The 57,671-nt window shown below is 63.3% G+C and carries 46 protein-coding genes, 1 tRNA gene and 1 riboswitch (1 of these 48 running past the window's edge); of the genes, 37 read left to right on the top strand and 10 right to left on the bottom strand.

The window, feature by feature from the left end; all coding sequences use genetic code 11:
- The 12 genes from JMF82_RS08840 to JMF82_RS08785 form a co-directional block, all read left to right on the top strand.
- Positions 1-196 carry the end of a low molecular weight protein-tyrosine-phosphatase gene (locus JMF82_RS08840; RefSeq protein WP_201314160.1) on the top strand. The gene continues 248 nt to the left of window position 1, outside the view, so 196 of the gene's 444 nt are visible here — the last part of the coding sequence; its start codon lies off the left edge, out of view; its stop codon occupies positions 194-196.
- A 99-nt stretch (positions 197-295) separates the two neighbouring features.
- On the top strand, positions 296-2,497 hold the full coding sequence (locus JMF82_RS08835) for a polysaccharide biosynthesis tyrosine autokinase (RefSeq protein WP_201314159.1): 2,202 nt from the start codon (positions 296-298) through the stop codon (positions 2,495-2,497).
- A gap of 267 nt (positions 2,498-2,764) precedes the next feature.
- Positions 2,765-4,201 carry an undecaprenyl-phosphate glucose phosphotransferase gene (locus JMF82_RS08830; protein WP_201314158.1) on the top strand — a complete coding sequence of 479 codons (1,437 nt, stop codon included), beginning with the start codon at positions 2,765-2,767 and terminating at the stop codon, positions 4,199-4,201.
- Positions 4,202-4,306: 105 nt separating this feature from the next.
- Positions 4,307-5,779: a flippase gene (locus tag JMF82_RS08825; RefSeq protein ID WP_201314157.1), complete on the top strand. Its 1,473-nt coding sequence runs from the start codon at positions 4,307-4,309 to the stop codon at positions 5,777-5,779.
- On the top strand, positions 5,772-6,797 hold the full coding sequence (locus JMF82_RS08820; RefSeq protein WP_201314156.1) for a glycosyltransferase: 1,026 nt from the start codon (positions 5,772-5,774) through the stop codon (positions 6,795-6,797). Before JMF82_RS08825 ends, JMF82_RS08820 begins: the two co-directional genes overlap by 8 nt.
- Positions 6,798-7,050: 253 nt before the next feature.
- Positions 7,051-8,265, top strand: a complete 1,215-nt coding sequence (locus JMF82_RS08815) for a glycosyltransferase family 4 protein (protein ID WP_201314155.1) — start codon at positions 7,051-7,053, stop codon at positions 8,263-8,265.
- Entirely contained in the window at positions 8,262-9,692 is a 1,431-nt protein-coding gene (locus JMF82_RS08810; protein ID WP_201314154.1) for a hypothetical protein, read from the top strand. Before JMF82_RS08815 ends, JMF82_RS08810 begins: the two co-directional genes overlap by 4 nt.
- A 188-nt stretch (positions 9,693-9,880) precedes the next feature.
- Positions 9,881-11,266 (top strand): hypothetical protein, encoded by a 1,386-nt coding sequence (locus JMF82_RS08805; RefSeq protein WP_201314153.1) that lies wholly within the window; start codon positions 9,881-9,883, stop codon positions 11,264-11,266.
- A complete protein-coding gene (locus JMF82_RS08800; protein WP_255559968.1) occupies positions 11,263-12,276 on the top strand; it encodes a glycosyltransferase family 1 protein in 1,014 nt (337 codons plus the stop codon). The genes JMF82_RS08805 and JMF82_RS08800 overlap by 4 nt, the downstream gene beginning before the upstream one ends.
- A 20-nt stretch (positions 12,277-12,296) precedes the next feature.
- On the top strand, positions 12,297-13,232 hold the full coding sequence (locus JMF82_RS08795; RefSeq protein WP_201314151.1) for a glycosyltransferase: 936 nt from the start codon (positions 12,297-12,299) through the stop codon (positions 13,230-13,232).
- A 9-nt stretch (positions 13,233-13,241) separates the two neighbouring features.
- Complete coding sequence (locus tag JMF82_RS08790) at positions 13,242-14,267, top strand: NAD(P)-dependent oxidoreductase (RefSeq protein WP_201314150.1); 1,026 nt, start codon at positions 13,242-13,244, stop codon at positions 14,265-14,267.
- Positions 14,268-15,128: 861 nt separating this feature from the next.
- Positions 15,129-15,434 (top strand): HigA family addiction module antitoxin, encoded by a 306-nt coding sequence (locus tag JMF82_RS08785; protein WP_201314149.1) that lies wholly within the window; start codon positions 15,129-15,131, stop codon positions 15,432-15,434.
- A 196-nt stretch (positions 15,435-15,630) separates the two neighbouring features.
- Here the strand turns inward: JMF82_RS08785 and JMF82_RS08780 are convergent, their stop codons facing one another.
- A complete protein-coding gene (locus JMF82_RS08780) occupies positions 15,631-17,448 on the bottom strand; it encodes an SLC13 family permease (protein WP_201314173.1) in 1,818 nt (605 codons plus the stop codon).
- A gap of 449 nt (positions 17,449-17,897) precedes the next feature.
- Between JMF82_RS08780 and JMF82_RS08775 the strand changes: the two genes are divergently transcribed.
- The 4 genes from JMF82_RS08775 to JMF82_RS08760 all read left to right on the top strand — a co-directional run bounded on the left by JMF82_RS08775 (position 17,898) and on the right by JMF82_RS08760 (position 23,543).
- On the top strand, positions 17,898-18,500 hold the full coding sequence (locus JMF82_RS08775; RefSeq protein ID WP_201314148.1) for a fimbrial protein: 603 nt from the start codon (positions 17,898-17,900) through the stop codon (positions 18,498-18,500).
- A gap of 92 nt (positions 18,501-18,592) precedes the next feature.
- The gene (locus JMF82_RS08770; RefSeq protein WP_201314147.1) at positions 18,593-19,330 is read left to right on the top strand and encodes a fimbria/pilus periplasmic chaperone; all 738 of its coding nucleotides are present in this window, start codon (positions 18,593-18,595) and stop codon (positions 19,328-19,330) included.
- Between the two features lie 298 nt (positions 19,331-19,628).
- Complete coding sequence (locus JMF82_RS08765) at positions 19,629-22,394, top strand: fimbria/pilus outer membrane usher protein (RefSeq protein WP_201314146.1); 2,766 nt, start codon at positions 19,629-19,631, stop codon at positions 22,392-22,394.
- 60 nt (positions 22,395-22,454) lie between these two features.
- Positions 22,455-23,543 (top strand): fimbrial protein, encoded by a 1,089-nt coding sequence (locus JMF82_RS08760; RefSeq protein ID WP_236585370.1) that lies wholly within the window; start codon positions 22,455-22,457, stop codon positions 23,541-23,543.
- 80 nt (positions 23,544-23,623) lie between these two features.
- On the opposite strand, the gene trmB is transcribed toward JMF82_RS08760, so the two are convergent.
- The 4 genes from trmB to JMF82_RS08740 all read right to left on the bottom strand — a co-directional run bounded on the left by trmB (position 23,624) and on the right by JMF82_RS08740 (position 27,986).
- Positions 23,624-24,331, bottom strand: coding sequence for a tRNA (guanosine(46)-N7)-methyltransferase TrmB (gene trmB / locus JMF82_RS08755; RefSeq protein WP_201314145.1), 708 nt, complete (start codon positions 24,329-24,331; stop codon positions 23,624-23,626).
- Positions 24,332-24,446: 115 nt separating this feature from the next.
- Positions 24,447-25,247, bottom strand: coding sequence for a thiazole synthase (locus tag JMF82_RS08750; protein WP_201314144.1), 801 nt, complete (start codon positions 25,245-25,247; stop codon positions 24,447-24,449).
- 59 nt (positions 25,248-25,306) lie between these two features.
- On the bottom strand, positions 25,307-25,507 hold the full coding sequence (gene thiS / locus JMF82_RS08745) for a sulfur carrier protein ThiS (protein WP_201314143.1): 201 nt from the start codon (positions 25,505-25,507) through the stop codon (positions 25,307-25,309).
- Between the two features lie 94 nt (positions 25,508-25,601).
- Positions 25,602-27,986: a DUF6600 domain-containing protein gene (locus JMF82_RS08740; protein ID WP_201314142.1), complete on the bottom strand. Its 2,385-nt coding sequence runs from the start codon at positions 27,984-27,986 to the stop codon at positions 25,602-25,604.
- A gap of 241 nt (positions 27,987-28,227) precedes the next feature.
- On the opposite strand from JMF82_RS08740, the gene JMF82_RS08735 reads away from it, so the two are divergent.
- The 8 genes from JMF82_RS08735 to JMF82_RS08700 all read left to right on the top strand — a co-directional run bounded on the left by JMF82_RS08735 (position 28,228) and on the right by JMF82_RS08700 (position 34,750).
- Positions 28,228-28,301: transfer RNA gene (locus JMF82_RS08735), tRNA-Gly, on the top strand.
- Positions 28,302-28,350: 49 nt separating this feature from the next.
- On the top strand, positions 28,351-28,806 hold the full coding sequence (locus tag JMF82_RS08730; RefSeq protein ID WP_201314141.1) for a RimK/LysX family protein: 456 nt from the start codon (positions 28,351-28,353) through the stop codon (positions 28,804-28,806).
- Positions 28,803-29,687 carry a 30S ribosomal protein S6--L-glutamate ligase gene (rimK, locus tag JMF82_RS08725; RefSeq protein ID WP_201314140.1) on the top strand — a complete coding sequence of 295 codons (885 nt, stop codon included), beginning with the start codon at positions 28,803-28,805 and terminating at the stop codon, positions 29,685-29,687. Before JMF82_RS08730 ends, rimK begins: the two co-directional genes overlap by 4 nt.
- Before the next feature lie 136 nt (positions 29,688-29,823).
- On the top strand, positions 29,824-30,303 hold the full coding sequence (locus JMF82_RS08720) for a hypothetical protein (protein WP_201314139.1): 480 nt from the start codon (positions 29,824-29,826) through the stop codon (positions 30,301-30,303).
- A 63-nt stretch (positions 30,304-30,366) separates the two neighbouring features.
- Positions 30,367-30,756 carry a BlaI/MecI/CopY family transcriptional regulator gene (locus tag JMF82_RS08715; RefSeq protein WP_201314138.1) on the top strand — a complete coding sequence of 130 codons (390 nt, stop codon included), beginning with the start codon at positions 30,367-30,369 and terminating at the stop codon, positions 30,754-30,756.
- On the top strand, positions 30,756-32,447 hold the full coding sequence (locus JMF82_RS08710; RefSeq protein ID WP_201314137.1) for a M56 family metallopeptidase: 1,692 nt from the start codon (positions 30,756-30,758) through the stop codon (positions 32,445-32,447). Before JMF82_RS08715 ends, JMF82_RS08710 begins: the two co-directional genes overlap by 1 nt.
- Before the next feature lie 349 nt (positions 32,448-32,796).
- Positions 32,797-33,483, top strand: a complete 687-nt coding sequence (locus JMF82_RS08705; protein WP_019466282.1) for a response regulator transcription factor — start codon at positions 32,797-32,799, stop codon at positions 33,481-33,483.
- The gene (locus tag JMF82_RS08700; RefSeq protein WP_201314136.1) at positions 33,467-34,750 is read left to right on the top strand and encodes a HAMP domain-containing sensor histidine kinase; all 1,284 of its coding nucleotides are present in this window, start codon (positions 33,467-33,469) and stop codon (positions 34,748-34,750) included. Before JMF82_RS08705 ends, JMF82_RS08700 begins: the two co-directional genes overlap by 17 nt.
- A gap of 101 nt (positions 34,751-34,851) precedes the next feature.
- On the opposite strand, the gene JMF82_RS08695 is transcribed toward JMF82_RS08700, so the two are convergent.
- From JMF82_RS08695 to metF, 3 genes are all read right to left on the bottom strand, one after another.
- A complete protein-coding gene (locus JMF82_RS08695; protein WP_201314135.1) occupies positions 34,852-35,769 on the bottom strand; it encodes a branched-chain amino acid transaminase in 918 nt (305 codons plus the stop codon).
- Positions 35,770-35,838: 69 nt separating this feature from the next.
- Complete coding sequence (locus JMF82_RS21975; RefSeq protein WP_236585369.1) at positions 35,839-36,168, bottom strand: hypothetical protein; 330 nt, start codon at positions 36,166-36,168, stop codon at positions 35,839-35,841.
- A gap of 280 nt (positions 36,169-36,448) precedes the next feature.
- Positions 36,449-37,276, bottom strand: coding sequence for a methylenetetrahydrofolate reductase [NAD(P)H] (gene metF, locus JMF82_RS08685; RefSeq protein ID WP_201314133.1), 828 nt, complete (start codon positions 37,274-37,276; stop codon positions 36,449-36,451).
- A 192-nt stretch (positions 37,277-37,468) separates the two neighbouring features.
- Between metF and ccoN the strand changes: the two genes are divergently transcribed.
- The 10 genes from ccoN to JMF82_RS08635 are packed head-to-tail and all read left to right on the top strand — an operon-like array spanning position 37,469 to position 46,277.
- Entirely contained in the window at positions 37,469-38,914 is a 1,446-nt protein-coding gene (ccoN, locus tag JMF82_RS08680; RefSeq protein WP_201314132.1) for a cytochrome-c oxidase, cbb3-type subunit I, read from the top strand.
- A gap of 10 nt (positions 38,915-38,924) precedes the next feature.
- Positions 38,925-39,566, top strand: a complete 642-nt coding sequence (gene ccoO, locus JMF82_RS08675) for a cytochrome-c oxidase, cbb3-type subunit II (protein WP_201314131.1) — start codon at positions 38,925-38,927, stop codon at positions 39,564-39,566.
- Positions 39,566-39,706 carry a cbb3-type cytochrome c oxidase subunit 3 gene (locus tag JMF82_RS08670; protein ID WP_111980960.1) on the top strand — a complete coding sequence of 47 codons (141 nt, stop codon included), beginning with the start codon at positions 39,566-39,568 and terminating at the stop codon, positions 39,704-39,706. The genes ccoO and JMF82_RS08670 overlap by 1 nt, the downstream gene beginning before the upstream one ends.
- Positions 39,703-40,635: a cytochrome-c oxidase, cbb3-type subunit III gene (gene ccoP / locus JMF82_RS08665; protein ID WP_201314130.1), complete on the top strand. Its 933-nt coding sequence runs from the start codon at positions 39,703-39,705 to the stop codon at positions 40,633-40,635. Before JMF82_RS08670 ends, ccoP begins: the two co-directional genes overlap by 4 nt.
- A complete protein-coding gene (locus tag JMF82_RS08660; RefSeq protein WP_201314129.1) occupies positions 40,635-40,940 on the top strand; it encodes a hypothetical protein in 306 nt (101 codons plus the stop codon). The genes ccoP and JMF82_RS08660 overlap by 1 nt, the downstream gene beginning before the upstream one ends.
- Complete coding sequence (locus JMF82_RS08655) at positions 40,937-42,490, top strand: 4Fe-4S dicluster domain-containing protein (RefSeq protein ID WP_201314128.1); 1,554 nt, start codon at positions 40,937-40,939, stop codon at positions 42,488-42,490. The genes JMF82_RS08660 and JMF82_RS08655 overlap by 4 nt, the downstream gene beginning before the upstream one ends.
- Positions 42,487-42,966 (top strand): hypothetical protein, encoded by a 480-nt coding sequence (locus JMF82_RS08650; protein ID WP_201314127.1) that lies wholly within the window; start codon positions 42,487-42,489, stop codon positions 42,964-42,966. The genes JMF82_RS08655 and JMF82_RS08650 overlap by 4 nt, the downstream gene beginning before the upstream one ends.
- 2 nt (positions 42,967-42,968) lie before the next feature.
- The gene (locus JMF82_RS08645) at positions 42,969-45,377 is read left to right on the top strand and encodes a heavy metal translocating P-type ATPase (RefSeq protein WP_236585368.1); all 2,409 of its coding nucleotides are present in this window, start codon (positions 42,969-42,971) and stop codon (positions 45,375-45,377) included.
- Positions 45,374-45,562 carry a cbb3-type cytochrome oxidase assembly protein CcoS gene (gene ccoS / locus JMF82_RS08640; protein ID WP_201314126.1) on the top strand — a complete coding sequence of 63 codons (189 nt, stop codon included), beginning with the start codon at positions 45,374-45,376 and terminating at the stop codon, positions 45,560-45,562. Before JMF82_RS08645 ends, ccoS begins: the two co-directional genes overlap by 4 nt.
- On the top strand, positions 45,555-46,277 hold the full coding sequence (locus tag JMF82_RS08635) for a sulfite exporter TauE/SafE family protein (protein WP_201314125.1): 723 nt from the start codon (positions 45,555-45,557) through the stop codon (positions 46,275-46,277). The genes ccoS and JMF82_RS08635 overlap by 8 nt, the downstream gene beginning before the upstream one ends.
- A 120-nt stretch (positions 46,278-46,397) precedes the next feature.
- Here the strand turns inward: JMF82_RS08635 and ahcY are convergent, their stop codons facing one another.
- Positions 46,398-47,831: an adenosylhomocysteinase gene (gene ahcY, locus JMF82_RS08630; protein WP_201314124.1), complete on the bottom strand. Its 1,434-nt coding sequence runs from the start codon at positions 47,829-47,831 to the stop codon at positions 46,398-46,400.
- Between the two features lie 37 nt (positions 47,832-47,868).
- Positions 47,869-47,976: riboswitch (S-adenosyl-L-homocysteine riboswitch) on the bottom strand.
- Between the two features lie 135 nt (positions 47,977-48,111).
- Here ahcY and JMF82_RS08625 point away from each other — a divergent pair.
- Positions 48,112-50,610 carry a prolyl oligopeptidase family serine peptidase gene (locus JMF82_RS08625; protein WP_201314123.1) on the top strand — a complete coding sequence of 833 codons (2,499 nt, stop codon included), beginning with the start codon at positions 48,112-48,114 and terminating at the stop codon, positions 50,608-50,610.
- 137 nt (positions 50,611-50,747) lie between these two features.
- Positions 50,748-53,453, top strand: coding sequence for a phosphoenolpyruvate carboxylase (gene ppc / locus JMF82_RS08620; protein ID WP_201314122.1), 2,706 nt, complete (start codon positions 50,748-50,750; stop codon positions 53,451-53,453).
- 219 nt (positions 53,454-53,672) lie between these two features.
- Here ppc and JMF82_RS08615 read toward each other — a convergent pair whose 3' ends face one another.
- Complete coding sequence (locus JMF82_RS08615) at positions 53,673-55,544, bottom strand: ATP-binding cassette domain-containing protein (protein WP_201314121.1); 1,872 nt, start codon at positions 55,542-55,544, stop codon at positions 53,673-53,675.
- Between the two features lie 401 nt (positions 55,545-55,945).
- On the opposite strand from JMF82_RS08615, the gene JMF82_RS08610 reads away from it, so the two are divergent.
- Positions 55,946-56,938: a D-alanyl-D-alanine carboxypeptidase family protein gene (locus JMF82_RS08610; RefSeq protein ID WP_236585367.1), complete on the top strand. Its 993-nt coding sequence runs from the start codon at positions 55,946-55,948 to the stop codon at positions 56,936-56,938.
- The last annotated feature ends 733 nt before the right edge of the window (positions 56,939-57,671 follow it).

The following is a 57,671-nucleotide window of genomic DNA, read 5'->3' as shown; positions in this document are numbered from 1 at the left end:
GATGGAGCGCGATCACGTGACGCGGATGATGCGGATGACCCCCGAAGCGAGTGGCAAAGTGATGCTGCTTGACCGCTGGGTGCAGGGCGGCGATGTGGCGGATCCGTATCGACAAAGTCGCGAAGCCTTCGAGCACGTTTACGACATGATCGAGCGCGCTGTTTCCGCCTGGCTCCCGTATTTGCGCGGTTCCTGAAAATTTGTAGGGCAACGCCTACGCATCTTGACGGCGCCCCCTCATGCCAAAGACTTCACCGTTTCTTCACCCTTATCGTTTGAACTGGATCGATCGAGCATGACCGCGACACAGAACACTGCGCAGCAAGACGACGAGATTGACCTGCGCGAGCTGCTGGGGACGCTGCTCGACCACAAGTGGTTGATTGGTATCGTCACCGGCGTGTTCTTCGTGCTCAGCGTCGGCTATGCATTGCTTGGCACGCCGATCTACGAAGCGGACGCCCTGGTGCAGGTGGAGCAGAAGGTGCCGGATCTTCCGGGCCTGAGCGCGATCACGCAGACGCTGGGTGCCTCCAGTTCAGAGGCCACCACGGAGATCGCGCTCATCACGTCGCGCTCCGTGATCGGCAAGGCTGTCAACGAACTCAATCTGCAGATCGAGACATACCCGTACCATTTCCCGATCTTCGGCGGATGGGTCGCGCGCCACTACCTGCCGGATGAGCCCACCGACGTGGCTTCCCCGTTGCTGGGACTGAGTCGTTACGACTGGGGTGGCTCGAAGCTCGATATCTTCCAGATGAAGGTACCGGCCCGGCTCGAAGAGAAAAAGCTGGTGCTGGTCGCCGGCGGGCAGGGCGGCTACGAACTTTTTGACGGTGGCGATTCCCTGCTCAAGGGGCGCGTCGGCGAAGTAGCCACCGGCCATGGCATCACCATGCAGGTCCGCGAGCTGCGCGCCAATGCAGGTGCCCACTTTGCCGTGACGCACCACACCGCCCTTGCGGTAATCAACCAGCTGCAGTTGGACATCAGTGCGTCGGAGCAGGGCAAGGACTCGGGCATCATCCTGATGACCTACGACCACGAAGACTCGGATCTCGCGGCCCAGCTGCTGGATCACGTGAGCCAGGCCTACGTGAAGCAGAACGTCGAGCGCAACTCGGCCGAAGCAGCGAACAGCCTGAAGTTCGTCAAGGAGCAGCTGCCGCGAATCCGGCGTGACCTGGACAACGCCCAGAATGCGCTGAATGCGTTCCAGACGCGGGCCAAGTCGGTCGACATCACGCTGCAGACCAAGGGCTTGCTCGACCAGACCGTCGCCATCGAGACCAGCATCCAGCAGCTGCGCCTGCAGCAGGCCGAGATGGAGCGCAAGTTCACGGGCGAGCATCCGGCCTACAAGGCGCTGCTCGATCAGATCGGCCAGCTGCAGGCGCAAAAGGCCGGTATCGAAAAGCAGGTCGGCGGCCTGCCGGACACGCAGCAGGAACTGCTGCGACTGACCCGGGACGTGGAGGTCACCAACGCCACCTATACCGGCCTGCTGAACCAGGCCCAGCAGCTGGAGATTGCCCGCGCCGGCACCGTAGGCAATGTGCGCGTGATCGATCCCGCTGCGGTGGATACCTCCAAGCCCGCCAAGCCCAAGAAGGCGCTGGTTGCTCTGGGTGGCACATTCCTCGGTGGCTTCCTTGCCGTCGCATTCGTGCTGTTGCGCCAGATGCTCAGCCGCGGCGTGGAAGATCCTTCCGCGATCGAAGAGCTCGGCCTCTCCGTGTACGCGTCCATTCCCAGCAGCGTCGTGGAACGCCAGAGCTTCCTTCAGGGGCGTCGCGGTCGTGGCGATGGCAAGCAGAAGCTGCTTGCCGTCAATGCGCCGGCCGACCTTGCCATCGAAGCATTGCGCAGCCTGCGCACCAGCCTGCACTTCGCCCGCATCGAGGCCAAGAACAACATCCTGATGATCTCGGGTGCGAGCCCTGGCGCCGGCAAGACCTTCATCTCGTCCAACCTGGCCGCCGTCATCGCCAAGGGTGGGCAGCGCGTCCTGCTGATCGACGGTGACATGCGCAAGGGTGCGTTGCACACCGTGATTGGCGGGCGGCCCGACAAGGGGTTGTCCGAGCTTGTGTCGGGTCAATTGACGCTGGAGGAAGCCATCCGCTCCGTAAGCGGTGCCGAAAACCTGCACTTCATCAGCCGTGGCAAGGTTCCGCCGAACCCGTCCGAACTGTTGATGCATGCGAACTTCGTCAATCTGCTGGAAAAGCTGAAGCCGCAGTACGACCTGATCATCATCGATACGCCGCCCATTCTTGCGGTGACCGACGCCGCCATCATGGGGCATCACGTAGGCACCAGCCTGCTGGTGGTGCGCTTCGCGCTGAACCAGGCTCGCGAAATCGCCTTGGCCAAGCAACGCTTCGAGCAGAACGGCGTGCAGATCAAGGGTGCCGTGTTCAATGCCGTGGAACGCAGGAGCACGGGCTACTACTCGTATGGCTACTACGAGTACGGCAGCAGCCCGGCTTGAGCGGCAAGCGGCACGTCATCGTGGAATGAATGGATGTAGAGAATGGGGCGTTGGCCCCGACTAGTACGAACGGTCTATTGGTTGCTTGACGCGGGATCGAGATGATCCCGCGGCTCTTTCACCAGGGGGGGAGTGAATGAGAGGCAATGAAAGAACATGGCGCGGCCCGAGGGAGGGGCGGCCTTGCGCAGGTGCGCTGCAGTGGTGTCGAGAAGGTCATCACGGCAGAAGCCCGGTCGCAAACGAAGACAAGGATGGAGTGCGGTAATGTTATCTATTCCAGGTGTTCCGCAGCTAAAACGGGCGGAGTCCCATTTCTTTTCCAAGCACGCGGCGTTGCTGGATATCGTCCTGCGCGTCAGTGACGTACTGGTCATCGCCGTGGTTGCGCTGGCTGTCTACCGCATCCAGTTCGGGGACTTCGGGCTGGAGCTTGCGTATACATCCGGCCTCATACGCACCGTGTTGCTCGCCCTCGTGGTTTTTCCTGCCGCAGGTCTTTATCGCAGCTGGCGCGGAGAAAGCAGCCAGTTGGAAATCGGCAGGCTGTGGCTGGCGTGGGCGGGCGTCATGGTGGTGCAGCTTCTCATTGCCTGGGCGCTGAAGACGACGGACCACTACTCGCGGGTGGCCGCGGGTACCTGGTTTGTTTCGGCAGGCGCCGTGCTGACGCTCGATCGCCTCGTGCTGCGGCGGGTCCTTGGGTACATCCGTGCACGTGGGGTCGATTCGCGGCGCGTGTTGCTCGTTGGCGGGACTCAGGCTGGTCAGCGTATCGTTGCAGCTGCGCGCAACAGCGCCTGGATGGGCCTGGATGTACTTGGCTACATCGAGACTCCCTATGACCAAGTTGACATGGCCGGGGTCCGGCGACTGGGCGATCTCTCCGACTTGGCTTTCCACATTTCCGAGCAAGCCCCGGACCAGATCTGGATCGCGTTACCCATGCGCGCGGAAGAGACCATCCAGAAGATCCTGCAATTGACGCTTGATACACCCATCACCATTCGTCTGGTGCCGGATTTTTTCGGCTATGAGCTCATCAATCACCATGCAGCCGCCTTGGCAGGCGTGCCGGTGATCACATTGAGGTCCAGCCGAGTTGAGGGTCATGCCGGTCTGGCAAAGGCCATCGAAGACCGATCGATCGCGCTACTGCTGCTTGTGCTACTTGCGCCGGTCATGGGTCTCATTGCGTTGGGTGTGAAGCTGAGCTCCGCGGGGCCGATTTTTTTTCGGCAGAAGCGCCATGGCCTCGGTGGAAAGGAGTTCGATGTTTTGAAGTTCCGCTCCATGCGGGTGCACTCTGAAGCTGTCGGCGAGGTCACGCAGGCCAAGCGCGGGGATACTCGTGTTACGCGGTTCGGTAAGTTCCTGCGTTCGAGCAGTCTCGACGAACTGCCCCAGCTGATCAACGTGCTGCGCGGCGACATGTCGATCGTCGGTCCGCGACCCCACGCAGTCGAGCATAACCATCAATTTAGCGAGAAGCTGCGTGGTTACATGCAGCGCCATGGGATGAAGCCGGGTATGACGGGGCTTGCGCAGATCAAAGGGTTTCGGGGCGAGACCGATACGCTGGAAAAGATGGCTGGTCGCGTTGAGTGCGATATCTCTTACATCAAGCATTGGTCGCTGTGGCTTGATCTCAAAATCATCCTGTTTACTCCTTACGTATTGTTGAGACGTAGCAATGCGTATTGACAAGCGCCAGTCGCCGATCGCTATGACGCCGCCTGCCGCGCATTGGCTCAACCTTCCGATGGATATCAGGAATCCGAATGACCTGATGATCGCATTCGCCGCGAATTGAGCCTGTTGTTCATGTCTCCCTCTCGACAGCGCTCTTTTGCGCACGGCATTGCCTGGAACCTGGCGGGCGCGGGCATACCGCTGGTCTTTGCCTTCCTCGCGATCCCGATCCTTCTGTCGGGATACGGCAACGCACGCTTCGGTTTCCTCACCATCGTCTGGTCGTTGATCGGCTACTTCAGCATTTTCGACTTTGGCATCGGTCGCGCGCTGACGAAGGTTGTGTCGGATCGCATAGGTGCCGGAAGCACGGGTGACATCGGCGACATCACGGCCACTGCGCTACGGGTGATGTTGCTGCTCGGCGTCCTAGCGGCCGTGATCATTGAATTGGCGGCGCCCAAGCTTGTGGGCCTGTTGAAGATCGATGCATCGCTGCTGAGGGAGGCCGTCGCCAGTTTGCGGATCCTGGGCGTCAGCATTCCCTTTGTCATCCTTTCCGCAGGACTCATCGGCATTCTGGAGGCCCACAATCAATTTCAGTCGATCAACACTATCCGACTGATGATGGGGTTGCTCAATTTCGCCGCGCCTTTGGTGATGCTGCACTGGTCGAATCACTTGGTGCCGGCGACAATCTCACTTGCGATCTCACGGGTGGTCACCACCAGCCTGTACTTCACGAGGGTTGGTCGGCTGGAGTCGATCAGCACGTCGTCGCGAAGCTTTGAAAAGCGCCATATCCGTGAGCTCCTGGGTTTTGGCGGCTGGATCACCGTGAGCAACCTGGTCAGTCCGTTGATGGCGCAGTTGGACAAAGTGGTCATCGGGGGTGTGGTGGCGCTGGCGTTACTGCCGTTCTACTCCGTGCCTGCCGATCTGGTGAACCGCTTCAGTTTCGCGCCTATTTCGATGGTCGGGGTTTTCTTCCCAGCCTTTGCAGCAACCTGGGCGTCACGAAATCGGGCCGCCCTGCCGCCCATGTATGCCAGCGCCAGCAAGGCCATGTGTGCCGCGATGCTTCCCGCTGCCCTTTGTCTATATGCCTTCGCTTCCGAGGGCCTTGGCGTTTGGATGGGGCACGACTTCTCCGTGCGATCGGCCCCCTTGTTGCGCTGGCTCGCGGTGGGTCTGCTCGTCAACAGTATGGCGCGCATTCCGCATGCGTTTCTCCAGGCCATAGGAAGACCGTCCGTTACCGCCAAACTTCACATGCTCGAGCTGCCAATCTATGGCGGAGGGCTGTGGTTGCTGCTAACGCACTTCGGCATTCTCGGCGCGGCCATTGCATGGACCGGCCGAATGACTCTGGATTTCCTGCTCTTGGTGGCATGCGCCAATGTCGCGTTTCCGGAATTGGCGAAGAAGTCGCTCTTGCTGATTTTCGCCGTTTTCGCGGGTATTTCCCTCATGCTTGGCGTCGGTTCGGTGGGACCGATGTGGCTCAAAGTACTTGCGGCTTCCTTGATCTCCGTAACCAGCCTTGGTTATGCGTTCGACACCTTGACCCAGATCCGCCGCCATGACTGACGTCGCTGTAATGGATCGAGCTGCCGCCACAACCCTGGTGACGGTGACCTATGGGGATCGCATCCACTATCTCGAGGAATTGCTGAGGCGCGCTTTCGATATCGAGCGCCTGGGTCAGGCGGTGATCGTCAGTAATGCCTCGCGTTCGAACCTCGCGTTGCTGGAGGAGAAATGGGGTTCCCGCGTTCTCGTCGTTCGGCTTGCGGAAAATACCGGCTCCGCCAACGGTTATGCCGTCGGCATCCAGACTGCGCTCGACAACGGTGCCAGCTATTTGTGGCTTATGGACGACGACAATGCACCGAAGCCGGGTGCCCTTGGCGTTCTCCATCAAGAGCTAAGGCGCCTCACTGCGGAAGTGCGGCGTGATTGTGCGGCCGTGCTCGGTTTCCGTCCGGATCATCAGGCCGACATCGCATCGGGCGTTACTGCCTCCAAAGCCGTTCCGCTTCGCTCCAGTTTCTTTTGCTTCCATTACCGCCAGATCCCGTTCAAGGTTTGGCGGCGTGTGCGCCGCAAGAGGCCATTGTCCGCCGGGCCTCAGGCGCGCGTGAGGCTTCCCTACGCCCCTTACGGTGGTCTGCTTGCGGAGCGTCAACTTTTTGAACGCATCGGTTTGCCCAGGCGCGAGTTCGTGCTGTATGCGGACGACACCGAATACACCTATCGCATCACAAGCGGCGGCGGTGCCATTGAGTTGATTACTGGCGCGGAGCTTGAAGATCTGGAGGGTTCTTGGAATCTGAAAGATCGATATCCAAATTCTTTCATCGGCTGGCTTAGGGGCGAGTCTGATTTTCGCGCCTACTACGCTTCGCGCAATCAGGCTTGGTTTGATCGCCACGTCTGGGCCACCTCAAGGCTCGAATATTGGATCAACAGAGCTCTCTTTTTTACATTGTTGAATTTCTTCTCCAGCCGTACGGACAGCGCAGCACGCTTAAGTCTATTGCGGCGAGCCATCCAAGAGGGTGAAACGGCGATGTTGGGCGTTGACTCCGATTTTCCGCTGTCATGAGCTTGGCATCCCACATTTCCCATGAGGGGCACGCAACTTGTTGGTGCGCCGTTCGAGCTGCTAAGCGGCGGGAGGCCCGCAGATTTCTTCGCTTTGCGGCCGAGTCGCAGAGTTTTTTTGAGCAGCGACGTGGCACATGGACTTCACAGTCCAGGCATGAGGTATGGATTGGATCGATCAAGCTCCAAGACCAAACACTTGTCCCAAGTGCAGCCCCGGGGAAAGCATCGATTTTTAAAGGTTGCAACAGAGCATGAAGATCCTATTTGTACACGCGCTTGCTGATCCACATGCGGGCGGCGGCGCCGAAGTAACCATCTGGACACTGATGCGCGCGATGAGGGATCTTGGGCATGAGTGTGTGCTTCTGGCGGCCTCTGACAAGGAAGGGCTGCGGAAAGAGGTGCGCGAAGGCGTGACCGTCTATAGCGCGAAACTTAAGAACCTCTACCTCCCCAAGCACAATGAGCAGCGACCGGTGGTGCAGAAGGTGCTGTGGCATGCGCTGGATTCGTCTAATCCTTTCATGCAGGGATTTCTAAGGGAGGTCGTTGCCTCAGAGCGACCGGACGTCGCTTCGGTCCACTGCCTCAATGGTTGGTCCGCGCTATCGATGCGCACGCTGAAAAATGCGGGTGTGCCAATCGTGCAGGTACTGCACGGATACGAATATGTATGCGTCAAGGCCACGATGCATCGGGGAGGCAAGAACTGCGCATCGCAATGCGCATCCTGTCGCCTTTTCAGGTTACCGCATCGTCGCTTCAGTCGATATGCAAATGCTGTCGTCGGTGTGAGCCGCTTCACCCTTGAGCGTCATTTAGAGCAGGGCTACTTTCAGAATGTGGCTATCCGCCGCGTTATCCATAATGCGCGCGATCCGCGAGGTCTAGGCTTGGATGAAGTAGCCGCCACGCGTTCACCAGGTCAACCGCTACGCATTGGCTACATCGGTCGCCTTGATCCAAGCAAAGGCCTTGAGTTGTTACTGCAGGCCTTCCAAGACGCTGACCTCGGTGATGTGCAGCTGTGGATCGCAGGCAATGGTCAACCTGATTACGAGAAATTACTGCGTGCCCAATGGGCATCCGAAAGGATCCAGTTTCTTGGTCGGATGGCTCAGCGCGATTTCTATCCCAGCGTGGATGCCACTGTTGTTCCATCTCTATGGGAAGAGCCATTAGGCATGGTAGTTGCGGAGAGCATGGCTTTCGGCAAGCCGGTTATTGGGTCACGGCGAGGTGGCATCTCTGAAATGATCAAGGACGAGGTTAATGGCTTTCTCTTTGATCCGGGAAACGTCAAGGAGCTTTCTTTTGCGATGCGGCGAATGGTGCGTGAGTCTGTCTTGAGGGCTGGAATGGGGGAGGCTGCTCGTGAAACCGGAAAGTCATTCATTGACCCGCAGGGCTGGGCACGAAAGTACGTTGAGTTGTACGAGGCAATCTCCTTGGTAGCGAAAGCGTGAGTGATTTGAACGTGGGAACCCATCATCAGGATGCTCCTGGAGGGCAAGAGAAGATGGCCTTTTTAGGGGCGTCGTCTCATTTCCAGCGGCAAGTGACACGCCCAGACGGCATGGCAAGCGGTAGCCAACAAATCATGTTGCAGCAAGGTGACATGTTTGTCCTTATGACGCTTTTTGTATTCCTGATATTTGAAGTGCTCCAAGGACCGTTGCGTTACTACCTTTCCAGCATGGGGGGCGTGGTCCTGGCCTATGTCCCTAAAGGCTTAATGCTTCTCGCTCTAGTCGCGCTGGTTGTTAGAGTTCTGTGGAAACTGCGCCTCGACAAGACGGTTTTGGCTACAGGTGCAGTATTCGCGCTGTTCGTGCTGGTTGGGATCTATTACACACACCGCATCAGTCAGCCTTTGATGGGTGTTTTCGCGTTGATGCCAATGCTATTTGGTGTCGTCGCTGAGCCCGCCATTTCAAGGTTCGGTGAGCGGATTCTTCCGTACGCCATCGCGCTCTGGCTGTGTGTAGCCATTGGTGTAGGGTACAACTACTTTCATACGATGCCCTGGACTGGTTTTTCCTATCAGTTGGGTGATGCCGAAGTCGAGGTATCGCGTGATTGGACTTATTTCGGTGTCGAGCGCATTGCAGGTTTCGCCCGTGCTTCCTTCGAGGCGGCCATGCAGTTGCTTGTTCTCGGACTGGTTTGTTCAGTACTACTGAGGAATAGGGCGCTCGCATTTTCCGTGTGGGTAGCGACGGGAGTGCTTATCGCCATTACCACGACGAAGACAACGCTCGGCCTCTACTTCGTTCTGACCATCCTATTGCCCCTGCTGGTGCCGCGCGCTGCGCCGGGCGTAATCAAGCGAACGGTAGGAAGGGTTGCTCCGTTCGTTCTGGCTCTTATTGGCGTCCTGCTTCCGGCAAGCACACAGTTTTCCAAAATTGGATCCAGCTTCGCCAATCAGGATTCTGGAACGCTCCTTGTTTCATTCGGTATGCGACTGGCCCAAATGTGGCCGGACACATTCACCATGATATTCAAGCACGGCAGCATGCTTTTGGGGCGTGGTCTTGGTGGAATTGGAGCGGCACAGAAGATATTCGAACCAGACTTCTATTCGCCTGCCGACAATGTGTACCTGTATCTATACGCCACGTTTGGAGTCCTCGCCCTAGCCATCATCTGGGCGTTCACTCGTGCGCTGAGTCGGCTGAAATTCGCCGGCAATCGCATGGCTACCCTCTTTTGGTTCCTGGGTATTTCCATCCTGATGGAGGGTTGGACCGTGAGTTGCGTCGAAGGTGGTACTACGGCCATCGCTGCCGGCTTGACGGCTGCATTCAGCATTCGCCTGACGAAAGGTGGTTACTTTCGTCGCAAGAAAGTTGTTTCCGCGGGTCTTGCAGAGAGTATCCAATGTCCGTGAGAAAAAAGAATCGAGGCACTCAAGCCCTGTTGGTACTTCTGTTGTCCATCGCATCGGGCGCTTGCACGGTTTCTGGTGGGGAAGTACCCGCTTTGAGTCCTGCGGACATCGCTCAGTTTGTGGCGCCGGCAGGAGCTGACCTCTCATTGACGTTCTTGGCAGATACGGACACTTGTACTCGGAACATCGTGTATACCGTACAAGACTATACGGGTGCGGAAGAGACGAAGGGTTTTGTGCATTGCCAGCCAGCTGGCAACAAGGTTGAGCTTCCGATAAACCTGCGTCGTGGTTATCACGAGGTGCGCTTCCCCGAGCTAAATTCAGTTTTCGGCGTCATTGCGCTCGATCGCACAAACGAGCGTGTATCAGACTTCTTCGGCCTGGATACCGCCTTTTCGTATCTGGAGCGTTCGGCCGACTATCGTGCGCAGTTTGTCGGACAGTTGTCCCGCCTGGGTATCGGGACAGTGCGTGATCGCATTACATGGAATGAACTTAATCCTGCCACGGAAGGGTGGAGTGGTCACGGTCAGCATCAATTCGACGAACTTCGCCACCTTTACGCCAAGGCCGGAATCAAGGTAGTCGATGTACTGCAGGGCCTTCCCGAGAATCCTGTCGGCTACTTCCCTTCCTCCGAGTCGTCCGTTGCGACGGTTTCTCAAATAGCTGCGCATTGGGGCAAAGTTTGGAGTGGTGTAGAGGTTGCCAACGAACCCGATCACAATCGTACTTACGACAAATTGTCGTCTGAAGAGAAGAGGGTCTACGAGCAGCAGTACGCAAGTTATGCCTCGTTTGCGTCAAAGGACATCAAGAAGGTTGCACCGTCCGTGCCCATTGTCGGAGGAGCATTCGCATTCGCCTTGGCAGGGGACAAGCTGGACTCTTCCGGTTTTGCCGACGGTGTTGCTGGTGTCGGACTCCTTCGGTTCGTGGACGCCATCAGCTTCCACACGTATGTGAAAGCGAAAACATTGCAGAGGGATATCGATTCATTCAGGCGTTGGCTCCATCGTTCAGGCGCTCCTGACATGCCGCTTTGGATAACGGAAGCCGGTTGGTCCTGGAAACGAGGGCCAGAGCGTCCTCCTCTGGACCAGGATCAGGCTTCTGCACTTCAGATCGCAGCAAAGGCCGTTGTGGCTTATGCAATGGGCGTCAAGCGCTACTACCCGTTCGTATATCCGTATTACGAAGAGAAAGAAAAAAACTTTGGCATGACGGGCAAGGAAAGAACGCCATTGCGAAGCTTGGCTGCCTACGAGCAGGTGGCCAAGGCGCTCTCCGGTGCGCGCGCCTTAACCTCTATTGGCGACCTGGCTGGCGGCGGCTCCGGGGTACTGCTTGAAACGCCTAAAGGCGCGGTGATGGTGATGTTCGAGGGTGAAGCCAGAAGTGGCCAGTCGTCGTTCAATCTGCCGTTTCCAGTGCTGAAAGCTGAAGGCATCGACGGGCGACCTTTGCAAGTTGCAAATGGACAACTTTCTCTTGCGGATGGCCTGACCTATGTCTGGCTTGCGGAGAGGGATGTGCCCAAGGCGAAGGAAATGCTAGAGAAGGCGCGATGAGTAACCTCATTATCGCGGCCGATCTTCGGTGGCCGGAAGGCACGGGTATTGGCATATGTCAGAACCAGTATCTAGCACGAGCACCGAAAGATATCGGGCTTCATGCGTTGCACCTTAGGTTCCGGATTGGCCACCCTGCCTCGCCATTTGAGGTAGGGGCAAGGTTGTCCCTGCAAAAGTATAAGAGTCACGTATTCTGGAGCCCAGGGTTCATCCCTCCGGCTTGGTCAAGCATTCCGAGCGTGGTGACGGTGCACGATCTGACCCATCTGCACTTCTATTCACCGTTTCACGCGCGATACTACGATTTTGTGCTGAGGCCAATGTACCGTCGGTGCACGGCGATCATCTGTGTATCCGAATTCACGCGAAACGAATTTATCGAGTGGTCGGGTGTCGATCCGTGTCGCGTTCACGTCGTGCATAACGGCGTAACTGCCGATTATCACTCAGACATCGAACCGCACCGCCCTGGCTATCCGTACATCTTCTATCCCGGCAACAAGCGGTCCTACAAGAATCTGGACATGTTGCTGCGCGCCTACGCCTGTTCCACTCTTCCAGGGCTCGGCATCAAAGTTGTGATGACCGGTACGGCCACGCCGGAGTTGCAGTCGACCATCAATGCCCTAGGGATCGAGGGCGACGTGGTCTTTCTGGGCTTCGTTCCCGATGATCGGCTGCCGTCTCTATATCGAGGCGCCGAATTTACCGCGTTCATTTCGCAGTACGAGGGGTTTGGGTTGCCGATCGTTGAGTCGATGGCCGTTGGCACACCTGTATTGACTTCCAACGTATCGTCCATGCCCGAAATCGCCAGCGACGCAGCTCGGATCGTGTCGCCTTACGACCGGGACGAAATTGTTCAGGCCATGGACGAACTTGCTTCCAATTCAAGGCTGCGTGCCACTTTGACCGGCAAGGGATTGGATCGTGCCTCTGCGTTCTCATGGGATCGTGCTGCTGCAGCCACTTGGAACGTCATTCGTTCCACGGCGGGCAAGTCTTGATCAGGCAGGCTGGATCGCCCATGACCTTTGAAAGCAATCGTCCGACCTGCACTGTGCTTATGGCTACCTACAATGGTGGTCTTCACGTGGCGGAACAGCTCGATTCTGTCCTGTCCCAGGAGGTCGCTCCGCGACAGGTAGTCGTAGGAGACGATAATTCAACGGACAATACGGTCGAAGTTCTCTCCGCTGCCAAGGTCGCCAGTTGCCTTCGCATCATTCGTTACCCCCAGTCGTCGGGCGGCGCTGGTCAGAACTTTCTGCGCCTGCTCGCTGACACCGACTTGGCAATGTCCGATTTTGTAGCGTTCTGCGACCAGGACGACGTCTGGAGCCGGGACAAGCTTTCACGAGCTATCACCTCGCTCAATCGCGAAGACGCAGACGGCTATTCGTCGGCTGTCACCGCTTTCTGGCCAGACGGCCGCGAACATGTACTTCGCCAAAATTCGCGCCAGACCGATCTCGATTTCTTGTTTGAAGGCGCCGGCCAGGGTTGCACTTTTGTGTTACGCGGTGGATTTGCTCGACAGGTTCAGCAATTCGTGCGTGAAAACAGGCAGCTTCTAGGCAATATTCACTACCACGACTGGTTGATCTACGCGGTATCACGCGCACTCGGTAAGCGCTGGGTATTCGATCAGGTGCCTTCAATGCGTTATCGCCAACATGGCGGCAATGACACTGGAGCCCGTGGCGCATTGGCCGGTGTGCGAAAGCGCCTTGGCTTGATTAGCGATGGATGGTACGCCAGCCAGATACGGCAAATGATGGTTGCCGTATCGGCGTTGGATAGCACCAGAGCTGTCATCCCATCGGATTTCCTCGTTGTTTGGAATCGCAAGAGTGGGCCGGTGCGCCGCATCCGACTGGCGCGCATGCTCGTCAGACGAGGACGTCGCCGCTTCTCAGATCGGGCCGTGCTTGCTGTTTCGGTCCTGCTTGGCTGGCTTTAGGGGATTGACATGACCTGTGCAGTGATCTTTGGAGGCTCCGGTTTCATCGGCTGTTTCTTTGCTGACTATGTGTTGGCCAACAAGCTGTTCGATAAGGTCTATCTGTACGACTTGGAATCGTATAGGGAAAAGCCGTTCCCGTACCGCGCCGATTTGTTGGGCAAGTACGCGGAAAAACTTGAGTATGTGCAGGGTGACGTACGTGATGTGATCGCGTGGAAGCCGCTTGAGCCTGTTGGCTTTGTCGCCAATTTTGCGGCAGTACACCGCGAGCCGGGTCATGAAGATTGGGAGTACTTCAAGACCAATCTCTATGGTGCGGAGAACGTGACGGTCTGGGCATCCGAGGTCGGGTGCACGAACATGGTCTTCACCTCGTCGATTTCGCCTTACGGCCTTAGTGAGGACGTAAAGGACGAATCTACCTTGCCCGTGCCCGTAACGGCTTATGGTTCATCCAAGTTGGCGGCAGAGAAGATTCACCTCGCATGGCAGGCCGCGGACAGCGCTCAGCGTAAGCTCGTCATCGTCCGTCCCGGTGTGGTGTTCGGCCCGGGCGAAGGCGGGAACGTTACTCGCCTGGTGAAGGCCGTTCGCAAGGGCTATTTCTTCTATATGGCCAACCGGAGTACGCGCAAAGCTGGCATTTATGTGAAGGAGCTTTGCAACGCGATCTGGTGGGTGCACCAGTTGCAGCTGAAGCGGGGGAATGGCGTGCTCCTGTTCAATGGCTCAATGAACCCGGGGCCGACAATTTCCGATTACGTTGCTGCAACGTGTGAGGTCGCTGGCATCAAGCGCTTCTTACCAAACATGCCCTATTTCTTGTTGCTGTCCGTCTCTTACGGTATCGAGCTGATAGCTCGGCCGTTGCGTATCAGTCATCCTTTCAGTCCAGTTCGTATCCGAAAATTGGTGCGATCCAATAATGTTCTGCCGAACTTTCTGGTTGGCAACGGCTATCCGTACCTTTACACGCTGGAAACTGCGATGGAGGATTGGAAGCAAAATTGTCCGCAAGAATGGAACTGGTAGCAGGCAGAACTCGGCGCGTTCTGGGGATGATTTCGTACTTCAGCGAGACGTCAAATGGATCGCCACCAGGGTCCACAACAGCTGTCAGAGCGCGCTTTCATTCAGTACGTTACGCTGACCCTCGGCTCCGTACGGGAACGAGACTGACATTTTGTGAGCCTGAGGCTGTCACGCTCACCCGCGGACAGGCGGACACTCTTCTCGCCTAAACCTGACAGACGGCGCGCATCCTGCTTGTTAGGGTCAGGCAGTCGTTCGCGTTGTCGTGTTGAAGGACACCGCGAATGACCATGGCTACCAAGTCATGAGGCGCGGGCCGTGAGTGCTAGTAACACCCACGACCCGCTAACCATCACCAACTTCGGAAGAGTTGATCATGGCTACCCGCGATCATACGGTATGCATTCGCCCGTCCGTTCCCCTGGATGGCACCTTCGCTTCTTCATCTGGCGGCTCGCCGCACACGCACGCGGCATGGCCCGGTTTCCTGCGTTCCTGCATCCGCTGCGACATCACTCTGGCGGTGCTTACTCTCACGCGATTGCGTTATGGCAGCGAGCAGTGGGCCTCAAAGCGCAGGCGCAGGGATTTCCTCGCAAACCACTGGAATGGCCGCTTCCCCGATCGTTGCGGCCAGCCTGGGCACTGCCATTCAATGCCTCCAGCAATACGCTAGCCTGCTCGGTCACGAGCCCCGAGTGAACACGCCACGCGTCCGATGATCGTCCATGCGGCGCATCGGCCTGCATGGCGATGCGCCGCACCCTGGCGATCACTGACACAGCCACTAGGCATGCACTGACACGGACGGTTGTAAGCGCCCGCCCGTTCTGCAGGCGTGTCTGACAAGGAAGCGAAGCCATGGAACTGATCCAACTCTCCCCACGTATGGACGTGGATCCTTCACTGCCCCTGCGCGCGCCCGGCGAAGTGTTGCTGCTCGACTACATGCTCCCGGCAACGATGAATCCCTCGCAACTCGCCCGCCGTACGGGCATCCGGGCGCCGAACCTCAGGGAGTTCCTCACCGACGTCCGCCCCATAAGTCCCCGGCACGCGATGCGGCTTGCCATCGTGCTGGACACATCCCCGCTCTACTGGCTGGTGCTGCAGGCCCGCTACGAACTGGCTCGCGAGGGGCAGCGCGACCCCACATTCTGTCGCTAGGTGCTCGCACCACATGCAGAAAGGAGCCAGCGCCGTTCGCATGGGGCGGCATCCGTTCTTGCCTTGGTTGCCGTGAAGACTGCGCCATGCGCGTTGCCCTCGACACTCGCAGGGTATGACTGGGTCTCTTGGGATCAATCGTGGGGAGTCGTGGCGGGCGACGAGGTTGAAGCGCTTCCGAACTTTGTTGGTGCGCTTAGTGATACATCAAATTGATCGTCACCAACGTCAACACCAACACGATGGCAGTGAGCGGGAGGCCCACGCGCAGGAAGTCCTTGCCGCGATAACCACCGGGACCGGCGACCATCATCAAGGCCGGGTGGCCTGAGCTGAGCAGGAAGGTGTTGGAGGAGGAGACGGCGACGATCAGCGCGTACGCCGACGGGTTGTTGCCGGTGGCGACGGCGACGCTGATGGCGATGGGCACCATCATCACGGTGGCGCCGACGTTGGACATCACCTGCGAGAACAGCAAGGTAAGGATGGCCAGCGCCAGTTGCAGGATCCAGTGGTTGGTGTGGCCCAGGTGCTGCAGCACGACCTGCGCCAGCCACGCGGCGGCGCCGGTGGCGTCCATCGACCAGCCGAGTGGAATCAGGCAGGCGGTGACGAAGATGGTTTTCCAGTTGATGGCCTTGTAGGCCTCGTCCATGTTGAGCACGCCGCTCAGCAGCATGCCGATCGCGCCGGTCATCATCGCCACGGAAAGGTCGAGATGCGTGAACAGGGCCAGGCACTTGGCCAGCACGAAGAAGCCCACGGCCTGCCAGATCTTGCCGGGGCGCTGCTCTTCCTTGGGAACGTCGGTGACGACCACGAGGTCGCGGTCTTCGCTGGCCAGGGCGAGGTCGCGCCAGCTCGAGTGCAGCACCAGCGTGTCACCGGCGCGCAGGCTCACCGAGCGCACGTCGTCGCGATACACCTGGTCGCCGCGGTTCACCGCCAGCACCGAGATGCCATAGCGCTTGCGCAGGCGAAGGTCGCCGACGGTCTGCTTGAGGAAGCGGGAGCTGGGCGGAATCACCGCCTCCGAAATACCGGCGCGCGTGGGATTGAACAACTCACCCAACTGGCGCATGCGGGGTGACAGCTTGCACAACTGGTTATTGGCGAACTGGTTGAGTTGTTCGCGCGGGCCCAGCACGCCAAGTACCGAGCCGACCCAGATGACGTGGTCGGCGGGTGGCGCCATGCGCGCGTCGTTGCCGCTCTTGATGGCCAGGATCAGCGGCGCGCCGTACAACTGCTCCACTTCGCCAATGCTCATGCCGACCAAGGGGCTTTCCGCCGTGACCGTGAGCTCGGCGGTCTCGCCGACGATGCCATAGGTGTCCGCGAAGTAGCTTTCGGTGCGGCCCGGCGTCACCTTCAGGCGCTCGTCTTCCCGTTCCGGCAGCAGCTTCTTGCCGAAGAAATAGAAGAAGCCGACGCCGGTGAGGGCGAGCACCAGGCCTACCGGGGTCACGCTGAACAGGCCGAACTTCGGAATGGTGTGCGCGCCGGCGGGCAGGTTGGCGTTGGCGCTGGCCACCAGGTCGTTCAGCACGATCAGCGGCGAATTGGCGATCAGCGTGGTGTTGGTGGCGGTCAGGATGCAGAACGCCATCGGCAGCAGCAGCCGGGAAAGCGGCACGCCGGTGCGGGCCGCCAGGCGGCTGGTCACCGGGATCATCAGGGCAGCCAGGGCCTGGCTGGGGATCACCGCGCTGAACAGGCTGGTGACCAGGTTGATGACCACGCCCAGGCGCGACTCCACGCCGCGGGCCATGCGCATGACGAAGTTGGCGGTGAGTGAAAGCACGCCGGCACGGTCCAGCCCCGCGCCCATGATCATGATCGCGATGATCGCGATGACGGCGTTACCGGCAAAGCCGTTGAACACGCGCTCCGAAGGGATCAGGCCGGTGAGGCCGATCACCACCACCACCAGCAGGGCCACCATGTCGGCGCGGATCCACTCCAGCACCAGCATCAGCATGGTGAAGCCCACCAGCCCGAGTACCAGGATCATTTCGGGGGTGAGTGCGAGTCCCACTAGCGGGCGTCTCCTTCGCTTGCGCCTGTCGTCAAGGTCGCCCCGGGAAAGAGACAGGGCAGGGGGAGGCGTGATGGGTCACTCACGCGGCGGCATATTCTTGTTGAGATGCGCCGAGTATAAGCGTGACGAGCGGCCCCGGGTGAATTCCGGCTGGACGCCATGCCCGAATCCGACCTCGCGGGCTGTACGCCTGCGCCGACGCCGCAAATCGGGCGCATATCTCAGATTTGTCCCGAAGAATCCGGCCACCCGCCCGTGGGTAAATGGCCATGTTTCGCGGTGCCTGCCGCGAAATGGCGACGTAGCCCGTTGGGGAAAAGACCCCGCGTTTTGGTGGGGAAACCCGGCCATCCCGGTGCTCTCCGACCTGGCTCGTCTGCGAATCCATCGCTCCAACTTCCACTGAAGGACCAACCACGCTTATGAAGAAGACGCTTATCTCGACTGCCCTGGCCGCAGTGCTCGGTTTCGCGACGCTCACCCCGATGGTCGCCCGCGCCAGCGACGGCACGATCACCTTCAATGGCGAGATCACGGACACCACCTGCACCGTGACCGGCGGTGGCGCCGCCACCGGTAGCGGCAACATCACCGTCACCCTGCCGATCGTCAGCGCGTCCGCGCTGGCCAATAGCGGCCAGACCGCGGGCGATACCCGTTTCTCGCTCATCCTGGGTGGCGGCACCAACTGCACCGACGGCAAAACGGCCGCCCTGTGGATCGAAACCACGCAGACCCCGGCCCTGGACACGGCCACCGGCGCCCTCAGGAACCAGGCGTCCGGCGGCGCCGGCAACGTGCAGGTGCGCATGGTCAACCCGGCCAACAACCAGCCGATCAACCTGGGTATCAATGCCGCGGTCACCAGCGGTGCCTCCGTCATCGCCGCCAACAACCAGCCGGCCGCCACCATCAGCGGCAACACCGCCACCCTCGACTATGTGGCCCAGTACCTGGCCAATGGCGGCGCGGCCACGCCGGGCGCGGTCACCACCTACCTGACCTATTCGATGCAATACAACTGAGCTTCCGCGCAAGCGTCATCGGCAAGGCCGATGCCTCGGCCTTGCCCATTTGCCGGCCACATCTCGCTATCCACGCATTACGAGAGCAGTGCATGAAAGCCCTCCATCGCGCCCTGTGCGCCGTTGCCGCCACCGCCGCGAGCTTCAGTTGCGCCCATGCCGGCGTCACCATCAACGGCACGCGCGTGGTGTTTCCCGCCGAGCGGCGCGAAGTGTCGTTAAGCATGGTCAACGACGGCAAGGAGGCACGCCTCATCCAGGCCTGGGTGGACACCGGCGACGCCAGCGAGCGTGCCGAATCCAGCAAGGCCCCGTTTCTCATCACGCCACCCATGGCACGCGTCGACCCCGGCAAGGGCCAGACGCTGCGCATCCTGTTCACCGGCACGGCCAACCCGCCGCAAGACCGGGAAACGGTGTACTGGCTCAACGTGCTGGAAATCCCGCCCAAGCCCACGGCTGGCGGTGATGCGGCAGAGAACTACATGCAACTGGCCGTGCGTTCGCGCATGAAGTTGTTTTATCGCCCGACGGGCCTGCCGGGCTCCGCTGACAGCGCACCGGGCCAACTGGCCTGGCGCCTGGTCGGTGAAGGCAACGGATACGCCGTGGAGTGCACCAACGACACGCCTTTCAACGTTTCCTTCAGCGATGTGTCGTTCAAGGGCGCGCCCCAGAAGGCATCGGTCAACAAGGGTGGCATGTGTCCTGCCAAGGGCAAGGAAACCTTCCCCCTGTCGGGCAGGCCCGGCGCCGAGCAGAAGCTCGTCGTCACCGTCATCAACGACTACGGCGGCTTCAATGCGCACGAAGCAAGTTACACGCGTTGATGCCAGCGCACCAAGAAAGGTGCCGCCATAGCCGGCCGACCAACGCTTGGGCGCGCAGAGGGTTCAGACCAGAACTTTCGGCCGCCATCCAAGGTTGCTTCCGCCAGTCCGCACTTCTTCCGATGAGGTCGCGCCAGGCGTGGCCCGGACGGGAGCCGTTTGCCTAAAACCATCTGTGACACACATGAATGCGACTCCCTCCAAGCGAGGTCATCCCTTGTCCATCGCCGGCTCCCGCCGGTTTCACGCGGCACGCCCACGGAGGCTGGCCTGGTGTGTGGCACTGGCCTTGGGTGCAATGCCCGTTGCCGTATTTGCCGCGCGCGCGGAGGCACCCGCGGGGACGTCGCTCGAACCCGCCACGCCGACACTGCCTGCCATGGTGGCGCCCGGTATCGTTGAATTCAGCCCTGCCTTCACGGGTTCCAGCCAATCGGTCGATGTCTCGCGCTTCGAGAAGGGCAACCCGGTACTTCCCGGCAGCTACAACGTCGACCTTTTCGTCAACGATGGCCGCGTCGCGCGCAAGAACATCCTTTTTCGCGCGATCGCAGGTGGCCAGGTTGCGCAGCCGTGCTTTGACTACGCCACCCTGGTGCAGATGGGCGTGGACACGGCCAGGCTGGACCCTCAGGTCGCCCATGCGCAGAGCACCTGCATCAACATCAAGGATGTCAGCCCCGACGCCACCGCGTCGATGGACGTCGGCCAACTGCGCCTCGACGTGTCTATCCCGCAGGAATCCTTGCGTCGCCAGGCGCGCGGCTATGTGAGCCCGGATCTGTGGGACCAGGGCAAGGCCGCTTTCCTGCTCGGCTACAACTTCAATGCCTACTCGCTCGACCAGAGCTACAGCGGATCCCGCACACAGGCTGGCGGCACGGCCGTCGGCATCGATGGCAGCCAGGTGCAGGTGCAGGGCTCGCAGTACTACACGCCCGGGCCAGGTGGCAATTACGTGCCCAGCGCCACCGGCGACTACATGCTCGGCACGCATGGCCAGTACGTCCCGGTCCAGCGTGGCACCTTCGTGCCGATGCAGCGTGGTGGCTACAGCAGCAACGACATCAATGCCTATCTTGGCCTCAACCTTGGCATCAATGTCATGGGGTGGCGCATTCGCAGCCAGGAGACGACCCAGTGGGACCAGCGGACGGGTCGCACGCAGTGGACCAACATCAACACCACGGCCACGCACGACATCACGCGCTGGAAGGCCCAGTTCACCGTCGGCGATGGCTACACCCAGGGCGTCGTCTTCGACACCACGCCGTTCCGTGGCATCACCCTGTACAGCGACGATCGCATGCTGCCCGATTCGCAGCAGGGTTACGCACCGGTGGTGCGCGGCACGGCCAACACGCAGGCGCGGGTGGAGGTGCGCCAGAGCGGCAACCTGTTGTACCAGACCACGGTGGCTCCCGGCGCGTTCGTCATCAACGACCTTTATGCGACGGGTTATGGCGGCGACCTGACCGTCACCGTATTCGAGGCCGATGGCAGCGTGCACGGCTTTCTCGTGCCTTATTCCGCCGTACCCATGCTATTGCGCCCGGGTATCAGTCGTTGGGCCATCACCGACGGACAGGTGCACAACACGGCGTTGCGCAACGACAAGCCCTATTTCGTCGAAGGCACCTATCAACGCGGCATCAACAATGGGCTGACGCTGTACGGCGGCGCGCAGTCCACCTATCGCAACCTCTATCACGCGTATCTGGGTGGCGCCGCCATCAATACGCCGATCGGCGCGTTCGCACTGGATGTCACCCATTCGAACACCACGTTCAAGGGCGCGACATCGCTGTCCGGCTACAGCACGCGCGTGTCGTACTCCAAGGTGATTCCGTCCGCCGGCACCACCTTCGCCTTGGCGTCGTATCGCTATTCCAACGGCAACTTCCTGTCGCTGTCGGACGCCGTCATCACCCAGGACCTGATGGCGTCCATGCACACCAGCAAGCTTGACGCGGTCAGCCTGATGCGCTCGAAGCAGCGCCTGAACGTGACGGTCAACCAGAACTTCGGCGACAGGTACGGCCAGCTGTACTTCAACGGTTCGCGCAACACCTATTGGCAGGGCATGCCCAGCGCCACCACCTACCAGCTCGGCTACAACAACAGCTATCGACGGGTGAGCTTCGGCATCACCGCGGGGCGCACCTATACCACGGGCCCGATGTACAACGGGTCGCACTACGACAACCAGTTCGGCGTCAACCTGTCGATCCCGCTGGGTGGCCCATCGTCCCGCAGCGCTCCCATGTTGCAGTTCTCCGCCATGCACGACGACGTCATGGGTGATAGTGACCGGGCCGGCGTCAGTGGCACGTTTGGAAAGGACAACCAGTTCAACTACGGCGCTTCGGCCTCGTACAGCGATTACGGCAACCGCCGCTCGCAGACCACGGGCAGCGGCAACCTGGGCTGGCAGGCGCCGTATGCCAGCCTCAATGGCAGCTACTCCTACTCGAACCACTACCAGCAGGCATCGGTCAGCGCTGCGGGTGGTGCGGTGGTTCATGGCGGCGGCATCACGCTGGCGCCGCAGCTGGATCTCAACAGCGCCATCGGCGTGATCGAGGCGCCCGACGCCAGGGGCGCGCGCGTGTCGAGCAGTGGCCAGGCCACCGTCGATGGTCGCGGTTATGCCGTGGCCACCAACCTCATGCCCTACCGCATGAATGACGTCACGCTCGATCCGGTGGGCACGTCCATTGACGTGGAGTTGCAGACCACGCGTCTGCAGACCGCGCCTCGCGTGGGCGCCGTGGTTCCGCTCAAGTTCGCGACGCTCAGCGGGCGCGCCGTGTTGATCCGTGCGACGCAAGCCGATGGCAAGGCCATCCCGCTCGGTGCCGAGGTGTTCGATGCCGGTGGGCAGAGCGCGGGCATCGTCGGCCAGGGCGGGCAGTTGTTTGTGCGTACCGCAGACGCTAGCGGCGTATTGGACGTGCGGTGGGGCAACGACGCAGGCAAGCAATGCCGGGTGAATTACCAGCTGCCTACGGGCGCCGGTGACCGGCGGTCCGGCATGGAGATCATCGATGCCATCTGTCGATAAACAACGCGCGGGAACTTGCCTGGTTCCCTGGTTCCGTGTGAATTCATTGGGCTGATCGATATGACGACTTTCATCCAACCTGCTGGATCGCGGCGTGGCCATGTTGTCCTGCCGCTGCTCGCCTTCGTGCTCCTGCTCATCGGCTCCGGCGGGGCATGGGCCGGAACCTGCTCATCGGGCGGCGGGCAGACCATCACGATCACGCTTCCGCCCACCGTCACCGTTCCGCGCGACGCGCCTGTCGGCAGCCTGTTGACCGGCTGGGTAACGACGCCGGCGGTCACCAACTACTTCCATTGCAGCGTCAACGCCGAAATGGTGGGCCTCTATGTGGTTCCAGGTCCGCTCTTTACCGGCAGCAGCGGGATGCACGTGCCTTCCGCTTCGGGGAACAACGCCTACGTTTACGAGACCAATGTGCCCGGCATCGGCATGGCGTTTGAGGGAAGGGCCTACCTGTCGGTCTCCTGTGCGGGATGGGGGCCGTGGAACCACGATTCCAGCGTTACCACGGTGGACTTTCTCGGCTGCATCTTTCCCACCGCTTCGAACGACATCGGCGCGCAGTTCGGCGTTGCGTTGGTCAAGACAGGGGCCGTCGTGGCCACAGGCGGTGTCATCACGGGTGGCCAGGTGGCCTCCACGTATCCGGTGGCAGGCACCAGCTTTACCAACCTCTCGAATTACTTCGTCACCACCCCGATCACCATCGTGGCGCTTGCCTGCACCACCCCGGATGTGTGGGTGCCCATGGGCTCCCATCCCAGCACCGAATTCACCGGCATCGGTCCAAGCACCGCTACGCCAGTCGGTTTCACGGTCAATTTGAACGGCTGCCCAGGCGGATTGGGCACGTTTGGACCGGCGATCCAATACCGCATCGATGCGACGACTGCGATAGTGGACAGTTCGCAATCCGTGGTGGCCCTCGACGGCAGCTCGTCGACATCGGGTGTGGGTGTGCAGCTGTTGGATAGCGCCGGCACCGCCGCCTTTCCACTGGGAACCTATCAGACCTTCAGTGGTTACAACGCCAGCACGGGAGGCAGCTACACCATTCCCTTCAAGGCGCGGTACTACCAGACAGGTTCGATGATCACTCCCGGTGCAGCCAACACATCGATGACCTTCACCATGGCCTATCAATGAAGAGATCGAGCCCGCGTCCACGACAACGCCATGGAAGGTGCTGGAGCGTGGCCCTCGTCTGAAAGCGGGGCCCGGGCAGGTCAGACCTTGCGATAGAGCAGATCCCACACGCCATGGCCGAGTTTCAGTCCGCGGCGTTCGAAGTGCGTTTCGATGCGCCAGTCCGGCTTTTCCGCGTACTGGCCGGGACCAACGACATTGCGCCAGGCGGGGGCCGCTTCCATCACTTCCAGCATGTGCTCGGCATAGGGCTGCCAGTCGGTGGCGAGGTGAAGCAAGCCGTTCGGCGCCATGCGCGAGGCGAGCAGGGCGACAAACCCGGGCTGGATGATGCGGCGCTTGTTGTGGCGCTTCTTGTGCCACGGATCGGGAAACCAGATGCGCGCCTCGGCCAGCGTGCCTTCGGCAATCTCGTTTTCCAGCACTTCCACCGCATCATGCTTGTAGAGCCGCACGTTCTGCGCATCGCGTGCAGCCAGCGCATTCATGAGGCGCCCGACGCCCGGGCCATGCACTTCCACGCCGATGAAGTCGCGTTCCAGATCGTGTTCGCTCGCCCAGGCCAGCGCCTCGCCGTTGCCAAAGCCGATTTCCAGCACGAGCGGAGCAGGGCGGCCGAAGCGCGCGGCAAAGTTCTGCGGCGTGCCGGTGTAGTCGATGCCGAAGCGAGCCCAGTGCTCATCGAACGCGCGCTGCTGCGCCGGTGTCATGCGACCCTCGCGCAACACGAAGCTGCGGATGCGGCGCATGTATTCGGGCTTGCTGGCGTCGTCGTGGTCGTGGGTCATGGATGGTCCGGTTACAAACACATGCCACCCCGCGGTCGGGGTGGGAAAAAGCGGCTGCGATGCGGCCTTCGCCAGGTGCCCTGCGGGGGCTCATCCATGGCGAAAGAAAACAGGCTCAACCAATGGTGCCGTCGATAGGGCTGGAGGCGGAAGCAAAGCGCTTGCGCGGGATGCGTCCGGCCTTGAACGCGGCGCGACCGGCCTGGATGGCCAGTTTCATCGCGTGCGCCATCAGCACCGGATCCTTCGCGCCGGCGATGGCGGTGTTCATCAGCACGCCGTCGCAACCGAGCTCCATCGCGATGGCCGCGTCGGAGGCCGTGCCCACGCCGGCGTCGACGATGATCGGCACCTTCGCGTTCTCGACGATCTCGAGCAGGTTGTAGCGGTTCTGGATGCCAAGGCCCGAACCGATCGGCGCGGCCAGCGGCATCACCGCCACGCAGCCGATGTCTTCCAGGCGCTTGGCGAGGATGGGGTCGTCGCTGGTATAGACCATCACGTCGAAACCGTCGGCGACGAGCGTCTCGGCGGCCTTCAGGGTTTCCACCACATCGGGGAACAACGTGCGCTGGTCGCCCAGCACTTCCAGCTTCACCAGCTTGTGGCCATCGAGCAGTTCGCGCGCCAGTTTGCAGGTGCGCACGGCATCGACCGCGTTGTAGCAGCCGGCGGTGTTCGGGAGCAGGGTGAATTCCTCGGGCGGAAGCGCGTCCAGCAGGCTCGGTTGGCTCGCATCCTGGCCGATATTCACGCGGCGGATCGCCACGGTGACGATCTCGGCGCCGGCGGCCTGGGAGGCCCGGCGGGTTTCGTCGAAGTCCTTGTATTTGCCGGTGCCCGTCAGCAGACGGGAGCCATAGCTCTTGCCGGCAATGATCAGCGGATCGGCGGAGTCGAACGTCTTGGTGTTCATCGTGTGTCTTCAGGCTGCGCGCGGCGCCGATGGGCGCCGCAAGTGGCGGATTGCGGCGATCAACCGCCGCCGATGGCGTGGACGATTTCTACCTGGTCGCCTTCCGCGAGCACATAGCTGGTGTGCTGGCTGCGTGGAACGATCTGGTGGTTCACTTCCACGGCGACGCGGCGGGCGCCGTAACCGGCCTCCTGCAGCAACTGGGCGACGGTCGTGGCGGGGGCGCAGTCACGCGGACTGCCGTTGAGCGTGATGTACATCCGCGGATTGTAGCGCCTGCGGCCCGGGATGCCCGAATCGTACGAAAAAGCCCGGCATGGCCGGGCTTTTCGCGGAACCCACCGGGCCTGGTGGTCAGTTGTGCTGGTCATCCTTCTTGGGCGGGCGGCGATCCTCGTGGCCACCCGAAGAGGGGCGCTGCTGCGGCTGGCCGTTGTTCTGTGCCGGTCGTGCCTGCTGCGGCGGCTCGTACCCGCGTGGCGGCTGATAGGAGCGCTGCTGTGGAACCTCCCGCGGCTGCGGCATTTCACGGGGAGGCTGCATTTCCCTCTGTTGCGGCATTTCGCGCGGGGCCTGCATTTCGCGCTGTGGCATTTCCCTCGGTGCCTGCATTTCACGAGGCTGCTGAACGAAACGCGGCGGCTGGGGTTCCTGGCGGGGTGCCGCGTTTTCGCGCTGGAATCGCTGGGCATTGTCCTGGTTCGGCATTGGCCGGGGGGTGTCCTGGGGCGCCGGCTGTGCACGCTCGAAACGGGGCGTGTTGGGCAGTGTGCCGGGCTGCGGTTGAGCGCGCATGGCGCGGTCGGCGTCTGCGCTGGGGATGTAGCTCACGCCCGGACGGGGCTGGTTGTTCTGATTGACACGGTCGTTCGGCGGGATACGGCCTTCACCACCTTGCGGTCGCGCAAATCTTGCCGAGGGCAGCTCGCCCGGTCGCACGGCAGGCGCTTCGTTGCCGGGCATCGGCTGGCGGCGCATGTCGGGCGCGCCGGCCGCGCGGTTGTCTTCGGGCTGGGGGCGATTGAAGCGCGCGGAGGGCGGCTCATTGTTCGGCGCGACCGGCCGGTTCGCGCCCGGCATGGGGGCGCCGTTGTTGCGGCCCGCGGAGAAGGCGCGTTCATCGGGTGAATTCGCGCCGCGCCCTGGCGCGCCCGGGCGATTGCCGGCGGACGGTCCGTTGAGCATGCGGACGTTGGTCGGGCCCGCCATGTTGCGTGGAGCAGGCGCATTGCCGGCCCCGGGGCCGCGGCCCGCGAAGGGTGAGGCCGGCGCATTGCGGGCCACCACTTCGCGGTTGAAGCCACCTGCGGGGAGGTTGCGGCCGTTACCGTTGCGTGGAGGCACGAAGCTTGCGCGGCCCGGCTGCACATCGGCACCGCGCGCCATCACCGGTGCGTTGGCGAAGCGACGCGGATCCACCGACATCATGTGCCGCTCGGCGTTGCGGGCCGAGGCGAAGTCCTGCCGGGACATGGCCGTGAACGCGCGCGGCGCTTCGCGGTTGAAGTACCGCTCGTTCGGCATCGGCCGGCCTTCACGGAAGTAGTTGTAGTGGTTGTTGATGTTGTTGATCACCACCTGGCGGTTGTTGCGCACGTAGATGTTGGTGATGTTGACGTTGGTGTAGTAACCACGGCTGGCGCGATACCACGGGTTGTAGATTTCACCCGGGCCCAACGGGAACCAGCCCACCGGCGCCGCGCCGATGCCCACCGAGACGCCGAAGCCGGCGCCGCCGACAAAGGCGACGAGGGCGGGCGCGTAGACCGGGCGCACCGACACCGGGCCAGGCACCCAGCACCAGCGGCTGCGCACGTAGGCCCAGCGGCCGTAGTGGTAAGGCGCGAAGCCCCAGGGCGAGTCATCCACCCAGGTCCAGCCCCACGGGCCTACGTAGGCCCAGTGACCGTTGCGATAGGGCGCCCAGTCGGCCGCGACGTTGCTGGGGTACCAGACCTGGCCATAGTCGGGGTCGGCCTGCCAGTTGCCGTACTGGTCCAGGTCCTGGTAGCCCACGACGTCGCTGGACACGTAACGCCCGGTATCGGAGGTGGCATAGCGCCGATCGCGGCTGTTGCACCAGGCGTCGAAGTCGTCGCCGCCGTCGGTGTCGCTGATCGTCACGTTGTTGAGCGTGGAATCGCCGAACTCGTAGGTGCGTCCGCCGACCAGCGGGCGCTGCGCGCCGCCCTCGCCGTAGACCGTCGCGCGGCCATCGATGTCGGTGACGCGCGTGGACTTGCCGTCGTCGCTGATGTCAACGCGATAGGTGCCCGGCTGGTCGACCACCAGCGCCACGGTGGGCGTGTCGATCTCGTAGCTTTGTCCTTCGGCCAGCCCGCGCACGGAAAGGTTGAGCGTGCCCTGGGTGAGTTCGACCTGGCTCAACTGGTCGTTGAGGGTGAGGAACCCGAAGTCGGTATCGTCGGCGATGCGCAAGGTACCGCCGCCGAGTTCGAGCTCGGCGCGGCCCGCCTGGCCCGTGGACAGGCGATCGCCCGTGGTCATCGGGCGATTGAGGCTGGCGTCGCCCCAGTCCTTCTCGCCGGACGGAAGCAGATTGACGTCGCCGCTGCGGTAGGAAAGGCGCGCGACGCGGGACGGTGGGTCGCCGGCGCCGCCGTCATCCGGGGGCGCCTGGGTTTGCGCCTGCGCCAGGCAGCTGGCGCAGGCCAGCAAGGTCACGGCCATCCATCGCCAGCTCCGTGGCGATGCAAGCAATGTGGAAAGCGCACGCATGGAGTTCTCCGGAACATGGCGCGATGCCCGCGCGCCGGCAGGTGTCATCACCCGTAAAACGCATGAGCGTGGCCGGACGTCGACGTGCGCATTATGCGGACCGCCGGTCCGGCGCTAGCAAGGACCGGCCGGGCTCGATGTCGCCATCGATTCAGCGGGCCGCCATGTCCGGTTCATGCGGTGTTGAACTGCATGGACAGTTCCAAAATTCCGGGGTGCCGGGTTACCATCGCACGACGATGCGGGTGTAGCTCAATGGTAGAGCTGTAGCTTCCCAAGCTACTGACGAGGGTTCGATTCCCTTCACCCGCTCCAACTCGACCCCCCGAGCTCCCTTACACGTAACCCTGCGGCGTGCGCTGATATGGCGGATGTGATCACCCTCGGCTGGCGGGAGCGTTTGGCGTTGCCGACTCTCGGCATCGGCCTGCTCAAGGCCAAGCTCGACACCGGGGCGCGCAGCAGCTCGTTGCATGTGGATGCGCTGGAAAGCTTCGAGCGCGAAGGCGATACCTGGCTGCGTTTTGCGGTGAACGTGGGCGGGCGCCACCGCGTGGCGATCGCCTGCGAAACCCCGGCGCTCGATCGCCGCGCCGTCACCGACACGGGCGGCCGGCGGACGCTGCGCTGGTTTATCCGTACCGAAGTGCTGCTCGCGGGCAGGCGTTTTGCGGTCGACATCAATTTGACGGATCGCCGCCATATGCTGTTTCCCATGTTGCTGGGACGCACCGCGCTCGAAGGGCGCTTTGCGGTCGACCCTGCTCTTTCCTATACACAGCCGCGACCGGTGCTGGTCGACCCCATGGGTGTTTCATGAAGATCGCCATCCTGTCGCGGAACGCCCGCCTGTATTCCACCCAGCGGCTGGTCGACGTCGCGCGCGAGCGCGGGCACGTGGTGCGCGTGCTCGACCCGTTGCGCTGCTACGTGCGCATAGCGCCGGGCAACATGTCGATCCGCTACAAGGGCAAGGCCCTGCGCGGCATCGATGCCGTCATCCCGCGCATCGGCGTGACCAGCACGTTCTACGGCACGGCCGTGTTGCGCCAGCTGGAAATGATGGGTGTCTACACGCCCAATTCGTCGGATGCCGTGCTGCGCGCGCGCGACAAGCTGCGCTGCCTGCAGATCCTTGCCGCCAAGGGCCTGGACATGCCCGCCACGGTCTTCGGCGACAACCCGGACGACACCGCCGACGTGCTCGCGACGCTCGGCGAGCCGCCGCATGTGATCAAGCTCAATGAAGGCAGCCAGGGCACCGGCGTAGTGCTGGCCGAAAAGCGCAGCGCCTCGCAGAGCGTGATCGAGGCCTTCCGCGGCCTTTACGCCAATTTCCTGGTGCAGGAGTTCATCGCCGAGGCCAAGGGCAGCGACCTGCGTTGCTTCGTGGTCGGCAAGAAGGTCGTCGCCGCGATGCAGCGCGAGGCCAGCCCGGGCGAGTTCCGGGCCAATCTTCACCGGGGCGGCTCGGCCAGCGTGGCCGTATTGAGCACGGAAGAGCGCCGCATCGCCGTGCAGGCGGCTTCGGCACTTGGCCTGGGGGTGGCTGGCGTGGATATTCTCCGTTCGAACCGGGGGCCGCTGTTGCTTGAGGTCAACGCCTCGCCCGGCCTGGAAGGCATCGAGACCGTGACGGGCGTGGATGTGTCCGGTGAGATCGTCAAACTCCTGGAACAGAACGCCGGTCGGGCCCGCTGAACAGGCTCGCGGACTACGACATCCGTAGTACGAACATCTTCGTTGACAGCCGCCGGACAGCCTGATTAGGATGGCTGCGGACGATACTGCGTGCTATCCCATGTCGGGATACGGCATGATCGCGGAGGGGAGAAGCATGAAGTTCAAGATCTGGATGCTCGGCCTGGGAATGTGCCTGGCGGCCGGTTCTGCGTTTGCCAGCAAGGACGAAGTGGTCGTCAAGGCGCAGGACAAGGAAGACTTCACCGCCCAGACGGCTGCGGTGCACAAGCTGATGGAGCCCGGTGGTCGCTACGAGTTCGTGACCTCGGAAGAGCGCACCGTCATCGATTCGCACTTCACCGACATGCAGGCGGCGTTCGACAAGTACGACACCACGGACAAGATGGACAAGGACACCAAGGTCAAGCTGGTGAACGACCAGGAAGCCATCAATGCCATCCTGACCAAGCGTGACGGCAACAAGGTGATCTGCGAGCGCGCGGCGCCGACCGGTTCGCTGCTGCCCAAGTCGACCTGCCGTACCTACGGCGAGATCGAGCGCAGCCGCCGCGACAGCCAGAAGTTCATGCAGGACACGGCGACGCATGCCGTGCAGAACCGCAACGGCGGTTGATGATTGGTTGGGCCCCGGTACGTGCCGGGGCCTGATGCCTTGATCAGGCGCTGGGGGAGGCACATGAAAGCATCCAAGCCAGACGCACCCAAGCCCACGGTGGCTGAGCTCGAGATCCTGCGCGTGTTGTGGCGGCAGGGGCCGTGCACGGTGCGCGAAGTGCACGAAGCTTTGGGCGAAGGCGGTGGTTATACGACGGCCTTGAAGTTGCTTCAGGTCATGCATGGAAAGGGGCTGGTGGAGCGCGACGATACGGCGCGCGCCCATGTCTATCGTCCGGCCGTCAGCAAGGAGCGCACGCAGAAGCGCTTTCTGTACGACATCGTCAATCGCGTTTTCGACGGCTCGTCGTCCCAGCTGGTGTTGCATGCCCTGGGCACGCAGCGCGCCACGCGCGAGGAGCTGCGCGCGATCCGTGATCTCCTGAACAAACTTGATCAGGAGACGTCCTGATGGCTTCCTCGCATATCTTCCTTGAGACCTTGCAGCTGCTGGGCGTCACCCTGCTGCATTTTCTGTGGCAGGGCCTGCTGGCCGGCGCGGTTTACGCCGCCGTGCGTGCGGCCTTGCCGCGGGGCGTCGCCCGTTATCGGCTGGGCGTGGCCGCCATGCTGGTGCTTGCCGCGTGCCCCGTGGTGACCATGGCGTGGCTGCTTCGCGCGCCGGCGCCGCTGCCTTCGCAGAACGTCATGCTTGACCCGGTGGTGATCGCGGCGGGCAGCCTCGGCGAATCGCCGGCATCCATCCTTGACCATCTCACCGGTCGGTTCGGCATTACGCCGTGGCTCGCCGTGATCTGGCTGGCGGGCGTGCTCGTCCTGTCGGTGCGTGTGTGGAGGCAATGGCGCGGGCTCCAGGGCCTGGTCGCTTCGGGCCTGGAGGACGAAGGCCCGATGGTGCGGATGCTGCTGCGTCTCACCGAGCGCTTCGGCATGCGCCGGCGCATTTCGCTGGTGTGGAGCGGTGTGGTCGACACGCCTTTGCTGGTGGGGTGGTTCCGGCCGGTGATCGTGCTGCCGCTGGCGATGGCCACCGGCTTTCCGCGTGCCCAGCTGGAGCTGGTTCTCGCCCACGAACTCGCCCATCTGAAGCGGCTCGATCCGTTGGTGAATTTCTTCCAGGTCGTGCTGGAAACGTTGTTCTTCTTCCATCCCGTCGTGCATTGGATCTCCACCGACGTGCGCAACGAGCGTGAGATCTGCTGCGACCAGATGGCGCTCGCCGTCCATGGCGGCAACTGGCGCGACCTGGCGCGGGCGCTGTCGGCGCTGGGCAGCATCCAGCAGGCGGCCCCCATGATGATGGCGGCCAGCGGCGGTGTGTTGCTGGACCGCGTCCACCAGATGGCGGCCGATCACGGCGCCATGGCGGCGCAACCCTCGCGACCGTATTCGGGCGCGCTGCTCGCCGTCGGCATGGTCGCGACCTTGGTGCTTGGCCTCACGCTCAAGCGCGAGGGCGTGCCCGATCTCCTCGGACCGGTGCCGCGTGCGGCATCGCTGATCGTCCTGCCACTGGCGCAATCGCTGCAGCATGCCTGGCACCCGGCCAATCTCCGGCCCAGCGGCACGGTGTTGCAGCGGCCTGTCGCGGTCGACCTCCCATCGGCTGAAGAGCCATTGGCCCCTGTTGCTCTCCCGGGTGCCGCGTCGACTATGGCGATGCCCGGCGTATTGCCCCTGGCCATCGCCAACCTGGCACCGCACAGGGCCGCGACGATACCCGTGCACTTCCAGGCGACTGAAACCAGTTCGCCTGCGCTGACGCCGCTGCGCATTCGCAAGCCGATCTATCCGGCGGGTGCGCTCGAGAAGGGCATCGAGGGCAAGGTGGTCATCGAATTCAGCCTTGCCAGCGATGGTTCCGTGCAGGACATGCGCGTCGTCAGCGCCGATCCGGCCGGCGTCTTCGAGCAGGCCGCGTTGGTGGCCATGCGCGGATGGGTCTATTCCGTGCCGGCCGGCCATCTGCTTTCGGAGCGGTATCGCCAGGTGATGGCGTTCAGTCTGGATGGTGGCGCGAACAACGCCAACAGCCGGGAAATCCAGGCGCGCGTCGGTTGCCAGGTCGTCACGGGGACGCATATCTGTCGTTGGCCGGAAGAAACCGGCCGACAGGCTGCCATCGATGGATCATCGAACTGACGAGCTGCGAGACCGTGAGTGCGATGTGATGATGCGCTGGATAACTGTCGTCTGAAGGTTAACGACTGAGTGAGGACCGATTAACCGCACCGTAACCCTGCGACCCCTATAAAGTCCCCACTGCAATTTGCTCGGCACTTCAACCGAAAGGTCTGGTGACAGCAGATTACGGTATCGGGGCAGTAGCTTGAGCCCAGGCGAGCGACGTCATGTCAGCGAGCCTGGGCTTTTTTCTTGCCGGTCGACGGGTTTATTCAGCTTGGCGCCCGCCGGAAGCCCCTCTCCCGTCATCCAAGTTGTTAAGCTTGGGCCCTCGGCCGGCCCCATGCCGGCTGCGTATGGAGGACGCATGCGCGTACTGGTAATCGAAGACAACAGCGATATCGCGACCAACATCGGCGATTATCTGGAAGACCGCGGACATGTGGTCGACTTCGCCGGCGACGGCGTGACCGGCCTGCATCTGGCGGTGGTGCACGATTTCGACGTGATCGTGCTCGACCTGACCCTGCCGGGCATGGATGGCCTCGACGTCGCACGCAAGCTGCGCCACGAGGCGCACAAGCAGACGCCGATCCTGATGCTGACCGCGCGCGATGCGCTCGAGCAGAAGCTCACGGGCTTCGAGTCCGGCGCCGACGACTACATGACCAAGCCGTTCGCGTTGCAGGAGCTGGCGGCGCGCCTGGAGGTGCTGGCGCGTCGTGGCAAGGGCCCGCAGAGCCGCGTGCTCAAGGTGGGCGATCTCACCTACAACCTCGACACGCTGACGGTCACCCGCGAGGGCAAGTCGATCCAGCTCAACCCGATCGGCCTCAAGCTCCTGCAGGCGCTGATGGAAGCCAGCCCGTCGGTGGTCACGCGCCAGGACCTGGAGCAGCGCGTGTGGGGCGAGGAACTCCCCGACAGCGATTCGCTGCGGGTGCATATCCACGGTTTGCGCGCCGCGATCGACAAGCCCTTCGAAAAGCCGCTGATCCACACGCGGCACGGCATCGGATATCGAATGGTCGAACCGGATGCGGTCCAGGCGTAAGCTCAGGTTTCGCCTGGTCGTATCGTTCGCGCTGTTCGGCTTTGGCCTCAGCGCGTTGTTTGCGTTCGCGGCACTCAATATACGCAGTCGTGTTGAAGATCAGCTGGTAAATGCCAGCTTGCTGGACGATGCGCGATGGGCCAACCAGCAGGCGCACGAGCATCCTGGTGGAGCGAGCGGTTCGCGCTTGCTTACGGGAACGGTGCTGAGCGACCGGACGCTTTATAAGGCACCGCTGCAATGGCAGAACTTGCCCAATGGCGTGCATGACATTTACGAGGTCGAGGGTGACGGGCAGCGCCATCACTACAAACTCGCCGTCTACCGCGAGAACGGCATCATCAGCTTTCTGCGTTATGACGTATCTCGAGAAGAGCTGGGCAAGCAGCAATTGCTGTTCAGCGTAATCGGTGCGGTCTTTTTGTTCGGCCTGTTGTCGCTGGTGATCGGTTTGTGGCTGTCGCGCAAGGTACTGAAACCTGTTAGCGAACTTGCGCGGCGTCTAAGGGATTTCCGCAAGACCGGGCAACGCGAACCCCTCGCACCGCACTTTGCCGATGACGAAGTGGGCGAGCTCGCTTTGGCGCTCGACGAATATTCGCAACGGCTCACCGCGATGGTCGAGCGCGATCGCGAATTCAACTCGGACGTGAGCCATGAGTTGCGCACGCCTCTGGCGGTGATTGCCAGCACCACCGAGCTTTTGCAGGGCTCGCCCGATCTCACCGACAAGCTGCGCGAACGTCTCAAGCGCATCGAACGCTCGTCGCGCCAGGCAACCGAATTGATCGAAGCCCTGCTGTTGCTGTCGCGCGCGGAACGCCGCGGCCCCACGCGTGGCGAAACCACCGAAGTGGCGAAGGTGGCTTCCGACGTGATCGAAAGCCAGCGACCGCAGATGCGCGACAAGCCGATCAGCATCGAGTTGCAGGTAAAGCAGCCGCTGAGCGTCAACGCGCCGGCTTCTGTGTTGTCGGTGGCGCTGACCAACCTCATCGGCAATGCGATCAAGTACACGCTGGAAGGCACGGTGACGGTGGAAATCACCGGCGACCGCATCGAGATCATCGATACGGGGCCGGGCATCAAGCCCGAAGATGCCGAGCGACTGTTCCAGCGCGGCGTGCGCGGCGAAGGTGCGGGTGGCAGCGGCGCAGGCCTCGGCCTGGCCATCGTGCGTCGCCTGTGCGATCTCTACGGCTGGGAAGTATCGATGCGTCCGCGTACCGATACCAATGGCGCGATCGCGAGTATCGTGTTCGCCTGATCACTTTCCAGAGTCCTCCCTGTAGGAGCGCACCCAGTGCGCGATCGACGCTCATAGGCGCATGATCGCGCACTGGGTGCGCTCCTACAGGGTGCTGATGCTTACAACGGTTCCAGCCAACCCCACTGGTCGTTGGTCTTGCCGCTGAACAGGCCAAAGAACAGCTCCTGCAGGCGACGCGTGACGCGGCCGCCCTTGCCGCTGCCGACCTTCTTGCCGTCCACCGAGCGGATCGGGGTGATTTCCGCCGCCGTGCCGCACATCAGCAGCTCATCGCACAGGTACAGGTATTCACGCGGAATATCGCGCTCGACCACTTCGATGCCGTCCTCGCGTGCCAGCGTCTTGAGCGTGTCCCGCGTGATGCCGGTGAGGATCGAAGCGCTGGCCGGCGTGGTGTGCAGCACGCCGTCGAAGACCAGGAACAGGTTCTCGCCCGCGCCTTCACTGAGCAGGCCGGTGGAGGCCATGGCGATGCCTTCGCCGAAACCGAGACGACGCGCTTCGCGCGCGATCAGCTGGCCGGAGAGGTAGTTGCCGCCGGCCTTCGCGCCGGCAGGAATGGTGTTCGGCGCGAAGCGCTGCCAGCTCGACACGCACGCGTCGATGCCGTTTTCCAGCGCCTCGGGGCCGAGATACGGACCCATCGGCCACGCGGCGACAGCCACATCGATCGGCGTTTCCGCCGAGAGCCCGAAGCCGCCCAGGCCGCGATAGGCCACGGGGCGCAGATACGCCGCATGGAGGCCGTTCTTGCGCACCACCTCGCGGCAGGCCGCAGCGAGTTCGTCCTGCGTGTAGGGCAGGGCCATGTCGTAGATCTTGGCCGACTGGTACAGGCGCTTCAGGTGATCGGTCAGGCGAAAGATCGCCGCGCCATCGGGCGTCGCGTAGCTACGAATGCCTTCGAACACCGACGAGCCGTAGTGCAACGCATGGGCCATGACATGCGTGGTCGCCTCCTGCCAGGGCTTGATCACGCCGTTCTGCCAGATCCAATCGGGGTACTGCTGCGCCATGTCGATGCTCCGGGGAAAAATCGCACCATGATAACCCGGGCATTCGAGCGGGAGCGTCGTGGTTGGCTTTCAGCCGCGGCCCCGCAGCCAGAGGCACCCCGACCGGCGCACGATGTCGAAGCGTGTTTCATGAGGCGCGCCGCTGCCATCATTCGCGGCCGTACGGATCACCAGCTGGCGCTCGCCATTCGGATCCGCGGAACGCGGCGGGCCCTCGGCGTCGCCATTCCCCGTGGCATCGGCGGCATCGTCGTCAGCCTGGCCAATGCCCAGCAGCGGCCGTTGCATGAGGCCGCCGAGCGAACGGATGTCCGCCACGACACCCTCACGCCCGTAGCCACCCCACAGCATCAAGCCGGCGAGCCGATTGGGATCATGGGTGGCGAAGGCATCGAGCATGCTCTGCCGCAATTCCGACACGGTAGCCGCGCAAAGCACGGGCGGCGGCGCCGTGGCCGGGTTCGGCGTCGCGGCCGTGGGAACATCATCCCGCGGAGGCGGGACGACAGGAGTGGCCTGCAGTGCCGCGCACGGTTGGTCCGTGAACAGCGGCGTGCCCTCGGGACCGACGCATCGGTGGATGCCATCCTGAGCCCGGAGGCACAGGGGCAGGCAGAAGACCAGCAACAGTATCCAGCAGCGAAGAGCCATCCACCGAGCTTACGCCCGGCGGCATCATTCAACTGTGCAGTCGGTTCAGGACTGCCTGAGTGGCTCGCGCGCGATTCAGCGTATAGAAGTGCAGCCCCGGCGCGCCGCCATCCAGCAGGCGCTGGCACATGTCCGCCACCACGTCCGCGCCCAGTTCCCGGATCGACGCGGCATCGTCGCCATGGGCCTGCATGCGCTTGATGATCCAGCGCGGAATCTCCGCGCCGCACTGGTCGGAAAAACGCTTGAGCTGCGAGAAGTTCGAGATCGGCATGATGCCGGGAACGATCGGCACCTCGACGCCGAGGCGGCGCACGTCGTCGACGAAGCGGAAATAGGCATCCGCATTGAAGAAATATTGCGTGATCGCTCCGTTCGCGCCGGCATCGACCTTGGCCTTGAAGTGCCGCAGGTCCGCCAGGGCGTCGTCCGCCTGGGGGTGCGTTTCCGGGTAGGCCGCCACTTCGATGTGGAAGTGGTCGCCCGTGTACTCGCGAATGAAGCGCACCAGCTCCGAGGCGTAGCGGAAGTCGCCAGGGGTGGCCATGCCCGAGGGCAGGTCGCCGCGCAGGGCCACGATGCGCCGGTACCCCGCGGCCCGGTAGCTATCCAGCAATTCGGCCAGTTCCGCCCGCGTGCCGCCCACGCAGGACAGATGCGGCGCCACGTCCAGGCCGTGGTCGCCGTGCAGCCTGGCGACCGTTTCGCCGGTATAGCTCAGCGTCGAGCCACCGGCGCCAAAGGTCACCGACACATATTCGGGCGAAAGCGATTTGAGCAGGATCGCCGCCTGGTCCAGCTGGGCACGCTGCTCGTCGGTCTTGGGCGGGAAGAACTCGAAGCTGATGGAGGGCATCGCAAGTGTCCTGGCGGGGTCGGGCCAAGTATATATCTCTTTTTCGCGATGAAGAGATATGACATCCCTCAAATTTGACCTGCGACAAACCGCGACAGCCTTTCCCCCGGTTCCCTTTGATCTAGATCAACTGTGACGTGAGGCCGGGCCCACAGACTTCCCGCCGTTCAGTTAAGCCTAGGAGTGGGCCTCATGGTAGGCGTCGAGGGGAGTTACAACGATAAGGTCGTCCGGCAATTCGCCGTGATGACCGTGGTATGGGGCGTGGTCGGGATGCTGGTCGGCGTGATCATCGCTGCCCAGCTGTACTGGCCGGGCCTCGATTTCGATCTGCCGTGGCTCAGCTACGGACGCCTGCGCCCGCTGCATACCAACGCGGTGATCTTCGCGTTCGGCGGCTCGGCGCTGTTCGCCACCAGTCTCTACACGGTACAGCGCACCTGCCATGTCCGGTTGATCTCGGACAAGCTGGCCTCGTTCGTGTTCTGGGGCTGGCAACTGGTGATCGTGGCCGCCGCCGTCACCTTGCCGCTGGGACTCACCCAGGGCAAGGAGTACGCCGAGCTCGAATGGCCGATCGACCTGCTCATCACGGTCGTGTGGGTGGCCTATGGCGTGCTGTTCTTCGGCACCATCGCCCTGCGCAAGGTGAAGCACATCTACGTCGCCAACTGGTTCTACGGCGCGTACATCGTCACCATCGCGCTGCTGCACATCGTCAACAACATCGCCATCCCGGCCGGCTGGTTCAAGTCGTACTCGGTGTACTCCGGCGCGGTCGATGCGATGGTGCAGTGGTGGTACGGCCATAACGCGGTCGGTTTCTTCCTGACCACGGCCTTCCTCGGCATGATGTACTACTTCGTGCCCAAGCAGGCCGGCCGCCCCATCTATTCGTATCGACTGTCGATCGTGCACTTCTGGGCACTGATCGCGGTGTACATGTGGGCCGGCCCGCATCACCTGCAGTACACCGCGCTGCCCGACTGGGCACAGTCGCTGGGCATGGTGTTCTCGCTGGTGCTGCTGGCGCCGTCGTGGGGTGGCGCGATCAACGGCATCCTCACGCTCTCGGGCGTGTGGCACAAGCTGCGCACCGACCCGATCCTGAAGTTCCTCATCGTCTCGCTCTCGTTCTACATGATGAGCACGTTCGAGGGACCGATGATGTCGATCAAGACGGTCAACTCGCTCAGTCACTACACCGACTGGACCATCGGACACGTCCATTCGGGCGCGATCGGCTGGGTCGCGATGATCTCGATCGGCTCCATCTACGCGATGCTGCCGCGCCTGCTCAACCTTCCGAAGATGTACTCGACCAAGCTGATCGACCTGCACTTCTGGCTGCATACGATCGGTCTGGTCGTCTACATCGCCTCGATGTGGATCGCCGGCGTCACGCAGGGACTCATGTGGCGCGCCACGGATCCCGAGAACGGCACGCTGGTCTATTCGTTCGTCGAGGCACTCAACGCCACCAAGCCGTACTTCCTGTTCCGCCTCGGCGGCGGACTGATCGTGCTGAGCGGCATGCTGGTGATGGGTTGGAACGTGCTGCGGACCTTCCAGCTGTCCGCCGCGAGCACCGCGCCGCAGCCGGTGCTGCCGCCCGACGCTGCCGATGCGCGTGCCTGAGGGAACAGACATGAGCCATATGCACGCAAAGATCGAAAAGAACATCGGCCTGATGGCCATCCTGATAGCCGTGGCGGTGTCCTTCGGCGGCCTCGCCGAAATCGTCCCGCTGATGTTCCAGGCCGAGACCATCAAGCCGCTGCCGGGCATCAAGCCTTATCCGGCGCTCGAGCTCGCCGGGCGCGATGTCTACATCCGCGAGGGTTGCTACAACTGCCATTCGCAGATGGTGCGCACGCTGCGCTTCGAGACGGAACGCTACGGTCATTACTCGCTCGCTGGCGAATCGGTGTACGACCATCCGTTCCAGTGGGGCAGCAAGCGCACGGGTCCCGACCTGGCGCGCGTGGGCCTGCGCGGCTACTCGGACGACTGGCATCGCGCCCACCTCAACAATCCGCGCGACGTGGTGCCGGAGTCGAACATGCCGGCCTATCCGTGGCTGGCCAAGGCCAAGCTGGACGGCGCGGAAGTCGCCCAGCACATGCGCGCCCTGAAGCGCATCGGTGATCCCTACAGTGATGCCGAGATCGCCGCCGCACCGGCCGCCGTCGAAGGCAAGACCGAGCTGGACGCCGTGGTCGCCTACCTGCAAAGCCTCGGAACGCATGTATCGCAGGCGGACATGCAGGTCGCAGAAGGAGCCGAGTGATGATTCCCGGTCTGATCACTGCCTTTCTGCTGGTGCTGTTTATAGTGGGCTGCATCCTGCTATGGAGGCCGGGTGTGAAGCCCGTGCTGGATGCCGCTGCCCGTATGCCTCTGGACGACGATAAGGAGGAGAGGGCATGACTTCCGCATGGACGTGGTACGTGGTGGCCATCACGGTGTTGAACCTGCTGGGCTGCGTCTGGCTGCTCAGGAGCAACGTCAAACGCCGCCCCACCGATCCCAAGCCGGACGAAACCGGTCACGTGTGGGATGGCGACCTCACCGAGTACAATAAGCCGCTGCCGCGGTGGTGGATCAACCTGTTCTACATCACCCTGGTGTTCTCCGTCGGCTACCTCATCTGGTACGGACTGGGCAATCTCAGGGGCTGGGGGCATTGGAGCTCGAAGTCCGAGTGGGCGACCGAATCGGCCGCAGAGAATGCGCGTCTCGATGACACGCTGAAGCTTTATGCGGGCAAGTCGATCGACGACCTGGCCAAGGACGCCGGTGCGGTGTCGATCGGTCGTGCGATCTTCATCAATCGCTGTGCCGCCTGCCATGGCTCCAGCGGCCATGGCGCCACCGGCTATCCGGATCTCACGGACGACATCTGGCATTGGGGCGGAACGCCCGCGCGCATCCTGGACACCATCCAGAATGGTCGCCAGGCAACGATGCCGGCTTGGGCCAGTACGCTGACGGCGCAAGGCGGTGCGACCGCGGTGGACGACACGATCGCCTATGTGCTTTCGCTGTCGCGTCCGGACCAGCCCAAGGACGCGGTTGAGCGTGGCGAGAAGCTGTTCGCCGGTATCTGCACCGCATGCCACGGCCCGCAGGGTAAAGGCAACCAAGTGCTCGGTGCGCCGGACCTCACCGACAACTACTGGCTGTATGGAAGCAGCTCGGTGGCGCTTCACCGGACGCTGGACGAGGGGCGGCAAGGCGTCATGCCGGCCTGGAAGGAACAGCTGGGTGATACCCGCACGCGACTGGTCGGTGCCTACGTGTGGACCCTCTCGCCGCACAAGGAACCGCCGCCCGTCGGCGCTGTGGTTGCCGAGTGATGGTCGCGCGCTCCGCCAAACCTCCGGAACAGGAGCCGACGCCTGCCTCGCAGCGCGTCGGCGCCATTCTCTGGCCGAGCTTTTTCGTCGCCGGGGTCATCACGACGGTGTTCTTCACCATCGTGGACCCCGAGCGGCTCCGGGAGATCACCTTCCCATCGCTGCAACTCAGCCGCGAACTGGGCTACTCCCTCGGTTTCTTCCTCTTCTGGCTGGCGACCGCGTCGTCCAGCCTGTTCACCTGGATCCTGCTGCGGCCATCCTGGCAGGTGAAACGCGGATTCCACTCCGGTAACGCCCCATGAGTCGTCGCATACCGCTTCACGTCGTCGACGACGAAAGCACTTCCTACTATGTCAGCGAGCGCAAGGTCTATCCGCGCGAGGTGTCGGGCACTTTCAACCGGCTGCGCGTGGCGGCGCTGATCTGGCTGCTCGGCATGTACTACCTGTTCCCTTGGCTGCACTGGAACGACCGGCAGGCCGTGTTGCTGGATCTTCCGGCGCGCCAGTTCCACGTGTTCGGCTGGATGTTCCTGCCCCAGGATTTCCTGTTTCTCTCCACGCTGCTGATCATCGCCGCGCTGGCGCTGTTCTTCTTCACGGCCTTGGCGGGGCGCCTCTTCTGTGGATACGCCTGCCCGCAGACGGTGTGGACCGAAGTGTCGCTGTGGGTCGAGCACTGGTGCGAAGGCGACCGCAACAAGCGCATGAAGCTCGACGCGGGTCCGTGGACGCGCGAGAAGATCCTGCGCAAGACGGCCAGGCACGGCCTGTGGGCACTGTTCTCGCTGTGGACCGGCTTCACCTTCGTGGGCTATTTCAGCCCGATCGTCGACCTGGCGCATCGCGCGCCCTTTGGCTGGGGCGGCTGGGAGGCCTTCTGGATCCTGTTCTACGGGTTCGCCACCTGGGGCAATGCGGGCTTCCTGCGCCAGCAGGTGTGCAAGTACATGTGCCCCTATGCGCGCTTCCAGAGCGCGATGTTCGATCGCAACACGCTGATCATTGCCTACGATCCCATGCGCGGCGAGCCGCGTGGCCCGCGCAAGCGCGGCCTGTCCAGTGTGCTTGAGCGGGCACGCGGTCTGCTCGACAAGGTCACGGCCTACGATTACGTGTTTCGCGCCAGCCAACATCCGTCGGCAGCGGACAATCGCACCCAGGCAGGCGGCACCATCGCCTTGGCGGGCGCCGGCATGGTTGCCGAACCACTGCCCAAGTTCACGGCCGAACTGCTGGGCGATTGCGTCGACTGCACCATCTGCGTGCAGGTGTGCCCGGTGGGCATCGATATCCGCAATGGCCTGCAGTACGAGTGCATCGCGTGTGGCGCCTGCATCGATGCATGCGATGACGTGATGGGCAAGATGGGCTACCCCAAGGGCCTGATCCGCTACACCACGCAGAACCAGATCGACAGCAAACCCACTCGGGTGCTGCGGCCTCGCATCATCGTCTACGCCTGCCTGCTGCTCGCCCTGCTGGGAGGCTGGATGTACGGCGTGACCCATCGCGGCGTGATGCTTGCCGAGGTACTGCGGGATCGCAATGCGATGTACAGCCAGGCCAGCGACGGCCGCATCGAGAACAGCTACACGCTCAAGCTGGTCAACAAGGAGCAGCAGCCGCACCACTTTGTCATCGATGTCGTGTCCACCGACATGCCCGCCATCGCGCTTCGCGGTGGCGCACGGACGGTGGAAGCCGAGAGCGGCGAAGTGTTGTCGATTCCGCTCACCGTGAGCGCCTCGCCCGAGGTGACCGGCCGGCATGACGTGCAATTCGTGGTGCGTGGTGCCGACGTGGACGCCGATACCACCATCAAGAGCAGTTTCTTCGGACCTTCGCTATGAATACGACACGAAGCGCATGGCGCGAGCCCATGGTGTGGATGCTGGTGGGCCTGCCGCTGGCCTCGGTCGCAATCGGCTTTGCGCTGCTGTTTGCCGCCGTCCATCCGGGGCGCGAGGACATGGAGACCGTCGGGCGGGTAACCAAGGTGGGCAGGCTGCTGGTGTCCGCCGAGGCCGCGCCGTCGCCGGCCGAGGTATCCACCGAAGGCGTCGTGTTGCGCACGAAGGGCGACATGGTCGAGGTGCTGCCGATGGATGGCGATTTCCCGCGTGGCGGCAAGCTGACCCTGACCTTGTCCGACTCGTCGGGCGAGCAGCGCACGGTGCACCTGTCGCCAAGCGAGCTGGGATGGCGTGGCGTCGGATCGCTGGATCGCGATCGTGACTGGACGGTAAGGCTGGCGTCCGATAGCGGCGCCTGGCTGATGCAAGGACGCTGGGCGCCGCAGGCGCGTTCGATCCGGCTGATGCCCTGACCGTGGATTGTGTCGTCGACACCATCAGCCAGGTCGGCGTCGAGACCTGCTACCACTGCGGCGAAGCCTTGCCGGCATCGCCCGTGCTGTCGGATGTCGAAGGGAGCGTCAAGGGTTTCTGCTGCGATGGTTGTCTTGCCGCTGCGCAGTGGATCCGTTCTTCCGATCTGGGTGACTACTACCGCTTGCGCAGCGCAGCCGGTGCGCGCGTGGATGTGGAGCTGCCCGACCTCGCCGCGTGGGATCGCGACGATGTACTTGCCGATCATGCGTTTCCGGTCACCGGAGGCCTGGAGATCACGCTGCTCACCGACGGCATGCGCTGTGCGGCGTGTGCGTGGCTGATCGATCGTGCCCTGGGACGTGTGGATGGCGTGCTGGAAGCCGGTGCGAATGCGGTGACGGGGCGTATCCGCGTGGCGTGGGATCCGGCGCGCGTGGCGCTGTCGTCGGTGCTTCAGAGGCTTGCCTCGCTTGGCTACCGGCCGTATCTGGCCAGCGGCGCCGCGCAAGAGCGTGAGAAACTGGCCGAACGCCGGCGCTGGCTGTTGCGTTTGGGTATCGCCGGCCTTGGCGCCATGCAGACCATGATGCTGTCCGAGGCGCTTTACCTCGATTTCAATCATCACATGGCCCTGTACACCCGCGACTTCTTCCGCTGGGTAACATTCCTCGTTTGCACGCCGGTGGTGTTCTATTCCGGCTGGCCTTTCCTGATGGGGGCATGGCGCGAATGGCGCGAGCGCCATCCGGGCATGGATACCCTCGTGGCCGGGTCCACCTTGTTGGCATATCTGGCCAGTGCCGTGGAAACGGTACGCGGCGGCGCGCACGTCTGGTACGACGCGGCGGCGATGTTCGTGTTCCTGCTGCTGTGCGCGCGCATGCTGGAGCAGCGTGCCAGGCGCATCGCGAGTTCGCAGGTGGATGCGCTGGCGCGGGCACGCCCCGCGCTGGCCGTACGCGAGCGGAACGACGGCACCCGCGAATCCGTGCCGCTGACGGCGCTTCAGATCGGCGACGTCGCCTGCATGGCCGCAGGCGAAGCGGTGCCGGCGGACGGCGTGCTGCTGGACGAACAGGCGATGTTCGAAGAAGCGCTGCTGACGGGTGAATCGCATCCCGTCGCCAAGGCCAGGGGCACTGAGGTGTTTGCAGGCACGATCTGCCGCGAGACCCCAGCGCGCATCGAGATCACGCGCCTGGGCAGCGCCACGCGCCTGTCGCAGCTCACCCGCCTGGTCGAGCAGGCGCAGGCCCATAGGCCGCCGCTTGCGCGTGCCGCGGATCGCGTGGGCACCTGGTTTGTCGTGGCGTTGCTGCTTGCTTCCATCGCGGTCTTCGTCGGCTGGCGCATCCACGATCCGTCGCGTGCCTTCGAGGTGACATTGTCGCTGCTGGTCATCAGTTGCCCGTGCGCGTTGTCGCTCGCCGTACCCGCGGCGCTGGCGGCCACGCATGGGGCGCTCGCGCGACTTGGCGTGCTTTCGCTGCGCGCGGATGGGCTCGACGGTCTCGCTCGCGCGACCGACGTGGTGTTCGACAAGACGGGCACGCTCACGCGCATCGATCCCGCGGTCGGTGAGGTACGGACGTTCGGCGATAGGTCCGCCGACGACGTCTTGGCCATTGCCGCTGCGCTCGAGCGCGACAGTGGTCACCCGATCGCGGCGGCGTTTACATCCGTGCTGACGCTTCGTACGGCGAGCGGCCTGAAGGTGAACGCGGGTCAAGGCCTGAGCGGCCGGGTGGACGGCGTGGAATGGCGGCTGGGTCGCGGACCATTCGCCGCGAACCAGCATGATGACGGCCGGCTGTGGCTCGGTGACGGCACGAGCGCTGTTGCGTGCTTCACGCTGGAAGAGCGCATGCGCACGGACGCACGTGCCGCGGTGAACGCGCTTCGCGGTTTGGGCCTGCGCATCCACCTCGCCAGTGGTGATGCTTCAGCTGCCGTGGAGCGCCTGGCACGCCAGCTCAAGGTCGACGACGCGCATGCGCGGCAAAGCTCCGAGGACAAGCTGGCGCTGGTCCGCGAGCTGCAGGCGCAAGGGCGCGTGGTCGCCATGGTCGGCGATGGCCTGAACGATGCGCCGGTGCTCGCGGGCGCGGATGTATCGCTGGCCATGGGTGAAGGCGCGTCGCTGGCGCAGCGTGCGGCTGACATGGTGTTGACGGCGCCGTCGCTGCTGCGCATTCCCGCTGCGGTGCAGCTGGCGCGGCGTACGCAGCGCATCATCCGCCAGAACGTCGCCTGGGCCATCGGCTACAACCTGTTGGCGCTGCCGCTGGCGATCGCGGGGCAGGTGACTCCATCGCTGGCCGCGCTTGGCATGGCCTTGTCGTCGCTGATCGTCACAGCCAATGCGCTGCGCCTGATGCGCGTGTCCGTGCCGGAGTCGTCTTCGTGATCATCCTGCTGATGCTTATTCCGTTGAGCCTGATGCTGCTGGCGGTGGCGATAGGTTCCTTCGTGTGGGCGGTGCGCAAGGGACAGTTCGATGACATGGACACGCCGGCCATCGACATCCTGCGTGACGATCGGCCACGTGAAGCGAAGGCCGGGTGCACCATGGAAGAACGCAGGCATGGTTAACGCCGCGGCGCTGTCGGCGGTCCTGTTGACCGGGGTGCTCGGTGGCGTGCATTGCGCTGCGATGTGCGGTGGCATCGCCACGGGGTTCTCGATGTGGTCACCGCGCATGGGATGGGGCAATGCGCTTCAGCTCAACCTGGGGCGGGTGCTTGGCTATGTGCTGGCCGGTACGGTCGTGGGCGGTATCGGTGACGGCGTGCTGCGCCTGTTCGAGCTGGATGCGCTGGCGCTCGCCATGCGCACCGCGGTGGGTCTGGTATTGGTCGTGATGGCGTTGCGCCTGTTGGACCGTACCGGACGCCTGGGTTTCCTCGCGCGCCCGGGTGCGCGCGTCTGGAAATGGTTGCAACCGCTGCAGCGCCGACTGCTTCCGGCGAACACGCCGGTGCGTCGACTGTCGGCAGGCATGTTGTGGGGATGGTTGCCTTGCGGCTTGAGCACAACGGTGCTGGCGGCGGCCTGGCTGTCGGCGAGTGCGCGCGATGGCGCGCTGATCATGGCGGCCTTCGGGCTGGGCACCTTGCCGGTGATGCTGCCTTTGACGTGGTCCGGAGCGCGCGTGGGACGCTGGCTGCAACGGCCAGGTTTGCGTCGCGGCGCGGCAGTGCTGGTGATGTGTGCCGGCGTGCTCACGCTGTCGGCGCCCTGGTTGATGCACGTGCCGGCACTTCACGGCGTGTTGGGCATGCTGGGGTGTGGCCCGGCGAGCGGTTAGGGGAGCGATTGCGCGCAGGGCACGCTCGATGGGGGCGTGTCCTGCGCGCGATTCGTCCATGCATGAAAAAGGGCCGCCCATGGGCGGCCCTTTTTGCGTTCGACCGAAGGCCGATGCCGATCAGTAGCGGTAGTGGTCTGGCTTGTACGGGCCATCCACCGGCACGCCGATGTAGGCCGCCTGTTCCGGGGTCAGCTTGGTGAGCTTCACGCCGATCTGTTCCAGGTGCAGGCGGGCCACTTCCTCGTCCAGCTTCTTCGGCAGGCGGTAGACCGTCTTGTCGTAGAAGTCCTTGTTCGCCCACAGGTCGAGCTGGGCCAGGGTCTGGTTGGAGAAACTGTTGGACATCACGAAGCTCGGATGGCCATGGGCGCAACCGAGGTTCACCAGGCGGCCCTCGGCCAGCATGTAGATGCTGTGGTTGGTCTTCTCGAAGGTGTAGCGATCCACCTGCGGCTTGATGGTCTCGCGCGACACGCCCTTCGCGGCGTTGAGGCGATCCATCTGGATCTCGTTGTCGAAGTGGCCGATGTTGCACACCAGCGCGTTGTTCTTCATCGCCGCCATGTGCTCGAGCGTGATGATGTCCTTGTTGCCGGTGGTGGTGACGTAGATGTCGCCGATGCCGAGCGTGTCTTCGATGGTGGTGACCTGGAAACCTTCCATCGCGGCCTGCAAGGCGTTGATCGGATCGATCTCGGTGACGATCACGCGGGCGCCGAAGCCCTTCAGCGAGTGCGCGCAACCCTTGCCCACGTCACCGTAGCCGCACACGACGGCGACCTTGCCGGCGACCATCAGGTCGGTGGCGCGCTTGATGCCGTCGGCCAGCGATTCGCGGCAGCCGTACAGGTTGTCGAACTTCGACTTGGTGACCGAGTCGTTGACGTTGATGGCCGGCACCAGCAGCTTGCCGGCTTCGGCGAGCTGGTAGAGGCGATGCACGCCGGTGGTGGTTTCCTCGGAGACGCCCTTCCACTCGGCGGCGATCTTCTTGAACCAGCCCGGACGCTCCGCTTCCGTGCGCTTGACCAGGTCCTTGATGACCTGTTCCTCGTGGTTGCTGCTGGGCGTGTTGACCCAGTTGCTGCCGTCTTCCAGCTCCACACCCTTGTGGATGAACAACGTGGCGTCGCCGCCGTCGTCCACGATCAGCTGCGGGCCCAGCTCGCCCGGATGGGTGAGCATGTCGAGCGTGCACTGCCAGTACTCCTCCAGCGTCTCGCCCTTCCAGGCGAACACCGGCAGGCCGCCGGCAGCCAGGGCGGCGGCGACGTCGTCCTGGGTGGAGAAGATGTTGCACGAAGCCCAGCGCACCGAGGCGCCCAGCTCGCGCAAGGTTTCGGCGAGAACGGCGGTTTCCTTGGTGCAGTGCAGGGAGCCGGACAGGCGCACGCCCTTCAGCGGCTTGTCCTTGGCGTAACGGGCGCGGATCTGCATCAGGCCCGGCATTTCCTCTTCCGCCATGCGGATGCGGCGGCGGCCGAGTTCGGCCTGGGACATGTCGCGAACTTTGTAGTCCTGGAAGGACGGATCTTTGGTAACTGCGTTCATGGCGTAGCTCCGGGTGTTGCGACCAATAGGCCGCATCGTGGTCCGGGCGCCGTTACAAAGGAAATCCATCGAGCCTGGCCGGCGAGCGGGACGGCACAGGCATGTGCGGTCTCGCGCGTTTCCGGTCGCAGCGCCCCTCGACGGGACCCCTGAGTATAGCGTCAGCTACCTGCGGTTTTGGGTGGGGCCGTCGCCGCGCCCTGCCGATAGACAGGCTTGGCTCATGAGGGCCGGGACGGCTAATGTCGCAAGTTCATACGACAAGAGGCTTTGCCACGCCATGGAACGCTCGCTCCGACGCCTTGCCCTCGTGGGTTTCCTGCTCGCCGCGCTGCCGATGGCGGCGTTGGCCGATACGGCGCCTTTCGCTGTCTCCGCGCCGGCCAGCGGCTACCTCGCGCCGCCCGCGCCGCTGCAGGCATTGGTCGATGCGCCGCGTCCACCCGCGGTGTCGATCAGTCCGCACCGCGACCTGCTCGCCCTGACCCAATCGCCGGCGCTACCCGGCATCGATGTCGTAGCGCAGCCCGAGCTGAAGCTGGCCGGTTTGCGCATCAACCCGCGTGTCCATGCGCAGAGCCGTTTCCTGTTCGGCACGGACCTGTGGCTGCTGGACATCGCCAGCGGCAAGGACATCCGCTTGCAGGGGCTGCCCAAGCCGTTGTCGATCGCCACGTCCAGCTGGTCGCCGGACCAGCGCTACCTGGCCTTCAACCAGGTGGATGCCGCGCAGGGTCGCAACGAACTGTGGATCGTTGACGTGGCCGCTCGTACGGCGCGCCGCCTGATCACGCTGCCACTCAACACGGTAGCGGGCCGCGGCTACCGTTGGATGCCCGGCAGCAGGCAGCTCCTGGTGCAACTGCAGCCGGAAGCGCAGGGCGCGCCTCCGGTGGTCAGCGTGATTCCGACGGGCCCGAACACGCAGCAGACGCAGGCCGGCAGCGGTGTGAAGGCGATTCGCACGTACCAGGACATGCTGCGCAACGAAGACGACGCGCGTCAGCTGGAGTATTACCTGCGCTCGCAGTCCGCCCTGGTGGATCTCGACGGCAAAGTCACGCCGCTGGGCGAACCCGCGCTCACGCTGGCGATCAGCGCGTCGCCGGATGGCCGTTACCTGCTGCGCGAGCGCGTGGAGCGACCGTTCTCGTATCTGGTGCCGGTGGAAAGCTTCCCTCGCCGAATCGAAGTGCTCGACCGTGACGGCAAGCTGGTGAAGGAGATCGCCCATCTGCCGCTGGTGGAAGGCCTGCCGACCGGCAATGACGCCGTGCCCACGGGCGTGCGTGATATCGACTGGCGCGCGGATGCGCCGGCCACGCTGGTGTGGGCCGAAGCGCAGGATGGTGGTGATCCGGCGCGCGCGGCGGATATCCGCGACCTGGTGCTGATGCAGGCCGCGCCGTTCGACCAGGCGCCGGTGACGCTTGCCAGGCTGGGCAGCCGCTACGCTGGTGCCTACTGGGGCACCGGGCAGCTCGCGCTGATTGATGAGTTCTGGTGGAAGACGCGCAAGGTGAAGGAGTGGCGCGTGGCGCCCGACCAACTGTCGCAGGCGCCGTCGCTGGTGCACGAAGGTTCGTCGGAAGATCGTTACCGCAACCCCGGCAAGCCGGCGACGACGATCGACGAGAACGGCGAGTCACGGCTGCTCGTCGCGGCGGATGGCCAAAGCATCTATCGGCTCGGCGACGGCGCCTCGCCCGAAGGCGACCGCCCATTCCTCGACAAGGTGAATCTCGCCACTGCCCAGAGCACGCGCCTGTTCCGCTCGCAGGCACCGTATTACGAAGCAGCGCTGGTGTTGCTCGATGCAGAAGGAAAGCGCGCGCTGGTGTCGCGCGAGTCGCCCAGCGAGCCGACCAACTACTACGTCCGCGAGCTGGCGTCGAAGGGGCAGCCACGCGCGCTGACGCACTTTCCGCATCCTCTGCCGCAGCTGAAGGGCGTGAAGAAGGAGCAGATCCGCTACAAGCGCAAGGACGGCGTGGAACTCTCCGCCACGCTGTACCTTCCGCCAGACTACGATCCGAAGAAGGATGGCCCGCGCCCGATGCTGATGTGGGCTTATCCCACCGAGTTCAAATCGGCCGATGCCGCGGGCCAGGTCACCGATTCGCCGTATCGTTTCAACAGCATCGGCTTCTGGGGTCCGCAGGCTTTCCTCACCATGGGTTACACCGTGCTGGACCACTTCTCGGTGCCGATCGTGGGCGAGGGCAGCAAGGAGCCCAATGACACCTATGTCCCGCAGCTGGTGGCGAGCGCCGAAGCAGCGGTGGACGAAGTGGTGCGCCGTGGCGTGGCTGATCGCAATCGCATCGCGGTGGGCGGGCATTCGTACGGCGCGTTCATGACGGCGAACCTGTTGGCGCACACGCGCCTGTTCAAGGCGGGCATCGCGCGCAGCGGCGCCTACAACCGCACGCTGACGCCGTTCGGTTTCCAGTCGGAAGAGCGCAACTACTGGCAGGCGCAGGACGTGTACCAGGCCATGTCGCCGTTCAATTACGCCGAGGACATCAAGGATGCGCTGCTGTTGATCCATGGCGAACAGGACAACAACTCCGGCACCTTCCCGGTGCAGAGCGAGCGCCTGTATGCCGCGATCAAGGGCCTGGGTGGCACGGCGCGACTGGTGATGCTGCCCAACGAGGCACACGCCTATCGCGCGCGCGAGTCCATCATGCAGATGCTGGCCGAGAGCAATGCGTGGCTGGAGCGCTATGTGAAGCAGGCCAAGCCAGCGGAGGGCGGCGCAGCCGGATCGCACTGAGCGAAATGGTTGCATGTGAAACGGGGCGCCTGGCGCCCCGTTTTCGTTACTGCAGGCGCAACGCATTTTGTGGCGGTGCACAAACCGTGTTCGCATCGAGTAGTCTTGGACGTCCAGACATCTGCAACGTGGCATCGATGAACCAGCACCGCAGTCCTGAGTTCGCTCCGCACGACGCACCCCTGCGCGAAGACGTCCGCCGCCTTGGCACCCTGGTCGGCAATATGCTGGCCGAGCAGATTTCCCCCGCGTTTCTCGACGAGGTCGAGCGCATTCGCATGGCGGCGATCGAGCGTCGGCAGGAAGACTTGCCGCTCGATGCGCTGGCGAGGCTGCTGACCGGGGTTGATACCGCGCACGCGGAATCGCTGGCGCGCGCGTTCGCCAGCTACTTCCAGGCGGTGAACATCGCCGAGCGCATCCATCGTATCCGCCGTCGTCGTGACTATCAGCGCGAAGGCGGCGCGCCGCAGCCCGAATCGTTGCTGGATGCGCTGACACGCCTGAAGGCGCAGGGTGTCGAAGCGGGCGAACTGCTGGAATGGCTGGAGCGGCTTCAGGTCGAGCCGGTCTTCACCGCCCACCCGACGGAAGCCGTGCGACGCTCGCTGCTGGAGAAGGAGCAATCGATCGTGCGCGCGCTGGTCGACAACTTCGATCCGACGCGCACACCGCAGGAGCGCAAGGAAGACGACGACCGCATCTACATGGCATTGAGCGCGGGCTGGCAGACGGCCGAGGCATCGACCATCAGTCCCACCGTGCAGGACGAGCATCATCACGTCGGCTTCTATCTCGCCAACCCCATCTACCGCATCGTGCCGGCCTTGTACGAATCGTTGGCCGACGCTCTTCAGGTGGTGTACGGCGTGGCCGTGCCCATCCCGCGCCTGCTCAGCTTCGCCACCTGGGTTGGTGGCGACATGGACGGCAATCCGAACGTCGGCGCGGCGACCATCGCCAACAGCCTGGCGACCCAGCGCGCCCACGTGCTGGAGCATTACATCGAGGACCTGTCCGGCCTGGCGCGCCTGCTCAGCCAGACGGAGGATCGGGTGGACGTGGACAGCGCACTGGCGCAGCGGTTGTTCGACTATCGCGTGCGTTATCCGGAAGCCGCGGCGCGGGTGCGCCCGCGCCATGCCGACATGCCTTATCGCAGCCTGTTGACCATCATCGGCGCGCGCCTGGATGCGACGCACGATGATGAACATCCGGAAGGCTATGCGTCGGTGCGCGAGCTCCTGGACGACCTGCACCTGATCGCGGCAAGCCTGATCGATCATCGCGGCCTGCATGCCGGCGCCTATGCCGTGCGCCGCCTGATCTGGCGCGTACGTACGTTCGGTTTCCACCTCGCGCGCCTGGACGTGCGCCAGGATTCGCGGATGCACGACGACGCGCTGGCATCGCTGATCGGCGATGCGGACTGGTCGACGCGCGACGCTGCCGACAAGGCGAAGCAACTGCGGCCATTCGCCGGTGGCGAGCGCGCGCTCAACGTGAACGACGACGCATCGGTGGTGGCGTTGCACGATGTCTTTGCAACCCTGCGCGAATCGCGCGGCCGGTATGGCGCCGATGCCCTGGGCCTCTACATCATCAGCATGGCGCGCTCGGCGGCGGACGTGCTCGCCGTGCTGGCGCTGGCGCGTTACGGCGGGCTCGTCGAACAGGGCAAGGTGCCCCTGGATATCGCGCCGCTGTTCGAGACCGTGGACGATCTCACCAACGCGCCGGCAACACTGCGCGCATTGCTGGAAGACCCGGTGTATCGCGAACACCTGACTTCGCGCGGCAGGCGCCAGTGGGTGATGCTCGGCTATTCGGACAGCGGCAAGGATGGCGGCACGCTGGCATCGCGCTGGGGTCTCCAGCGCGCGCAGGTCGAGCTGCTGGAGGTGGCGTCGGAGTTCGACATCCGCCTGTCGTTCTTCCACGGACGCGGCGGCTCGGCCAGTCGCGGCGGCGCGCGGATCGCGCCGGCGCTCATGTCGTCGCCGCGCGGATCGGTGGCCGGCGTGTTGCGGGTTACCGAGCAAGGTGAAGTGATCCATCGCAAGTACGGCATCCGTGCGCTCGCCTTGCGCAATCTCGAGCAGACCGTCGGTGCCGTGCTGCGTGCCTCGCTGCGTCCGCGCACCAGCGAGGCGCGCGAGGACGCCTGGCGGCAGCGCATGGGCAAGCTGGCTGCGCGCAGCCGGCAGCACTATCGCGCCTTCGTGGACCGCGAGGGCTTCGTGGACTACTTCCGCACCGCGACGCCCATTGACGTGATCGAACGCATGACGCTGGGTTCGCGTCCATCGCGCCGGCGCAGCATGCGCGGTGTGCAGGACCTGCGTGCGATTCCCTGGGTGTTCGCATGGACGCAGTGCCGCTCGATCCTGCCGGGATGGTATGGCCTGGGTTCGGCGCTGGAGTTCGGTGCAACCGAATACGGCGAAGCCGCAATGATCGAGATGGCGAGCGATTGGCCGTTCTTCGCGAACATGCTCGACGACGTGGCGATGGTGCTGGCCAAGAGTGATCTCGATATCGCCGAGGCGTTTTCCCAGCTGGCCGGCCCGCTGCACGAGCCATTCTTCGGTTTGATCCGCGATGAGTTCGAGCGCACGCACCGTTGGTTGTTGCGCCTCAGGCAAAGCGACAGCCTGCTGCAGCACGAGCCGCGGCTGGCGGTGTCGATTGGACTGCGCAACCCTTACGTGGACCCGATGAGCCTGCTGCAGGTGGATCTGTTGAAGCGCTGGCGTGCCGGCGGCGAGAGCGACGATGCGCTGCTCACGGCGTTGGTGGCCTGCGTCAACGGCGTATCGCAGGGGTTGCAGAACACGGGTTGAGCGTCGTGCACAGCCAGCATGCTCTTGTAGGAGCGCACCCAGTGCGCGACAAGCCTACGGAGCGGTGACGACGTGACCTTGCGGTCGCGCACTGGGTGCGCTCCTACACGGGAGGCAGATTGGGAGCGCACACTGTGCGCGACCAGCCTGCCGAGCGACAAGCATGGGGTTCCGCGGTCGCGCACAAGGTGCGCTCCCACAGGGGGGCATGGCTATGGCTTAGCCGTCCAGCTCCGACCAGCGTGCATACGCGGCATCGAGGTCGCGCTGGAGTGCGGCCAGCGTCTCGTTGGCCTTTATCACCGTGGCGTTGTCCTGCCGGAAGAAGTCCGGATCATTCATCGCTTCGGTGCGGGCGGAAATATCCGCTTCCAGGGCTTCGATGCGGGCGGGCAGTTGTTCCAGTTCGCGAGCGTCCTTGTAGCTCAGCTTCTTTTTCGCTTCGGTGGCGGGCGCCGCAACCGCCGGCGTGACTGCCTTGGTTTCGAGGGGCTTGGCAACGGCCGCCGATGAGGGAGCGGGGCGCTGGCGCAACCAATCGCTGTAACCGCCCACGTACTCGCCGACTTTGCCGTCGCCTTCGAGCACCAGCGTGCTGGACACAACGTTGTCGAGGAATTCGCGATCGTGCGAGACCAGCAGCAGCGTGCCCTGGTACTCGGTGAGCAGTTCTTCGAGCAACTCCAGCGTCTCGACGTCCAGGTCGTTGGTCGGTTCGTCCATCACCAGCAGGTTGGACGGTTGCGCGAACAGCTTGGCGAGCAGGAGCCGGTTGCGTTCACCGCCCGACAGTCGCGTGATCGGCGCGCGTGCGCGTTCCGGCGAGAACAGGAAGTCCTGCAGGTAGCCGATGATGTGCTTGCGCGAGCCGTTGAGCTCGATGTACTCGCGGCCTTCGGCCACGTTGTCCAGCGCGTTGAGGTCGTTGTTGAGCTGTACGCGGTGCTGGTCGAAGTAGGCGATCTGGATGCCGGTGCCGAGCGTGGCATGGCCGCGCTCCGGCTTGAGGTCGCCCAGCATGATCTTGAGCAGCGTGCTCTTGCCGGCGCCGTTGGGACCGATGATGCCCACGCGGTCACCGCGCATGATGGTCGTGCTGAGGTTGTCGATCAACACGCGGCCGCCGTAGCTCTGGTGCACGTGTTCGAGCTCGATGACCTTCTTGCCCGAGGCCTGCGCATTGGCCAGCGTCATCTTCACGTTGCCGGACAGTTCGCGGCGTTGCGAACGTTCCACGCGCAGCGCCTTCAATGCACGCACGCGTCCTTCGTTGCGCGTGCGGCGCGCCTTGATGCCCTGGCGAATCCACACTTCCTCCTGCGCGAGCTTTTTGTCGAACAGCGCGTTGGCCTGTGCTTCGGCGTGGAGGCGTTCTTCGCGGCGACGCAGGTAATTGTCGTAATCGCCCGGCCAGTCGGTGAGCTGGCCACGATCGATTTCCACGATGCGCGTGGCAAGTGCGCGAAGGAAACTACGGTCATGCGTGATGAACACGATGCTGCCGTCGAATTGGCGCAGGAAACCTTCGAGCCAGCCAATCGCCTCGATGTCGAGGTGGTTGGTCGGTTCATCCAGCAGCAGCACGTCGGGCTTGCGCACCAGTGCTTGCGCAAGCAGCACCCGGCGCTTCATGCCACCGGACAGCGCGGCGAAATCCGTCTCGGAAGGCAGTTCCAGCCGGGTCAGTACATCGGTGACACGGCGGTCCAGATCCCAGCCATGGCGCGCCTCGATCTGTGCCTGCACATCGCCCAGCGCGTCCATGTCGCCTTCGGCGAGCAGGTGGTGATAGCGCGCGAGCAACTGGCCGAGGTCGCCAAGGCCTTCGGCGACGACGTCGAACACGCTGCCGGAAGTGTCCTGCGGAACCTCCTGAGCCATGCGCGCCACGATGACGCCGGTCTGCAAGCGCACTTCGCCGTCGTCGGCTTTGAGTTCCCCGGCGATCAGCTTCATCAGGGTGGATTTGCCCTCGCCGTTGCGGCCCACGATGCATACGCGTTCGTTGGCGCCAATGGCGAGGTCGACATGTTCGAGCAGGAGCGGGCCGCCGATGCTGAAATCGACGCGCTGGAGTTGGATCAGAGACATCCCGCCATTCTAGCGTCAGCAGCCTGCCCGGCCGACTTCGGGTTAATGGCCCTCAAGGGAAATAGAAGGGCGCCGATAGGGAAAAAGCCTTTCGCCGTCGGCCTTTTGCGGGCAAACTCGACTGGCAGCGTAGACGCCATTTTCACGGTGAAATCTGCGTCAAGGCGGCGCCAAGAGCATCGTCATCGCTTTATCGTCCATGGAAACATGGACTTATGTGTGCTAATTCAAGTATTGTCTCTGCCCATGGCTGGCGCTGCGAAGAAGTCCTCGCAACGCCCTGTTGTCGGCGAGCTGGAAGCGAGGGTAACGGGGTGGCTATCAAGTCCGAAACGCCGGCCAGGGGGGGTACCTGGCGTCGCGGCCTGATTGCATTGTTGGTGGCGTTCGCCGGCAGTGTCATGGGTATCGCACATGCAGGCTCATCCGCCATCGTGGTGGATGACACCGACGGGCAGGTGATTACCGCCGTCAATCCCGACGAAGCCGCTCATCCGGCCTCGCTGGCCAAGATGATGACGCTGTACCTCACCTTCCAGGCGGTGCAGAACGGCACGTTGAAGATGGATCAGGATCTCCCGGTGTCTTCGTGGGCCGCCTCCAAGGCGCCAACCAAGCTTGACCTGCGCAATGGCCAGACCATCTCGGTGGAGGACTGCGTGCTCGGCATGATCACCAAGTCGGCCAATGACGCCGCCACCGTGGTCGCCGAAGGCATGGGCGGCACGGAGAGCCACTTCGTCGAGATGATGAACGCGCAGGCCCAATTGCTGGGCATGAGCAGCACCCGCTTCGCCAACGCCTCGGGCCTGCCCGATCCGGAAGACACCACCACCGCCCGCGACATGAGCAAGCTGGCGATGGCGCTGTACCACGACTTTCCGCAGTACTCGCACTATTTCGCCACCAAGGAGTTCATGTTCCGCGGTCGCCTGGTGCGTGGTCACAACAACCTGATGGACAAGTACCCCGGCATGGACGGCCTGAAGACGGGCTACACCAATGCCGCGGGCTTCAACCTAGCATCGACCGCCACGAAGGATGGCCGTCGCCTGTTCAGCGTAGTGCTCGGTGGCCGTACCGCCGCCACCCGCGACCGCCTGATGGCCCGCCTGCTGGACGATGGCTTCGATAACCAGGAAACCCCGGCCGAGCTGGTCGCGCAGGTCGGTACGGTGCCGGCTGCCGCCAAGGGCGCTCGTCGCTCTGCCGCGAAGTCCACCGCCGTGGCCGACGCCACGCCGGCCTCGCGCCGCCACCATCGCCGCAGCAAGGCTGACGCCGTGGCTGCGCGCAGCACGGCCACCTGCTCGAAGAAGAAGGCTGTGACGTGTCCGGCGCCGAAGGCGACGGCGCGGAAGGTGGCCTCGGTGGGGTCGTCGCCGGACAAGTAAGGCGGTGGATGGAGCATCGGTGAGGCAGCAGACGGGTCGCGCAGGCGACCCGTTTTCGTTGGCGCTGAACGTAAGCTACCGCCGTTGTAGGAGCGCACCCAGTGCGCGACCGCAACGTGGCGATGCTCCTTTACCTTCCAGTCGCGACGATCGCGAATCGAGGCAACCACGTCAGTCCGCGGTCGCGCACTGGGTGCGCTCCTACAGAAAGGGACGGCGCCATCAGCTCCTCAATGCGATGTGCCGCGCAGCGGCACGAGCCTTCAACAACCCCCTGTGGGGCGGTGAGGGGTGGACGATCAGGCCCCGCAGGGGTGCCCGACACGGACGTCGGGCACTTTTCGTCCGGGCAGGAGCCCGGTCGAAAAGCCCGGCCGCCCCTCGCGGACTGGCTGGGCGCAGCCCAGACAGCGCCACGCGGGGTGCTCTTTCTTTTGGTTACTTTTCTTTGAGCAAGCAAAGAAAAGTGACCCGGGCCGCGGCAGCGGCTCGGAAGCCCGCGGCAGGCGAGCCCGGTCGCGAGAAGGAAGAATGCAACCGAAACATCGACAATCTTTGTCCATCGAAAAGACGAACACGCAGACCGGCGCGAAAAGGCTGTCGCGCACTGGGTGCGCTCCTACAAAGGGGGGCGCTACGCGAAGAGAGAGTGACCCGGGCCGCGGCAGCGGCTCGGAAGCCCGCGGCAGGCGAGCCCCATCGCAATAACGCGACGATCAGGGCGCAACGACTG

Source organism: Dyella sp. EPa41, assembly GCF_016586165.1.
Classification (GTDB): Bacteria; Pseudomonadota; Gammaproteobacteria; order Xanthomonadales; family Rhodanobacteraceae; genus Dyella.
This window is presented reverse-complemented; position numbering and strand designations above follow the sequence as displayed.

Coding starts and splice junctions, on each gene's coding strand:
- ccoN (WP_201314132.1), top strand. CDS start 37,469: ATGGTAGGCGTCGAGGGGAGTTACAACGATAAGGTCGTCCGGCAATTC.
- ccoO (WP_201314131.1), top strand. CDS start 38,925: ATGAGCCATATGCACGCAAAGATCGAAAAGAACATCGGCCTGATGGCC.
- JMF82_RS08720 (WP_201314139.1), top strand. CDS start 29,824: ATGAAGTTCAAGATCTGGATGCTCGGCCTGGGAATGTGCCTGGCGGCC.
- rimK (WP_201314140.1), top strand. CDS start 28,803: ATGAAGATCGCCATCCTGTCGCGGAACGCCCGCCTGTATTCCACCCAG.
- JMF82_RS08770 (WP_201314147.1), top strand. CDS start 18,593: ATGAAAGCCCTCCATCGCGCCCTGTGCGCCGTTGCCGCCACCGCCGCG.
- JMF82_RS08700 (WP_201314136.1), top strand. CDS start 33,467: ATGCGGTCCAGGCGTAAGCTCAGGTTTCGCCTGGTCGTATCGTTCGCG.
- JMF82_RS08660 (WP_201314129.1), top strand. CDS start 40,635: ATGGTCGCGCGCTCCGCCAAACCTCCGGAACAGGAGCCGACGCCTGCC.
- JMF82_RS08635 (WP_201314125.1), top strand. CDS start 45,555: ATGGTTAACGCCGCGGCGCTGTCGGCGGTCCTGTTGACCGGGGTGCTC.
- JMF82_RS08610 (WP_236585367.1), top strand. CDS start 55,946: ATGGGTATCGCACATGCAGGCTCATCCGCCATCGTGGTGGATGACACC.
- JMF82_RS08815 (WP_201314155.1), top strand. CDS start 7,051: ATGAAGATCCTATTTGTACACGCGCTTGCTGATCCACATGCGGGCGGC.
- ahcY (WP_201314124.1), bottom strand. CDS start 47,831: ATGAACGCAGTTACCAAAGATCCGTCCTTCCAGGACTACAAAGTTCGC.
- JMF82_RS08795 (WP_201314151.1), top strand. CDS start 12,297: ATGACCTTTGAAAGCAATCGTCCGACCTGCACTGTGCTTATGGCTACC.
- JMF82_RS08790 (WP_201314150.1), top strand. CDS start 13,242: ATGACCTGTGCAGTGATCTTTGGAGGCTCCGGTTTCATCGGCTGTTTC.
- JMF82_RS08830 (WP_201314158.1), top strand. CDS start 2,765: ATGTTATCTATTCCAGGTGTTCCGCAGCTAAAACGGGCGGAGTCCCAT.
- JMF82_RS08730 (WP_201314141.1), top strand. CDS start 28,351: ATGGCGGATGTGATCACCCTCGGCTGGCGGGAGCGTTTGGCGTTGCCG.
- JMF82_RS08775 (WP_201314148.1), top strand. CDS start 17,898: ATGAAGAAGACGCTTATCTCGACTGCCCTGGCCGCAGTGCTCGGTTTC.
- JMF82_RS08740 (WP_201314142.1), bottom strand. CDS start 27,986: ATGCGTGCGCTTTCCACATTGCTTGCATCGCCACGGAGCTGGCGATGG.
- JMF82_RS08625 (WP_201314123.1), top strand. CDS start 48,112: ATGGAACGCTCGCTCCGACGCCTTGCCCTCGTGGGTTTCCTGCTCGCC.
- JMF82_RS08710 (WP_201314137.1), top strand. CDS start 30,756: ATGGCTTCCTCGCATATCTTCCTTGAGACCTTGCAGCTGCTGGGCGTC.
- JMF82_RS08835 (WP_201314159.1), top strand. CDS start 296: ATGACCGCGACACAGAACACTGCGCAGCAAGACGACGAGATTGACCTG.
- JMF82_RS08655 (WP_201314128.1), top strand. CDS start 40,937: ATGAGTCGTCGCATACCGCTTCACGTCGTCGACGACGAAAGCACTTCC.
- JMF82_RS08760 (WP_236585370.1), top strand. CDS start 22,455: ATGACGACTTTCATCCAACCTGCTGGATCGCGGCGTGGCCATGTTGTC.
- JMF82_RS08705 (WP_019466282.1), top strand. CDS start 32,797: ATGCGCGTACTGGTAATCGAAGACAACAGCGATATCGCGACCAACATC.
- JMF82_RS08750 (WP_201314144.1), bottom strand. CDS start 25,247: ATGAACACCAAGACGTTCGACTCCGCCGATCCGCTGATCATTGCCGGC.
- ccoP (WP_201314130.1), top strand. CDS start 39,703: ATGACTTCCGCATGGACGTGGTACGTGGTGGCCATCACGGTGTTGAAC.
- JMF82_RS21975 (WP_236585369.1), bottom strand. CDS start 36,168: ATGCTCGATGCCTTCGCCACCCATGATCCCAATCGGCTCGCCGGCTTG.
- JMF82_RS08695 (WP_201314135.1), bottom strand. CDS start 35,769: ATGGCGCAGCAGTACCCCGATTGGATCTGGCAGAACGGCGTGATCAAG.
- JMF82_RS08650 (WP_201314127.1), top strand. CDS start 42,487: ATGAATACGACACGAAGCGCATGGCGCGAGCCCATGGTGTGGATGCTG.
- JMF82_RS08800 (WP_255559968.1), top strand. CDS start 11,263: ATGAGTAACCTCATTATCGCGGCCGATCTTCGGTGGCCGGAAGGCACG.
- metF (WP_201314133.1), bottom strand. CDS start 37,276: ATGCCCTCCATCAGCTTCGAGTTCTTCCCGCCCAAGACCGACGAGCAG.
- JMF82_RS08670 (WP_111980960.1), top strand. CDS start 39,566: ATGATTCCCGGTCTGATCACTGCCTTTCTGCTGGTGCTGTTTATAGTG.
- ppc (WP_201314122.1), top strand. CDS start 50,748: ATGAACCAGCACCGCAGTCCTGAGTTCGCTCCGCACGACGCACCCCTG.
- JMF82_RS08615 (WP_201314121.1), bottom strand. CDS start 55,544: ATGTCTCTGATCCAACTCCAGCGCGTCGATTTCAGCATCGGCGGCCCG.
- JMF82_RS08765 (WP_201314146.1), top strand. CDS start 19,629: ATGCCCGTTGCCGTATTTGCCGCGCGCGCGGAGGCACCCGCGGGGACG.
- trmB (WP_201314145.1), bottom strand. CDS start 24,331: ATGACCCACGACCACGACGACGCCAGCAAGCCCGAATACATGCGCCGC.
- JMF82_RS08780 (WP_201314173.1), bottom strand. CDS start 17,448: ATGATCCTGGTACTCGGGCTGGTGGGCTTCACCATGCTGATGCTGGTG.
- thiS (WP_201314143.1), bottom strand. CDS start 25,507: ATGTACATCACGCTCAACGGCAGTCCGCGTGACTGCGCCCCCGCCACG.
- JMF82_RS08785 (WP_201314149.1), top strand. CDS start 15,129: ATGGAACTGATCCAACTCTCCCCACGTATGGACGTGGATCCTTCACTG.
- JMF82_RS08820 (WP_201314156.1), top strand. CDS start 5,772: ATGACTGACGTCGCTGTAATGGATCGAGCTGCCGCCACAACCCTGGTG.
- JMF82_RS08715 (WP_201314138.1), top strand. CDS start 30,367: ATGAAAGCATCCAAGCCAGACGCACCCAAGCCCACGGTGGCTGAGCTC.